Source organism: Aeribacillus composti (genome assembly GCF_007827555.1).
GTDB classification, from domain to species: Bacteria; Bacillota; Bacilli; order Bacillales; family Aeribacillaceae; genus Aeribacillus; species Aeribacillus composti.
This window is the reverse complement of sequence record NZ_VISS01000012.1, coordinates 57,672-100,235: the sequence shown is the minus strand read 5'-3', so window position 1 is coordinate 100,235 and position 42,564 is coordinate 57,672. Positions and strand designations below refer to the sequence as shown.

Annotated in this window: 46 protein-coding genes and 1 other RNA gene (1 of these 47 cut by a window edge); 41 read left to right on the top strand and 6 right to left on the bottom strand. The window is 38.9% G+C overall.

Annotated elements, in window-relative coordinates; all coding sequences use genetic code 11:
• The first annotated feature begins 273 nt into the window (after window positions 1-273).
• The 7 genes from FB379_RS08210 (at window position 274) to FB379_RS08185 (ending at window position 6,547) form a co-directional block, all read left to right on the top strand.
• A complete protein-coding gene (locus tag FB379_RS08210; protein WP_063388536.1) occupies window positions 274-501 on the top strand; it encodes a CotD family spore coat protein in 228 nt (75 codons plus the stop codon).
• A 187-nt stretch (window positions 502-688) separates the two neighbouring features.
• Window positions 689-988: a cell division regulator GpsB gene (gene gpsB, locus FB379_RS08205; protein WP_063388535.1), complete on the top strand. Its 300-nt coding sequence runs from the start codon at window positions 689-691 to the stop codon at window positions 986-988.
• A gap of 65 nt (window positions 989-1,053) precedes the next feature.
• Window positions 1,054-1,429: RNase P RNA component class B (gene rnpB / locus FB379_RS08200), an RNA gene on the top strand.
• A gap of 76 nt (window positions 1,430-1,505) precedes the next feature.
• Window positions 1,506-2,651: a THUMP domain-containing class I SAM-dependent RNA methyltransferase gene (locus FB379_RS08195; RefSeq protein WP_144597731.1), complete on the top strand. Its 1,146-nt coding sequence runs from the start codon at window positions 1,506-1,508 to the stop codon at window positions 2,649-2,651.
• Window positions 2,652-2,709: 58 nt separating this feature from the next.
• A complete protein-coding gene (locus FB379_RS18450; protein WP_157728005.1) occupies window positions 2,710-2,883 on the top strand; it encodes a hypothetical protein in 174 nt (57 codons plus the stop codon).
• A 200-nt stretch (window positions 2,884-3,083) separates the two neighbouring features.
• The gene (locus tag FB379_RS08190; RefSeq protein WP_422386927.1) at window positions 3,084-4,997 is read left to right on the top strand and encodes an ATP-dependent DNA helicase; all 1,914 of its coding nucleotides are present in this window, start codon (window positions 3,084-3,086) and stop codon (window positions 4,995-4,997) included.
• A 26-nt stretch (window positions 4,998-5,023) separates the two neighbouring features.
• Complete coding sequence (locus tag FB379_RS08185; RefSeq protein ID WP_144597730.1) at window positions 5,024-6,547, top strand: carboxypeptidase M32; 1,524 nt, start codon at window positions 5,024-5,026, stop codon at window positions 6,545-6,547.
• Window positions 6,548-6,707: 160 nt separating this feature from the next.
• Here the strand turns inward: FB379_RS08185 and FB379_RS08180 are convergent, their stop codons facing one another.
• Window positions 6,708-7,613, bottom strand: a complete 906-nt coding sequence (locus FB379_RS08180; RefSeq protein ID WP_094246107.1) for a COX15/CtaA family protein — start codon at window positions 7,611-7,613, stop codon at window positions 6,708-6,710.
• A 427-nt stretch (window positions 7,614-8,040) separates the two neighbouring features.
• Between FB379_RS08180 and cyoE the strand changes: the two genes are divergently transcribed.
• The 6 genes from cyoE (at window position 8,041) to ctaG (ending at window position 14,030) form a co-directional block, all read left to right on the top strand.
• Window positions 8,041-8,913 (top strand): heme o synthase, encoded by an 873-nt coding sequence (gene cyoE, locus FB379_RS08175; protein ID WP_232515768.1) that lies wholly within the window; start codon window positions 8,041-8,043, stop codon window positions 8,911-8,913.
• A gap of 105 nt (window positions 8,914-9,018) precedes the next feature.
• On the top strand, window positions 9,019-10,101 hold the full coding sequence (gene coxB, locus FB379_RS08170; RefSeq protein ID WP_063388529.1) for a cytochrome c oxidase subunit II: 1,083 nt from the start codon (window positions 9,019-9,021) through the stop codon (window positions 10,099-10,101).
• 31 nt (window positions 10,102-10,132) lie between these two features.
• A complete protein-coding gene (gene ctaD, locus FB379_RS08165) occupies window positions 10,133-12,001 on the top strand; it encodes a cytochrome c oxidase subunit I (protein ID WP_063388528.1) in 1,869 nt (622 codons plus the stop codon).
• On the top strand, window positions 12,001-12,624 hold the full coding sequence (gene ctaE / locus FB379_RS08160) for a cytochrome c oxidase subunit III (RefSeq protein WP_063388527.1): 624 nt from the start codon (window positions 12,001-12,003) through the stop codon (window positions 12,622-12,624). The genes ctaD and ctaE overlap by 1 nt, the downstream gene beginning before the upstream one ends.
• A gap of 2 nt (window positions 12,625-12,626) precedes the next feature.
• Window positions 12,627-12,956 carry a cytochrome c oxidase subunit IVB gene (ctaF, locus tag FB379_RS08155; RefSeq protein WP_063388526.1) on the top strand — a complete coding sequence of 110 codons (330 nt, stop codon included), beginning with the start codon at window positions 12,627-12,629 and terminating at the stop codon, window positions 12,954-12,956.
• A gap of 174 nt (window positions 12,957-13,130) precedes the next feature.
• Window positions 13,131-14,030: a cytochrome c oxidase assembly factor CtaG gene (gene ctaG, locus FB379_RS08150; protein WP_063388525.1), complete on the top strand. Its 900-nt coding sequence runs from the start codon at window positions 13,131-13,133 to the stop codon at window positions 14,028-14,030.
• Between the two features lie 31 nt (window positions 14,031-14,061).
• Here ctaG and FB379_RS08145 read toward each other — a convergent pair whose 3' ends face one another.
• Entirely contained in the window at window positions 14,062-14,421 is a 360-nt protein-coding gene (locus FB379_RS08145) for a YugN family protein (RefSeq protein WP_144597729.1), read from the bottom strand.
• Window positions 14,422-14,621: 200 nt separating this feature from the next.
• Between FB379_RS08145 and FB379_RS08140 the strand changes: the two genes are divergently transcribed.
• The 7 genes from FB379_RS08140 to FB379_RS08110 all read left to right on the top strand — a co-directional run bounded on the left by FB379_RS08140 (window position 14,622) and on the right by FB379_RS08110 (window position 18,277).
• The gene (locus FB379_RS08140; protein WP_144597728.1) at window positions 14,622-14,978 is read left to right on the top strand and encodes a CBS domain-containing protein; all 357 of its coding nucleotides are present in this window, start codon (window positions 14,622-14,624) and stop codon (window positions 14,976-14,978) included.
• Window positions 14,979-15,114: 136 nt separating this feature from the next.
• Window positions 15,115-16,146: a CAP domain-containing protein gene (locus FB379_RS08135; protein ID WP_144597727.1), complete on the top strand. Its 1,032-nt coding sequence runs from the start codon at window positions 15,115-15,117 to the stop codon at window positions 16,144-16,146.
• A gap of 82 nt (window positions 16,147-16,228) precedes the next feature.
• On the top strand, window positions 16,229-16,603 hold the full coding sequence (gene ylbD, locus FB379_RS08130; protein ID WP_063388521.1) for a YlbD family protein: 375 nt from the start codon (window positions 16,229-16,231) through the stop codon (window positions 16,601-16,603).
• A 5-nt stretch (window positions 16,604-16,608) separates the two neighbouring features.
• A complete protein-coding gene (locus tag FB379_RS08125) occupies window positions 16,609-16,845 on the top strand; it encodes a YlbE-like family protein (protein WP_144597726.1) in 237 nt (78 codons plus the stop codon).
• Window positions 16,846-17,027: 182 nt separating this feature from the next.
• Entirely contained in the window at window positions 17,028-17,465 is a 438-nt protein-coding gene (locus tag FB379_RS08120; protein WP_144597725.1) for a hypothetical protein, read from the top strand.
• Window positions 17,466-17,529: 64 nt separating this feature from the next.
• Window positions 17,530-17,970: a YlbF/YmcA family competence regulator gene (locus FB379_RS08115; RefSeq protein ID WP_063388518.1), complete on the top strand. Its 441-nt coding sequence runs from the start codon at window positions 17,530-17,532 to the stop codon at window positions 17,968-17,970.
• 34 nt (window positions 17,971-18,004) lie between these two features.
• The gene (locus FB379_RS08110) at window positions 18,005-18,277 is read left to right on the top strand and encodes a YlbG family protein (protein ID WP_063388517.1); all 273 of its coding nucleotides are present in this window, start codon (window positions 18,005-18,007) and stop codon (window positions 18,275-18,277) included.
• Between the two features lie 30 nt (window positions 18,278-18,307).
• Here the strand turns inward: FB379_RS08110 and FB379_RS08105 are convergent, their stop codons facing one another.
• The gene (locus FB379_RS08105) at window positions 18,308-18,697 is read right to left on the bottom strand and encodes a DUF7147 family protein (RefSeq protein ID WP_130156241.1); all 390 of its coding nucleotides are present in this window, start codon (window positions 18,695-18,697) and stop codon (window positions 18,308-18,310) included.
• A gap of 209 nt (window positions 18,698-18,906) precedes the next feature.
• Between FB379_RS08105 and FB379_RS18990 the strand changes: the two genes are divergently transcribed.
• From FB379_RS18990 to coaD, 3 genes are all read left to right on the top strand, one after another.
• Window positions 18,907-19,032 carry a hypothetical protein gene (locus FB379_RS18990; protein WP_277874799.1) on the top strand — a complete coding sequence of 42 codons (126 nt, stop codon included), beginning with the start codon at window positions 18,907-18,909 and terminating at the stop codon, window positions 19,030-19,032.
• Between the two features lie 73 nt (window positions 19,033-19,105).
• Window positions 19,106-19,657: a 16S rRNA (guanine(966)-N(2))-methyltransferase RsmD gene (gene rsmD / locus FB379_RS08095; RefSeq protein WP_066251986.1), complete on the top strand. Its 552-nt coding sequence runs from the start codon at window positions 19,106-19,108 to the stop codon at window positions 19,655-19,657.
• Window positions 19,658-19,678: 21 nt separating this feature from the next.
• Window positions 19,679-20,173, top strand: coding sequence for a pantetheine-phosphate adenylyltransferase (gene coaD, locus FB379_RS08090; protein ID WP_063388514.1), 495 nt, complete (start codon window positions 19,679-19,681; stop codon window positions 20,171-20,173).
• 40 nt (window positions 20,174-20,213) lie between these two features.
• Here the strand turns inward: coaD and ylbJ are convergent, their stop codons facing one another.
• A complete protein-coding gene (gene ylbJ, locus FB379_RS08085; protein WP_144597724.1) occupies window positions 20,214-21,434 on the bottom strand; it encodes a sporulation integral membrane protein YlbJ in 1,221 nt (406 codons plus the stop codon).
• A 153-nt stretch (window positions 21,435-21,587) separates the two neighbouring features.
• On the opposite strand from ylbJ, the gene FB379_RS08080 reads away from it, so the two are divergent.
• Both FB379_RS08080 and FB379_RS08075 read left to right on the top strand, forming a co-directional pair.
• Window positions 21,588-22,382: a patatin-like phospholipase family protein gene (locus FB379_RS08080; RefSeq protein ID WP_063388513.1), complete on the top strand. Its 795-nt coding sequence runs from the start codon at window positions 21,588-21,590 to the stop codon at window positions 22,380-22,382.
• Window positions 22,372-23,394, top strand: a complete 1,023-nt coding sequence (locus FB379_RS08075; RefSeq protein ID WP_144597723.1) for a SepM family pheromone-processing serine protease — start codon at window positions 22,372-22,374, stop codon at window positions 23,392-23,394. Before FB379_RS08080 ends, FB379_RS08075 begins: the two co-directional genes overlap by 11 nt.
• Here FB379_RS08075 and FB379_RS08070 read toward each other — a convergent pair.
• The gene (locus FB379_RS08070) at window positions 23,391-24,617 is read right to left on the bottom strand and encodes a nucleotidyltransferase (protein ID WP_063388511.1); all 1,227 of its coding nucleotides are present in this window, start codon (window positions 24,615-24,617) and stop codon (window positions 23,391-23,393) included. The two genes, FB379_RS08075 and FB379_RS08070, sit on opposite strands and share 4 nt — an antisense overlap.
• 131 nt (window positions 24,618-24,748) lie before the next feature.
• On the opposite strand from FB379_RS08070, the gene FB379_RS08065 reads away from it, so the two are divergent.
• From FB379_RS08065 to FB379_RS08055, 3 genes are all read left to right on the top strand, one after another.
• Window positions 24,749-25,273, top strand: a complete 525-nt coding sequence (locus FB379_RS08065) for a YceD family protein (RefSeq protein ID WP_144597734.1) — start codon at window positions 24,749-24,751, stop codon at window positions 25,271-25,273.
• A 28-nt stretch (window positions 25,274-25,301) separates the two neighbouring features.
• Window positions 25,302-25,475 carry a 50S ribosomal protein L32 gene (gene rpmF, locus FB379_RS08060; RefSeq protein WP_063388509.1) on the top strand — a complete coding sequence of 58 codons (174 nt, stop codon included), beginning with the start codon at window positions 25,302-25,304 and terminating at the stop codon, window positions 25,473-25,475.
• Window positions 25,476-26,256: 781 nt separating this feature from the next.
• Entirely contained in the window at window positions 26,257-26,850 is a 594-nt protein-coding gene (locus tag FB379_RS08055; RefSeq protein WP_144597722.1) for an RsfA family transcriptional regulator, read from the top strand.
• Window positions 26,851-26,949: 99 nt separating this feature from the next.
• Here the strand turns inward: FB379_RS08055 and FB379_RS08050 are convergent, their stop codons facing one another.
• Complete coding sequence (locus FB379_RS08050; RefSeq protein ID WP_063388507.1) at window positions 26,950-27,429, bottom strand: N-acetyltransferase; 480 nt, start codon at window positions 27,427-27,429, stop codon at window positions 26,950-26,952.
• A 188-nt stretch (window positions 27,430-27,617) separates the two neighbouring features.
• Here FB379_RS08050 and FB379_RS08045 point away from each other — a divergent pair, with 188 nt between their 5' ends.
• The 13 genes from FB379_RS08045 to murG form a co-directional block, all read left to right on the top strand.
• Window positions 27,618-28,502, top strand: coding sequence for a 2-dehydropantoate 2-reductase (locus tag FB379_RS08045; RefSeq protein ID WP_158640175.1), 885 nt, complete (start codon window positions 27,618-27,620; stop codon window positions 28,500-28,502).
• Window positions 28,502-28,885, top strand: a complete 384-nt coding sequence (locus FB379_RS08040; protein WP_094246096.1) for a DUF3397 family protein — start codon at window positions 28,502-28,504, stop codon at window positions 28,883-28,885. Before FB379_RS08045 ends, FB379_RS08040 begins: the two co-directional genes overlap by 1 nt.
• A 66-nt stretch (window positions 28,886-28,951) precedes the next feature.
• Window positions 28,952-30,607 carry a bacillithiol biosynthesis cysteine-adding enzyme BshC gene (gene bshC / locus FB379_RS08035; protein WP_158640174.1) on the top strand — a complete coding sequence of 552 codons (1,656 nt, stop codon included), beginning with the start codon at window positions 28,952-28,954 and terminating at the stop codon, window positions 30,605-30,607.
• 123 nt (window positions 30,608-30,730) lie between these two features.
• Window positions 30,731-31,162 (top strand): division/cell wall cluster transcriptional repressor MraZ, encoded by a 432-nt coding sequence (gene mraZ / locus FB379_RS08030; RefSeq protein ID WP_063388503.1) that lies wholly within the window; start codon window positions 30,731-30,733, stop codon window positions 31,160-31,162.
• 54 nt (window positions 31,163-31,216) lie between these two features.
• Window positions 31,217-32,152, top strand: coding sequence for a 16S rRNA (cytosine(1402)-N(4))-methyltransferase RsmH (gene rsmH / locus FB379_RS08025; protein ID WP_130156249.1), 936 nt, complete (start codon window positions 31,217-31,219; stop codon window positions 32,150-32,152).
• A 10-nt stretch (window positions 32,153-32,162) separates the two neighbouring features.
• On the top strand, window positions 32,163-32,522 hold the full coding sequence (gene ftsL, locus FB379_RS08020; RefSeq protein WP_130156250.1) for a cell division protein FtsL: 360 nt from the start codon (window positions 32,163-32,165) through the stop codon (window positions 32,520-32,522).
• A 5-nt stretch (window positions 32,523-32,527) separates the two neighbouring features.
• Window positions 32,528-34,684 (top strand): penicillin-binding protein, encoded by a 2,157-nt coding sequence (locus tag FB379_RS08015; RefSeq protein WP_199757331.1) that lies wholly within the window; start codon window positions 32,528-32,530, stop codon window positions 34,682-34,684.
• A gap of 147 nt (window positions 34,685-34,831) precedes the next feature.
• The gene (locus FB379_RS08010; protein WP_144597719.1) at window positions 34,832-36,769 is read left to right on the top strand and encodes a stage V sporulation protein D; all 1,938 of its coding nucleotides are present in this window, start codon (window positions 34,832-34,834) and stop codon (window positions 36,767-36,769) included.
• A gap of 109 nt (window positions 36,770-36,878) precedes the next feature.
• Complete coding sequence (locus tag FB379_RS08005) at window positions 36,879-38,357, top strand: UDP-N-acetylmuramoyl-L-alanyl-D-glutamate--2,6-diaminopimelate ligase (RefSeq protein WP_144597718.1); 1,479 nt, start codon at window positions 36,879-36,881, stop codon at window positions 38,355-38,357.
• 102 nt (window positions 38,358-38,459) lie between these two features.
• Complete coding sequence (gene mraY / locus FB379_RS08000) at window positions 38,460-39,434, top strand: phospho-N-acetylmuramoyl-pentapeptide-transferase (protein WP_066251816.1); 975 nt, start codon at window positions 38,460-38,462, stop codon at window positions 39,432-39,434.
• Window positions 39,435-40,790 carry a UDP-N-acetylmuramoyl-L-alanine--D-glutamate ligase gene (gene murD / locus FB379_RS07995; protein WP_422386926.1) on the top strand — a complete coding sequence of 452 codons (1,356 nt, stop codon included), beginning with the start codon at window positions 39,435-39,437 and terminating at the stop codon, window positions 40,788-40,790. It begins immediately after the preceding gene.
• A 41-nt stretch (window positions 40,791-40,831) separates the two neighbouring features.
• The gene (gene spoVE / locus FB379_RS07990; protein ID WP_063388496.1) at window positions 40,832-41,932 is read left to right on the top strand and encodes a stage V sporulation protein E; all 1,101 of its coding nucleotides are present in this window, start codon (window positions 40,832-40,834) and stop codon (window positions 41,930-41,932) included.
• A 110-nt stretch (window positions 41,933-42,042) separates the two neighbouring features.
• Window positions 42,043-42,564, top strand: partial view of an undecaprenyldiphospho-muramoylpentapeptide beta-N-acetylglucosaminyltransferase gene (gene murG, locus FB379_RS07985; protein WP_144597717.1) — the beginning only. It continues 585 nt past the right edge of the window; the window shows 522 of its 1,107 coding nt (coding positions 1-522); it begins with the start codon at window positions 42,043-42,045; the stop codon falls past the right edge of the window.

The following is a 42,564-nucleotide window of genomic DNA, read 5'->3' as shown; positions in this document are numbered from 1 at the left end:
TTTCAGATAAAAATCGAAAAAATATAAAAGCAAGTGGAGAGAAACGAATTGTTTTTCTCCACTTGCTTCATTTTAGGGACTTATCGGACAGCCCCTTTCTCTTTCAAAATTTTAATATAGTGCCTTAATCAATCGGTTATGAAGGAAATGCCTATACTTGATAAATATCGCGCCTGCTTTTTTTTGAAAATAGGTATTTGAATTAGTACATGTACACTTTTATATTCATAGGCTAGTATTGTAAAAATAATAAATAGGAAGGAGTTATATAATATGAAATGCAGACCGAACGTTCTTCAGCCGATTGTTCATCCGACGAAATGCTGCGTCAATCATACACATTCAACAACAATCGTTCCTCATATCCATCCAATTCATACAACAAATGTTAATCATCAAATGTATCAACATTTGCATTATTTCCCGCATACTCAATCTGCGGTAAATAACGTGTCACATCAACATTTTCAGTGCATGGGACCTGGTCCGTTTCCGAGATAATCTTTGAGAAGGGGCTGAGTAACCAGCTCCTTCCGTTTATAATCATTATTTTTAAACCTCTGAAGGCTTCATTTTTTCCTATAATAGGATGGAGACATGTTATTACCATAAAGAATAAATTGACATTAATCAGGAAGTTTGAAAAAATATAGCCTAGGAGGACTTCTGACGATTGAGGTGAACCGAGTTGATTTCAGATAAAATTAGATTAACGGCGAAAGAAATTTTGGAAAAAGAGTTTAAAACTTCGATGCGCGGTTATAAACAAGAAGAAGTTGATAAATTTTTAGATATTATCATTAAAGATTACGAAACGTTTTACCAGGAGATTGAACAGTTGCGGCAGGAAAATATGCGGCTGAAAAAGCAGCTCGAAGAAGCATCGAAAAAACAACCGACGATGCAGGCGAATACAACGAACTTTGACATTTTGAAGCGTTTATCGAATTTAGAAAAACATGTATTTGGAAGCAAATTATATGAGTAATGTTCATGGATGCCACTTGAATTTTTTATTCATTTTCACTATACTACATAATGCGGTTTAGCATAACGTTCGGGTAATCGCTGCAACGGATCATCCGTTGTAGAGGAAAGTCCATGCTCGCACGGTGCTGAGATGCCCGTAGTGTTCGTGCCTAGCGAAACCATAAGCTAGGGCAGCCTTTTCGGCTGACGGCGGGGAACGTGCCTAAGCTATTGATTAGTATGGCACTATTACCCTGAAAGTGCCACAGTGACGTAGTCTTGCGAGAAATCGCAAGAGTGGAACGCGGTAAACCCCACGAGCGAGAAACCCAAATGATGGTAGGGGCACCTTCTCTGAGGAAATGAACGAGGAGAAGGACAGAAGGGCTAAAACCCTTCTGTAGATAGATGATTACCACCCATGTGCAAGCTGCATGGGGACAAAACATGGCTTACAGAACGTTATGGAATAAACCGCAATTTTTCGTGCTCTCCATTTGGAGAGCTTTTATTTTCTTAAAAAGACAGGTGAAAAAATGAGCAAACGGTTTACATTGATTGCAACAGCTGCAATGGGAATTGAAGCGATTGTTGCATCAGAAGTGCGCAATCTAGGATATACATGCAAAGTGGAAAACGGAAAAGTAACGTTTGAAGGCGATGAACTGGCGATTTGCCGAGCGAATTTATGGCTTAGAACGGCTGATCGAGTGAAATTAAAAGTGGCTGAATTTTCGGCGACGACATTTGAAGAACTGTTTGAAAAAACGAAAGCCACTGATTGGGCGGATTTTTTGCCTGAAAACGCTCAATTTCCTGTCATCGGAAAATCGGTGAAATCAAAACTGGCAAGTGTTTCTGACTGCCAGAAAATTGTAAAAAAAGCAATAGTTGAAAAATTGAAGCAGCAGTACCGAAAAACGACCGATTGGTTAGAAGAGACAGGGGCGGTTTACAAGATTGAGATCTCTTTACATAAAGACATTGCTACACTGACCATTGATACGAGCGGAGACGGCCTCCATAAACGAGGATATCGCGCTCGAAAAGGAAATGCCCCTTTAAAAGAAACGCTCGCTGCTGCACTTATTTTGCTAACGAATTGGACTCCTGACAGACCTTTCTTTGATCCATTTTGTGGTTCAGGTACGATTCCGATTGAAGCGGCGTTAATTGGGCAAAATATCGCGCCCGGCTTCAATAGAGATTTTATTTCAGAGCAATGGGACTGGATCGGCAAGGATGTATGGAGAAGGGCAAGAGAAGAAGCAGAGGATTTAGCTAAATATGATATTCGCCTCGACTGCATCGGGACGGACATTGATCATAAAATGATTGAGATTTCAAAAGAAAATGCCATGGAGGCCGGGCTTTCGGATGTCATTACTTTTAAACAAATGCAAGTTAAAGATTTACGTACAGTGAAGGAATTTGGGGTAATAGTCGGGAATCCACCGTATGGTGAGCGACTCGGAGAACGAGAAGAAGTGGAGCAATTATATAAGGAAATGGGGAAAACATTCTCGCTGTTAGATACTTGGTCGATTTACATTTTGACAAGCAATAAAAGCTTTGAACAGTTTTACGGAAAAAAGGCGACAAAAAAACGGAAACTTTTTAACGGGTTTATCGAAACGCACTATTATCAGTATTGGGGACCTAAACCGCCCAAAAAAGCATAAATAATACCAGCTCTGCATAAATTAAAATGGATAAAATTTATACGGGGTTGGTTGATTTATGACAAAGGAAGAATATGCGATTATTTCTCGCGCATTAAAGAATACGTATACTGCGTTGGTAGAAAGAGGTTCAACAGAAAAAGCGCTCAGTCAAATCTTTGAAGCGGAAGGGCAATTGAAAAAGGCTATTTTTCACGGATCTCTTTCCGTTCGAGAGAAACGGCTTCCCTGAAAATGGGAAGTTTTTTCTGTTTTTAAATGATTTCGTTTCAACCGAGTCAATCGCTTATGCTTCAAACCTTACCGCTCGCTTCCTGCATAAGCGAGGTTGACATGATTCTAATTGAATCGCGCGCTGCCAGAAAAGATATTGACGTTAAGCGTAATAAGTGAAATAATTTTACTCTATGAATAATCACGGAGGTTGGAGTCATGATGTTTCAAGGTTTACCTTTCCCGCTGACAAAAAATGAAAGTTTTTATGAAGCGTTAAACAAATGGATCGGTGATGTTCTGTATGATATTTTGCCTGAAAAAGGCTTTGAATTGCGCGACGAACAAATTTTTATGGCTTTCCAGCTTGACAGAGCTTTTAAAGAAAAGAAAGTGATGTTTGCGGAAGCGGGAGTAGGGACAGGAAAAACGATTGTTTATTTGCTTTATGCGATTGCATATGCGCGATATACCGGAAGACCTGCCGTCATTGCCTGTGCGGACGAAGCTCTAATTGAACAGCTTGTCAAAAAACAAGGGGATATAAAAAAGCTTGAAGAAGCTCTAGGTCTAAAAGTGGATGTGCGATTGGCAAAATCGATGAACCAATATTTATGTTTGGACAAGCTTGAGGATTTGCTTGGAATGGACGATGATGAGGACTTTTTTGATCTTTATGAATCTCTCCCTGAATTCGTGCATGATCAGAGCGGATTGCAATCTTACTATCATTATGGAGACCGGAAGCAATACCCGTTTTTTTCCGATGAAAAATGGGAAAAAATCAGCTGGGATCCTTTTAAAAACTGTTTGTCATGCAGCAAAAGACATCGGTGCGGCTTAATTCTTTCCCGCGATTATTATCGGAAGGCGAAGGATTTAATCGTTTGCTCCCATGATTTTTATATGGAGCATATTTGGACGAAAGAATCCCGGAAACGTGAAGGACAGCTCCCGCTTCTCCCAGAGCACAGTTGCGTCGTGTTTGATGAAGGCCATTTATTAGAATTTGCGGCTCAAAAGGCACTTACGTATCAAGTGAAAAAAGAAACGCTAGCAGCATATTTAGAAAAAATTTTAAAGAACAACATTCGTGAACAACTTGCAGAAATGGTCGAAGAAGCGCTTTTAGCGAACGATCATTTTTTTCATATGCTGTTTAAAAGTGCACATCAAAAGGAAGGCTCCAATCGGTTGACAATCACGAGAACAGACGATTTGTTAGAAGCGGCCGGAAATTTGTATGAACGATTGAATCAGCTGTCTGAAGCTTTAGTTTTTGAAAGTGAACTATATACCATTGATGAATATAGCTTAAAGATTGTGGAAGAATACCTTGATCAAATGGAATTTTCTTTTCGCTTGTTTTTACAATTTGACAACACAATTACCTGGCTTGAACAAAACGGCGCGTCATCTTCTTTTGTGATCATGCCGCAAAGGATAGAAGATATTTTAAAAGAAAAAGTGTTTTCTCATAAAATACCTTATATCTTTTCATCAGCCACTTTATCGGATCAAAACGGATCGTTTGCTTATTTAGCGAATAGCCTTGGTATAAAAGATTATCTATCATTCTCCGTTTCCTCTCCTTTTGACTATGAAAAAAATATGAAAGTGTTTGTAAAAAAAGGTACGAGCGAGGAAAAATTGAACTGGACGGAATCTGTCATAAAATCAAACAAAGGGCGCACGTTAATTTTATGCAGAACGAAAGAGGAGCTGCTTTTCTTAAAAAAACATTTACCAAGCTTTTGGCATTCATGTTTATTTGAAGGAGATTATGAAATCAGCGAATTAGTGGCATCTTTTGAAAGAGATCCGGAAACCGTTTTGTGCGCTGTGCATTTATGGGAGGGGCTTGACGTTCCAGGACCGTCGCTTGAACATGTGATCATTTGGTCGCTTCCATTCCCGCCGGATGATCCTGTATTTGATGCGAAACGAAAATCCGCAACAGATCCTTTTTATGAAGTGGATCTTCCGTATATGATACTGCGGCTGAAGCAAGGGGTTGGACGCCTCCTTCGCACGAAAGATGACCATGGTACTATAACGATTTTTATCAGCAAAGATGAGGGAGAAAATATTGTTTCGGAGGTCGTAAAAGCGTTGCCTGTCAAACCGAGCTGAAATATATTTTCAATTGGAAGAAGGGGATGATCAAAATGGGCTTAAAAGAAAAAGAACAAAAATTTTTCGATTACTTAAAGAAAATGGAAAGCTATGAAGAAGCATTAAATTTAATGTATTGGGATTTACGGACGGGTGCGCCGAAAAATGGATTGGAGCGGCGAGCTGAAACAATCGGCATTCTTTCTGAAGAGTGGTTCCAGATGTCCGTTTCAGATACTATGAAAGAGTTTCTTGATGAATTAACAGAAAAACATGTTTATGACAATCTCTCTTCGGTGACAAAGAAAGCTCTTCAGGAATGCAGAGAGGAGTATGAAAAAAACATTAAGATTCCGAAAGAGGAATATAAAGAATATGTCATTCTCCAATCAAAAAGCGAATCAGTTTGGGAAGAAGCGAAAGCAAATGCAGATTTCAATCAGTTTGCTCCTTATTTAGAAAAATTAATAGAATTCAATAAAAAGTTTATTTCCTATTGGGGCTATAAGGGACATAAATATAATACGCTCCTTCATTTGTATGAACCAGGAATAACTGTGGAGACGCTTGACAAGGTTTTTGCAGAGCTAAAAAAACATATCGTCCCATTAGTACAACAAATTGTACAATCATCAAAAAAAATCGACGTTTCGTTTTTGCACAAACCGTTTCCGAAAGAAAAACAGCGAAAGTTTTCCGAATATATTTTAAAGGAAATAGGCTACAATTTTGATGCCGGCCGCCTTGATGAAACCGTCCATCCTTTTGAAATTCGAATGAACCGGGGCGATGTTCGAATTACAACAAAGTATGATGAAACAGATTTTCGAACGGCCGTTTTCGGAACCATTCATGAAGCCGGACATGCGATTTATGAGCAAAACATAAATGAAGAACTGGAAGGAACTCCTCTTGCTGACGGCGCTTCAATGGGGATTCATGAATCTCAATCATTATTTTATGAAAATTTAATTGGGCGAAACTATCATTTCTGGAAGCGATATTACAACCAACTTAAAACGTATGCTCCAAACCAATTTACTGGGGTTTCTTTAAATGATTTTTACAGAGCGATCAATGAAGTTAAACCATCGCTGATCCGTATTGAAGCAGATGAATTGACATATTGTCTTCATATCATTGTACGCTATGAAATAGAAAAATTGCTGTTTGAAGGAAATTTGGATGTGTCTGATCTTCCAAAAGTTTGGAATGATAAATATAGCGAATATTTAGGTATTGCTCCAGATCATGATGGAAACGGGGTGCTTCAAGATGTTCATTGGGCGGGAGGAAGCTTTGGCTATTTCCCTTCATATGCTTTAGGATATATGTATGCAACGCAATTGATGCAAAAAATGGAGCAGGATCTTTCGAATGTTGAAGAACTTATTGAAAACGGAGAATTTCAGCAAATTCAAAGCTGGCTGACAAAACATGTTCATCTATATGGCAAAATGAAAAAACCGCTGGAAATATTAAAGGATGCGACTGGCGAATCGTTGAATCCGGCATATTTTATTCAGTATTTAGAAAAGAAATATAAAGACATTTACAGTCTTGATTAAAAGATTCGTTTGGAAAACTTTCCATCGTCAATCAGGGAAAAATTGTTTCGATTTTTAAAATGACATCCCACATTCTTAAAAAAAAAATAAAAGATGGCGGATATCAGCTCTTTCGCCGATTTCCGCCATCATCAATTCTAAAGGCTTTAGACAGAGCCTTTTAATCATTCGAAGCTTTTGCCCGGCCTGCAAGAAGAACAAAATAGCACAACAGCCCGAACAAGCAGGAAATAAATAAAGCATGTGCTAAGGCAAGATAAAGGTTTAAATCAGACAAGATCACGGATATGCCGGATAACGCTTGGAGAAGAATGAGAATGAAAGCAAGAATCCAACCCCAATACATCACTTTTTGATCTTTATAATGTTTTATCGCATGAATAGTGGCAACCGCAATCCAAATAAACAGCAAGCCTGCTGCAAAGCGGTGGCCCATTTGCACCCATTCATGGACGGTTTGCGGGAACAAGCGATTTTCGCTGCAAAAAGGAATGCTTGGACAAGCTAGACTTGCGCCTTTATGCCGAACATATGCACCTGTGTAAATGACAATATAACTGTAAGTAATAATGCCATAAATATGAAATCGCATTTTTTTCCCAATGACAGCATTATCTGCGTCAAATTTTTTATCAACTTCAAAAATCAGCAGAGTAAGCAGCAAAACAGCTGCAAATGAAATGAGGGAAATTCCAAAATGAAGTGCAAGAACGGCATCGGATTGCCCCCATACGACAGCTGCAGCACCGATTAGCGCCTGCAAAACAATAAAAAAGATGGCCAGAAAACAAAGCAGCTTTGTTTCTTTTTTATGCCCGATCGCTTTCCAAGCCCAAATAACAAGACATAAAACAAGGATTCCTGCAATTCCGCTCACAAGTCGGTGTGAAAGTTCAATGATTGTTTCTAATGTCAAAGGGTCTGGAAGAACTTTTCCGTGGCAAAGCGGCCAAGACCGGCCGCATCCTTGAGATGATCCTGTTTTTGTTACGAGTGCTCCGCCAATTAAAACGAATAGCATGACGATTGTTGTCACGACGCCAAGCCATTTTAATAAATAGTGCATGTCTCATTCACCTTCTAACATCTTTAATAAGTTTAAAAAGCCGAAAGAAACTCCATAATGGGTATAGAAACATCAAACTTCGAAACAAATAGTTTCTTGTAGAATCAGAAAAAGCTTGAATATTCAAAAGGAGTTTGCTAGAAATATTATGGGGAAGGCATTTTGCCGAAACGTTCGACCAACTATTATTATAATCGGAAAATATTTTATTTTTAACCGCTTCACAATTTCGACAAACTTTATTCGCGAAATGTACACAAAAAATTGACGAATTATGGTTTAATACTATATGAATGCTTTTTTGTCTCGTGTTTTTTTTATATGATAGAGGCAAACGCTAAATGGTCTCAGATAGGAGGCCGTCCCAGAGGAGGTCATTCAATTGGGTAATACAAGGGGCGAAGTTGTTTTAAACGATCGGCAAGAAATAGAAGTGGCAACTTCCGCTTGGAAAGATTTTTTATCATTAATTAAAATCGGAATCGTCAACTCCAATTTAATCACCACTTTTACCGGAATATGGTTGGCATTATATTTCAGCGGTAAAGGTTTTCTTGAAAATATAGATATTGTTGTGTTTACATTGCTTGGAACAGCAGCTATTATTGCTGGATCTTGCGCAATCAACAATTTTTATGACAGAGATATTGACCATGTAATGGAAAGAACAAGATTACGCCCAACCGTAACGGGCCGTATAAGCTCGTTTCAAGTATTGCTGCTGGGGACCGGCTTCATTTCCATTGGAACGATTTTGCTTCTAATGGTTTCTGTTTCCGCAGCCGTCATTGGTTTGTTAGGCGTGTTTTCCTACATAGTGCTATACACGATGTGGACAAAACGCCAATATACGATCAATACGGTAGTCGGCAGCATCGCTGGAGCTGTTCCGCCGCTGATTGGATGGGCTGCAGTTGATGATTTAAATATCATTGCATGGATTTTATTTCTAATCATGTTTATTTGGCAGCCGCCTCATTTCTTGGCACTTGCGATGAAGCGTTCGGAAGAATACCGTAAAGCTGGAATTCCGATGCTTCCAGTTGTTCATGGCTTTGAGGTGACGAAAAGACAAATCATTGTTTGGGTTGCCTGCTTGCTGCCCCTTCCTTTTTATTTGTTTAGCCTAGGCATTGGCTTCATCGTTTTGGCTACTGTATTGAACATTATTTGGTTGATTTTGTCATTAATTGGACTGAAAATGAAAAATGATTTAAAATGGTCTAAGTGGATGTTTATCTATTCAATTAACTATTTAACCATTTTGTTTGTGGCTATGGTTGCCTTTTCAATAATTTAACGTTCGGTAGTAATTCTTTCTAGATAAGAATTTATTCATAGAAGGAATTCTTCATTTTTTCTTTATGAACAGGATTTAACAAAGAAAGAGGGGTTTGATTTAGCGATGAAAAAGCTGAAATGGCGTCTTTTGTTACTACTTTCAGTCATGACGCTCGTATTGTCAGGCTGCGGCGAACCGTTTATTTCCACGCTGATTCCAGCTGGAGAAGTTGCCGATGAACAATTTTCGCTCATGATGTTGAGTACGGCAATCATGGTGATTGTTGTTGCAGTCGTAACGATTATTTTTATTTATGTCTTAATGAAATTCCGCCGGAAAGGAAGCGATAAAATTCCGGTACAAGTGGAAGGAAGCCATAAGCTTGAAATCATTTGGACTGTTATTCCTATATTATTGCTGATTGTATTGGCAGTTCCGGTAGTTGCTTCCACCTTTAATTTGGCGGATACCGACCCAATGAAAAAAGCGTTGGCAGATGATAAAAATGGAGGAAAAGATCCTCTTGTTGTCAATGTAAGAGCAAGTTTGTATTGGTGGGAATTTGAATATCCTGGCTATGGAGTCATTACAAGCCAAGATTTAGTCTTGCCGACAGATGAAAAAGTTTATTTTAACTTAAAAGCATCAGATGTGAAGCACTCATTCTGGATTCCTCCAGTTGGTGGTAAAATCGATACAAACACAGATAATGAGAACCAGTTCTGGTTAAAAATTGATTCAAAACGTGCGAAGGAAGCTGAAAACATTTTTTACGGGAAATGTGCTGAATTATGCGGACCATCTCACGCATTGATGGACTTTAAAGTGAAGGCGGTTTCCCGAGATGAATTTAATTCTTGGATTAATAAAATGAAAAATTTCAAAGCTGAAACTGTTGCTCAAACAGCGTCTGCAAAACAGGGAGAACAAGTGTTCAAAGATAAAGGCTGTATCGGCTGCCATGCAGTATCACCAGCTGATAACCGACCTGAACAAGCACGAACGGCACCTAACTTAGCTAACTTTGCTGATCGTGAACGAGTAGCCGGCATCTTGGAACACAATGAAGAAAATATTAAAAACTGGTTGAAAGATCCTGAAAAATATAAACCTGGCAACACAATGACAGGCACATACGGTAAGTTGACTGAAGAAGAACTTCAAGCATTAACAGATTATTTACAAAGCCTATCAGTTGAAAAGTAATGCTCACTAATTATAAAAGGGAGGTTACATCGTGAGTACGTTAGCTCGGAAAAAAGGGTTCTGGCCAACGGTTTGGGACTATTTGACAACTGTTGACCATAAAAAGATTGCCATCCTTTATTTAATCGCTGGAGGACTCTTTTTTGTAATTGGTGGAATTGAAGCGCTTTTGATGCGTATTCAATTGGCCATTCCAGAAAATGACTTTGTCAGTGCAGGTACGTTTAACGAATTGATGACAATGCACGGTACAACGATGATATTTTTAGCAGCTACGCCGTTATTGTTTGCATATATGAACGCAGTTGTTCCACTCCAAATTGGGGCTCGTGACGTTGCGTTTCCGTTTTTGAATTCTTTAGGCTTTTGGTTGTTTTTCTTTGGCGGTGTTTTCTTAAATTTAAGCTGGTTTTTAGGCGGGGCACCTGATGCTGGCTGGACGGCATACGCTTCAGTGGCCTTGAATTCTCCTGGACATGGAGTAGACTTTTATATACTAGGGCTGCAAATTTCCGGATTAGGAACATTAATTTCCGGGATCAATTTTCTTGTTACGATTATTAATATGCGTGCACCCGGAATGACATACATGCGGATGCCATTGTTTACATGGACTACTTTTGTAGCATCAGGACTTATTTTGTTTGCGTTCCCACCGCTGACTGTTGGAATTGCGCTTTTAATGTTTGACCGTTTATTTGGCGGGAACTTTTTCAATCCGGCTTTAGGCGGGAATACGATCATTTATGAACATATTTTCTGGATTTTTGGACATCCTGAAGTTTACATTTTAGTTTTGCCGGCATTCGGAATTTTTTCAGAAATTATTCCAACTTTTGCTCGGAAAAGATTGTTTGGGTACACATCAATGGTGTTTGCAACAGTGTTGATCGGATTTTTAGGATTCATGGTGTGGGCGCACCACATGTTTACAACAGGTCTTGGTCCGATTGCCAATGCGATTTTTGCAGTTGCAACTATGACAATTGGTGTGCCGACAGGAATTAAAGTGTTTAACTGGCTCTTTACAATGTGGGGCGGAAGCATCCGCTTTACAACACCGATGCTTTATGCAGTCGGTTTTATTCCATCATTTGTTATGGGTGGTGTAACTGGAGTCATGCTCGCTGCTGCTCCAGCCGATTATCAATACCACGATACTTACTTTGTTGTTGCACACTTCCACTACGTAATTGTTGGTGGTGTTGTATTTGCTATTTTGGCTGCTGCCCATTATTGGTGGCCAAAGATGTTTGGAAAAATGTTAAATGAGACGCTTGGTAAAATAACATTTGTATTATTTTTCATCGGTTTCCATTTAACGTTCTTTATCCAGCATTTCCTTGGTTTAATGGGTATGCCGCGCCGCGTGTTCACATTCTTATCAGGCCAAGGCTTTGATACTGGAAACTTGATCAGTACAATAGGTGCGGTTCTGATGGGGATAGCAGTAGTCGTTCTCTTGATCAATGTTGTGGTTACTTCTGTGAAGGGAGAAAAAGTAGGTGCAGATCCTTGGGAAGATGGACGTTCACTAGAGTGGGCAGTTGCATCACCTCCACCTGAATACAACTTTAAACAAACTCCGCTTGTTCGCGGATTAGATCCTTTATGGATTGAAAAAATGGAGGGCAAAAAAGGCTTAACACCTGCTGAACCGCTAAGCGATATTCATATGCCGAACTCTTCAATCTTGCCTTTTATTATTTCAATAGGCTTATTCATTGCCGCTTTCGGCCTCATGTACCACAATGACTATTCGTGGGGTGTGCCGGTTGCGATTATCGGCTTTATCATTACGTTCGGTACGATGTTTTTACGCTCGATTATTGATGACCATGGATACCATATTCATAAAGAAGACCTTTTAAAAGATGATAATGGGGGGGTTCAGGCATAATGCATGTAGAAGAAAAATTAACGGCTGAAACGTTTCCTGAGCAGCCAGAAAAGGCCACCCTCGAAGGGAAAAATAAGTTTATAGGTTTTTGGGTTTTCTTAGGCGGCGAAACAGTATTGTTTGCCACGTTGTTTGCTACGTTTCTAGCGTTGAGAGATTCCACCGCTGGCGGGGCCTCAACGCAGGAGCTCTTTGACATCAAATTAGTATTTGTAGCGACAATGCTTTTATTAACAAGCAGTTTGACAAGCGTCTATGCAATTTATCATATGAAAAACTTTCAATTTGGCAAAATGCAGTTCTGGTTTGGAGTCACCGTTTTATTAGGTCTTGCGTTCTTAATTTTGGAAATTTATGAATTTAATCATTACATGCATGAATTTGAATTTAAGTTGACAAGCAGTGCGCTTGGTTCAGCCTTTTACACGCTAGTAGGAACACACGGTGCACACGTTGCCTTTGGGCTTCTCTGGATCACAACGCTGATGATTCGAAATGCAAAACGCGGATTAAACTTATACAACGCTCCTAAATATTACGTCGCAAGCCTTTATTGGCACTTTATCGACGTTGTTTGGGTATTTATATTCACAGTTGTATACTTAATGGGAATGGTGGGATAACGATGGTGAGTGAAAATTCTCGTAACCCAAAAGTTGATTTAGCGTTTCGCCGTAAAAAAAATGCGGAAGAAATGAAGCACCAAGTCGTTTCATTTGCGTTAATGATCTTTTTAACGATTGTAGCTTTTATTACAGTAGGATATGATGGAATCGACGAATGGTTGAAAGTTCCATTTATTGTACTGCTTGCATGCATTCAAGTCATTTTCCAGCTATATTATTTCATGCATATGAATCATAAAGGACATGAAGGACCACAGTTTTTCATATGGTCAGGTATTTTTGTCACATTTCTGACGGTTCTTGCCTTTATGACAATTGTCTGGTGGTAAAATACTCTTTATGGAAGCAATCAGTTTTAACTGGTTGCTTCTTTTTTTAAAGGCAATATAAATCTGCTTGCTGAAAGAAATGCAAATTCATAGAACGTTCATTGAAAAAAGAAAAGGAAAGCATGTATAATGAAATGGAATCGACTAGATCGATGATTGAAAGGATTGATTCAGTTGAGTTTAGATATATTTGGCTTTCGCGCTATGTGGAGTCCGCTGTTTTTTATATTTTGTGTTATTTTAATTGTGCTTTACTTATTATTAACCGATTCGCTTCGTCACTATTTTAAAAATTCTGAACCGGTCAGCCTAAAACAAAAATTAGTGTTTATATTGGCAATCGTTCTCCTTTATGTCAGCAAAGGAAGCCCGCTTGATTTGCTGGGGCACATTACATTTACAGGGCATATGGCTTCAATGGCAATTTTGTTTTTAATCGTAGCACCGCTTTTGATTATCGGCGTTCCTGAATGGTTATGGAAGGCTGTTATGGAAAAGCCGGTCATAAAACCTGTTGTAAAATTTTTCACTAAACCGATATTGGCTATGATTTTGTTTAATTTATTTTTTTCCTTGTATCATGTGCCGTTTATTTTCGATACATTAAAATCAAATTATATTTATCATGAGGCGGCTACTACTTTTATTTTCGTTTTTGCCTTTTTTATGTATTGGCCATTGATTGGAAAAAGTCCAAATTGGCATCCAATTGGGGGTCTGAAAAAAATTGCCTACATTTTAGGAAACAGCGTTTTAATCACACCAGCCTGCGGTTTAATCATTTTTGCAGGTGCGCCGCTGTTTGAAACATATTCGAATCCGGAGGCGTGGGTAAAGACTTTAAGCTTATGTGTTCCTTCTGATACGTTGGCTGGGTTGTCTTTGTCAGGCCCGCAAATGTTTAGCGGAATGCCGCTGCTTGAGGATCAGCAGCTTGGCGGCATTATTATGAAAGTGATCCAAGAGCTTGTGTACGGAACATTTTTAGCTCATGTATTTTTTGAATGGGCGAAAAAAGAGAGAGAAAAAGACGACATCGATGTGCAAAATTTGTCTCCTGAACCAAATAAATAAAAAAAACTGCAGGTGATTTGCCTGCAGTTTTTCAAACAGTTAAGCTTTCAATCGCTTCTTTTGCCCGCTTTAACAGTTTTTCGCTTGACTCAACGATGACGGCTGGAAAATGTTCATCCTCTCCATATTCGACACCATGAGGATAATAATGTTTCCCTAATATTGGAGTTAGCAATTTAATAAGTGCGTAGCGGCCTCCCACATCGCCTTCAATACAATATCCTTGTACTCTTAAATAAAAAACATCGCCCTTATGCTCAAATTTCTTGTCAAACGTCACACGGTCATAATCCCATTGGCCGGCAAGGATAAAACCTAATTCTGTCAACGCATCCTTAAGGTGAGACAATTCCACCGTCAGCCCTTCCAGGCCGATTTGTTCAAATTTCATATGTATTTCCCTCCTAAGCGCTTCGAACAAAAAATTGATTTCTCTCTACTGTTTAATAATAGTATGAATAATTAAAACATGCAATGTTATATATATAGCATTTACACAATGTTCAAATAAAATTCGGTATTCAAATGGAGAGCGAATAAAGAAAATCGAAATTTCCCATAATAGATCAAAAAGCATAAGAGGTGTCCTCATTGAAAAAGGTAAAGGAAATTATGTTAACAAATTGTATTGTTTGCACACCGTTAGATAATGTGTTTGAAGCGGCTGTGAAAATGAAAGAGTCAAATGCTGATGCCGTTTTAATCGTTGAAAATGATCAATTAGCAGGAATCATAACCGATCGTGATCTTGTGACAAAAGGAATTGCAGAAAAACGTCCTGGTTCTACGAAAATTACGGATGTAATGAACGGCGATGTTGTAACGATCACTCCTGATGCATCAGCAGAAGACGCAGCTGAGATGCTTGCAGCTCATCATATTCATCATTTGCCGGTTGTTGAGGATGGAAAGGTTGTTGGCATTATAACAGAACGTTGTTTTACATGATGAAAAGACAAAAACTACACCATTAAAAATGAGAGAAGTGAATTTTTCATGAAATGTTTGCAAAATTTCCCCATTTTTGATTAAAATGACTTAAAACAGAATATATAAGAAACAAAGAAAGAAGAGGGGAATTGAACTGAAAAGAGTTACAAGAATTATATTGATATTTGTAATTATTACATTAACATATATCGTATATGTCACCTTTCAAAAGGAACCAGTACTGCCTCCGGAACAGCAAAATTTTCAAGAGAAAACGGACAAAGAAATAAAAGTGGGGGAAGGAGTTATCTCATTTGTCGGAAGATCTTCCAAAGAAGTACTAAAAACCTTTGGCAAACCTGATCGGATTGATCCATCAAGATACGATTATGAATGGTGGATATACCGAGATGATTTGCAGCAATACAAGCAATTCGGTGTTTTAAACGGAAAGGTCGTTACAGTTTTTGCTATTGGAAAAGAAGTAAATGTAGATCCGTTTCAAATTGGCCAGCCGTCTACCCAAGTATTTCATATTGTCGCTCCCAATTCATTTGTCACAGCAGATATTGGTTTAAACTCATATCGGTTCGAGCTGTCGGAAGATGACCTGAATGTCAGGCCGACAGTCCGTTTGAATGATGATCTTTATGTTCAGTTGTATATGGATAAATTCACTGGAACGTTATCGAGCATTAGAGCTTTTGATGTTCAAACATTAGTAAAACAGCGTCCATATGAAGTTGTATATAGAGGCGAGCTTTTAGCGGCAGAGCCTATAACAGAGGAAGAGCAGCGGAAAATTGAGTACGGGGAAGAACAACAAATTGTTGACATAACGAATGTAATTCGAACAATAAATGGTTTAAGTCCTCTTAAGCAGGAAGAAAGCACAGCGAAAGTCGCCTATTCTCACAGCAAGGAAATGAGTGAAAAAGGATATTTTTCTCATGTGTCGCCTGAGAGAGGCTCTCTTTCCGATCGTTTGACATCGGCTGGGGTTCATTTTGAAATGGCTGGTGAAAATATTGCGCATGGATATATGGATGGAATTGACGTGGTCGAAGGCTGGCTGAATAGTGAAGGACACCGAAAAACGCTTCTTGATGAACGGTTCACACATATAGGGGTAGGAGTGTATGAAAAATTTTATACGCAAAATTTTATTGCAAAGCGGGCCAAATGAAGAGGCTCGCTTTTTCATTTTATCACCAATTTTTCCGTTATCGATATATTAAATATAAGAAAAACGTTTATGAGGTGATCGCATGAAAACAAAATCGTTATCAAAACTCGAATTGTTTAAACAATTTATTAAAAAACATCCAAAATTAATAGAAGAAGTCCGCAAAGAAAAGAAAACATGGAAGGAGATTTATGAAGATTGGCAGCTTTTAGGTGAGGAAGATCCTTTGTGGAATAAATACCGATCAAACAGTATGAAAAGCCGTAAACATCAACAAGGTGACTTTCTGAAAAATATTTTACAAACTTTTCAGCATTTAGATGTGGAGACGGTAAACGAACATTTATATAAAATGAATGATGCGATTTCAACCATTCAAAATCTTTTAAAAGAGATCGAGAGCAGCCGCAAATCAGATCCAAATCATTCGCATCCCTTATCGTTTAGAAAGGATTAATAACGATGAGAAAGGACTTGTATTTATATATTCAACAAAATCCCCTTTTAAAGCAATACATTCGCGAAAAGCCATATTGGTACCGCACCTTGACTAGACATCCTGAATTTCTTGAGAAAATGGAAATTAGCATGGCAAATGACTATTATCTAACTCTGCCGCATAAAATAGAAAAATTTTCGAATTCTATTCAAATGATGTCGATGATGCTGTCGATGCTGCAAGCATTTCGCGAAAATTAACGGTTCAAATGTGTTTGTACGAAAGTAATCATTTTTCCTAATGGAATGAAAAAAACGGGTTTTTTGTTTGTATTCCGCATTCAGCAGCTTCTGAATTTTTGAATGACGCGTCAGCGTCTTTTTTATTTTTAAGCACATGTTTTTACATAAAGTGTTGAAAATATATGAAAAAGGAGGCATCAATGATTATGCAAATGAAATGGCTCGCAATGCTGACGCTTCTCACGGTTATGGCGGCTTGTTCCCCAGAAAAACCGGTACCGGAAGGAAATAAAAAAGACAGCATCGTTCCGACAGAAATTCATGAATCCGACAGAAATGCCATTGAAACGATGAACAGCCAAATAAGAAAATTTCAAGTTCGTCATCATGTAGAAGGAAACAACGTTTATGTAGAATGCTATGTGCCTGATTTTACATTTAATGGTGAATGGAACACGAAAAAAGAAGGAGAAGGTCATATCGTATTATATATTGATGGAAAGAAAAAAAGTGATATTTATTCTGCTGCATTTATTATAAAAGGATTGTCTAAAGGGCGGCACACAATCAACCTGGAATTAGTATATAATGATTCAACCAGCTATCAATTGAAAAAAGAATGGATTGTAAATATATGATAAACGCAGGCGTTGTAAATAAGACGATGTTCGTGCTACAATCAATATTGGAGGTGTGATCTTAATGGTTACGTCAATGGAAAGCGTTCTGCTTTTAGATGAAGCGGAAGCTTTAGCAAAAATGATAACAGAATCAGAACTTGCGATCGAATATCGGCGTTCATTATATAATTTGCAAAATGATCAAGAAGCTCAAACAATCATTCAAAAATTTGTCAAAATAAAAGAGCAATACGAAGATGTCATGAGATTTGGCAAATATCATCCTGATTATAATCGAATTAAAAGCGAAATGAGGGAAATTAAAAGAGAACTTGATTTAAATGATAAAGTCGCTGCATTTAAAAAAGCGGAAAAAGAAATTCAAAAACTTCTCGATGAAATCAGCATGTATATCGGACGAGCTGTTTCAACAGCCATTAAAGTTCCGACTGGAAACCCTTATTTTGAAATGATGCCTAGCTGTGGATGCGCATCAGGCGGAGCATGCGGCTGTTCAGCTTAAACGGGTTTAGAAGCAAAGGAAAAGGAGAATCGGGATGTTTGAAAAAAGACAGGGAATTATTGTTTGGCTGCATTCTTTAAAATATGTAAAAAGTTTGCGGAAATTTGGAAACATTCATTATGTTTCAAAAAAAATGAAATATGTTGTTCTTTATTGTGATAGAGAACAAATAGACGAAATAATGGACACCATTGCATCATTTTCTTTCGTAAAAAGGGTCGAACCTTCTTACAGGCCGCTTTTAAAAATTGAATTTGAATCAAAAGTGGATAAAGCAAAAGAATATGATTATAAAATTGGATTATAAATAGGACAGCCGAGAATTTAGGCTGTCCTACTATTGTAAAGAAGGTATGTATCGGTTCATCCGCAATATGCCGATTAAATGCTGGTAATACAATTCAACATCAGAAAATTGGTCTGAAGGCTTTACAACAAGCTCGATCAGCTCATGACCATATGTTTCGGCAGCCTGTTGAAAAAGTTCAAATCGTTTGTTCGTTTTTTTCTGCGGATTTGGGATCCCTTCCCGGCAAATATAAAGAGGCTGGAAATCACCTATCTCCGTCGGTTTTAACACAATGACGAACGAACAAACCTCTTTTCCATTTTTTACTGTATAAAGGACTAGAAAGTGCGAAATCCGGTCTTGATTTCTTTTTGCGATTTCCAATAATTCGTATATATCTGAATATCCTTCTCCTAGTTCAATAAATCGCTGGATCATTTTTATCCTTCCTCCAATGGGTATTTGGTTGCTAAATTCATAAGCTAAATGTATTGCGCTTTTGTCCGTAAATAAATGTATCATGAAAATGGAAGAATTGAAAGAATAAAAAAAAGCCTGCAGATTGGATCTGCAGGATCCTTCCTAGCTTTGAAGCAAAATCTTCAAAGCAGAAGGGAAAGGGAGAGGAGAAACCGGAGGAAGAACTTATGGGGAAACGTAAGTCTTCTCCGCGGTTGGCAACAACACCATCACAACTGATGTTGTCACTTTCATTATGGTCAATTGGCAAAAAATTATACTCGCTTCTGCAAAAAAACAGCTGTCAAATTTAATTGATGATCTTACATTTTCTATGTTAATATTATTCCGAGCCAAAAGGAATTTTGTCAAGTTGTGGTGAATGGTATGAGAGTGGTTTCCGGTGCATTAAAAGGACGAGCATTAAAATCGGTTCCTGGAAAGACGACAAGACCGACGACAGATAAAGTAAAAGAAGCAATATTTAACATGATCGGACCATATTTTGAAGGGGGACTTGCTTTAGATTTGTTTGCCGGCAGCGGCAGTCTTGGAATAGAAGCTTTATCAAGAGGGATAGAATGCTCTATTTTTATTGATAAAGATATGAAAGCGATTCAAACGATTCGAGAGAATTTAGAAAATTTAAAGTTAAACGACTGTTCTGAAGTATATCGCACCAGCGCTGATCAAGCGTTAAAAGCTGTCAGCAAACGCGGGCTGAAGTTTCGGATCATATTTCTGGATCCGCCTTATAAAAAACAAAAATTAGAATCTATTCTAAAGGTAATTCATGAGCAGTCTTTATTGTCAACGGATGGTGTCGTTGTGTGCGAGCATAGCTATGAAGTAACATTGCCAGACCAAGTTTTATCACTTGCAAAAACGAAGTCTGAGAGATATGGTATAACAAGTGTATCTTTGTATCAAAATGTTTGAAGTCGGATGGGGGTATTTATTTTGGCAAGCATTGCAGTCTGTCCGGGAAGCTTTGATCCCGTTACATATGGACATTTAGACATCATAAAGCGGGGGGCAAATGTATTTGAAAAAGTGTATGTTTGCGTTTTAAACAATTCTTCAAAAAAGCCGCTATTTACTGTAGAAGAAAGATGTGAGCTGCTGAGAAAGGTAACGGGCAACTTACCGAACGTATACATTGAATCCTTTCAAGGGCTGCTCGTTGATTATGCGAGAAGCAAAAATGCGAACGCTATATTGAGAGGCCTTCGGGCTGTTTCTGATTTTGAATATGAAATGCAAATCACATCAGTGAACAGAGTGCTGGATGAAAATATAGAAACTTTTTTTATGATGACAAACAATCAGTATTCGTTTTTAAGTTCAAGTATTGTTAAAGAAGTCGCTAAATACGGCGGAAAAGTTTCTGAGCTTGTACCGTATGAAGTGGAAGAAGCATTAAAGAAAAAATATGAGCATATGTATAAAAAATAATTTTTTGAGGTTCGGAAAATTTTGGTTTCCGAACCTTTTCTTATGTTCCACTTTTATTTCTTAAACGAAAGTAGTAAATCAAAATATACACAATGAGCGTGCAAATCGTGATAACGGGGCCGACTTTGGAAAGGAGCAGCCAATACTCCGTGAGAAAGCTTGGAGTTTTTTCAAATATAAATGCCGGTGCATAACCTTCATTCTTTGACAATAGATCGATATATAAAGGCTTGAATAAGATCAAAGCAGAGAGGCTTGAAAAAATCCCTTGCATAATGCGGGCGAAGAAAAAAGGCTTAAAGCGGATGTCTGTTTCTGCTAAAATGCTTGCCACTTGTGCTTGAACGGAGAAGCCGCTGAATGCCAATATAAAGCTTGTGATGATCACCTTATCCAGCATGGCGGCTTGTGCCTGGCTTGTAAGCTGGCTACCTAATGTTATTTCAAACAGTCCGGAAAAAAACGGAACGGAAAGCTCAGTCGGTATATGAACAAGAATAAACAAAGACGATATGAAAGTTGCTGCTATGTCCGCCACATGAACGATGCTTAAAATTTGATTTAATACCGAAAACAAAATGATAAAGCCCCCGATGACGAGCAGCGTTTGGACAGAATTGAGAACGGCATCCCCGAGCATTTTTCCAAGAGGTTTTTCATTTTGCATTCTCATTTCGTGCATAAGCTGAAACGCTTTTTTAAATGATGGCTTCGAATGTACTGTTTCCTTTTGCGGCTTTTTTTCATCTTTTCCCCAAAATCTCATCGTTAGCCCGACGAAAACATTTCCTAAATAATGCGAAACGGCCAGCAACAATCCGAGATTTTTATCTTGAAAAAAACCTATTGACACAGCTCCGAAAATAAATAGCGGATTTGAAGAGTTGGAAAAAGACACAAGCCTTTCCGCTTCATGTCTTGAGATCTGGTTTTCTTGTCTTAATCTTGCAGTTAATTTTGCCCCGGCGGGGAATCCGGAAGCCATCCCCATTGCCCAAACGAATCCCCCTGCTCCTGGAACTTTAAAAACGGGCCGCATAAGCGGTTCTAAAAACACGCCGATAAAACGGACCACACCGATTGATATAAGAATTTCCGAGACAATAAAAAAAGGCAGCAAGGAAGGAAAAACAATGTTCCACCACATATGTAATCCCCGCTTTGATGCCTCAAGTGAGGCGTCAGGAAAAAAAATAATCGAGCAGGTGATAAAGAAAATAACGGTTGCGTATAAAGCAGTTTTAATTTTTGCCTCTTTCAATTGTTATGCCCCCTATTGAAAACTGCACACGTATAAGCTGACATGATAGAATGAATAAGAGGTTTTCGTACAACCTATAATTCAATATACGTGAATAGGGTGGCATTTTAGACCATATGATGAATAACAAATTCATGAAAGGGGGCTCCGTTTATGCCGAAACATCCAACAATTGGTGTGGCGTTAGGTTCCGGGGGAGCTAGAGGGTTTGCTCATCTGGGTGTTTTGAAAGTGTTGAAGCAGCATGAAATACCGATTGATATGATTTCCGGTTCGAGCATGGGGGCCCTTGTAGGAAGCTTTTATGCCTCAGGCTTAACTGTTGAACAAATGTATAAATTGGCGGCAGCATTTAAACGAAAATATTTTATCGATGTGACCGTTCCAAAAATGGGGTTTATTCAAGGAGACCGCATTAAACAGTTAATTCGAATTTTTACCCGAAATCAAAATATAGAAGATTTGCCGATTCCTTTAGCGGTCGTTGCAACCGATTTAAATGAAGGGAAAAAAGTTGTTTTTCGAAAAGGTCCTGTTGCGGATGCCGTTCGGGCAAGCATTTCGATTCCGGGAATTTTTGTTCCTTTTTCTTATAACGGCTCGTTATTAGTTGACGGAGGAGTGATTGAACGGGTTCCCGTTTCAGCGGTGAAAGAAATGGGGGCTGATATCGTAATAGCGGTCGATGTATCACATGTCAAAAAAGAAGCTCGCATTCAGTCCATTTTTGATGTCATTATGCGGAGTTTAGACATTATGCAAAATGAGTTAGCGCAGCATCGAATAACATCAGATGTAGTGATCTGCCCGCGTGTTGAACATTTTCACAGCGGAGCGTTTACGAAAATTGATGAAATTATTAAACTCGGTGAAGAGGAAGCAACGAAACATATTGATGAGATCAAGAATAAGATCAACCAATGGAAGGAGACCAATCATGAAAAGTAAACGCATTATTATTTCTCTTATCATCAGCATCATTGTCGCACTCTCCGGTTCCTTCATCAAGCTCCCTTATTATATTACAAAACCGGGATTGGTCAATGATTTATCCAATATGATTCATGTTGAAAACGGATATAAGGAAGAGGGCAGCTTTTCGTTAACAACAGTCCGTTTCGGAAGAGCAACATTATTTACGTATTTATGGGCGAAAATGCAGAATGATTATGAGATTATGCCGATTCAACATGTCCGCCAAGAAGATGAATCTGATGAGGAATATATAAAACGTCAAATACATATAATGGAAGCTTCACAAAAAGCTGCGATTACCATCGCCTATAAAGAAGCCGGCAAAAAAATTACTATTCAAAATAATGGCGTTACAGTATTGGAGGTTATGAAAGAAGTACCGGCAAGGGAAAAATTAAAAGTTGGCGACCGAATCGTCGAAGCCGATGGAATGAAAATAAAAACTTCAGAGCAATTCACTGATTATTTAAAAGGGAAGAAAAAAGGCGATCATATATCATTAAAAATAAACAGAGATGGAAAAATAATTGATACATCAGTAGAACTTGTCCAAATTCCTGGTTATCCTAATAAAACGGGTCTCGGTGTTGGCGTCGTGACGGATAAAAAATTGACGACTTCACCAGGTATTACTATCAATACAAAAGACATCGGCGGTCCTTCAGCAGGTCTGATGATGGCTCTTGAAATTTACGATCAGCTGACGAAAACGGATTTAACAAAAGGATTAGATATTGCTGGAACAGGAACGATTAATGAAAAAGGGGAGATAGGTCCGATCGGCGGCATTTCACAAAAAGTGATAGCAGCAGACCGTGCTGGGATTGATATATTTTTTGCCCCTAACGAAAACGGCAAGAGAGGCTCCGATTATGAAGAAGCGCTGAAGACACGAGACTCCATTCATTCTGATATGAAAATCATACCGGTGGATACATTTGATGATGCCGTCCATTATTTAGAAACAATGAGGACTTCCGGTTAAGGAAGCCCGTAACGTATAGGAGGCATTGTATACTCGAGCTTCATAAACTCGGTTGCGGCAGGTTCGTTGAGGATGAGCGCATAAACATTTGTCGCTCTGAGATCCATTTCCAATACATCTGAAGAATAGGACGAAACTTTAGAAATAAGCGGCAGCTCCAACTGTTTTTTAACAGCTTGCAAATAGCTTTGCCCCCGCCCTGACATTCCGAGCAAACGAATATACGGGGCTTTTTTCGTTTTTAATATGCTCGCCATTTCTTCTTTTTTCGTATTGGTCAAAAGATAGGTGCATAATCTTTGCAATCTTGTCCATGTGTATCTCTTCGTTTTCAAGAGAGATAGAAACTGGTGGAATGATGCGGCCCTTTTAATATGGTGAACAACGCGGTGTTCCAAGCCTTCGTCCATTTCATATATTTCTTTTAATTCTGTTAAAGTTTTGGACAATATAGAATATTTTAAAAATGGAAAGTAAAGCTCCCAATCGTGAAAGGCTGAATAAGTTTGTTTATAATTCAGTAAAATGCGAAACGAACTTTCCGGAACATAATGTTTCATGGAAGACAAGTTTTGTTCATGAACAATGTTTTTTCGGATGCTTGTTGCGCTGGCAATGCTCGGGTGATGGTATGATTCATCATGGTAGCCGGCGCCAATTCTCTCGATTGTAAGAGGCTTCATCGAGCTTTTTTGTTGAACAATGGCTTTGACATATTGAAATCCTAATATATTGTTCGGTTTGCTTAAATCTAATAGCGTTTTTTCTCCGGAAGCAATTTTTTGAAAAGCAATGGAAACGGCCTTTGGATAACTGTTGCCTTTCGAAAGCGCTGTTTTCAAAAGTTGAACGAAATCATCGCTTCTTTTTTCCAGCAGTTCATATGTTTCAAGAAAAGCGTCAATTTTTCCGACCTCGCTTCCGAAACATAGTGAATCACAGCCAAGCGCATCTAAAATCGACACGGCGCCGCTGGCGAAAATTTCTGCGCTTTGCGTTGAAAAGGCAAACGGAAGTTCAAAAACTAAATCTGCGCCGCCTGCTAGAGCCATTTCTGTTCTCGCCCATTTTGAGACGAGTGCCGGCTCTCCCCTTTGCAAGAAATGACCGCTCATCACTGCAATGACAATATCAGCATTTGCTTTCTTCTTTGATTCGGCTAGATGGTGTAAATGACCGTTATGAAATGGGTTATATTCTACAACAATTCCGACCGCCTTCAACTCCATCACCTTCTTTTTCAATTCATCAATATATTTGTGCAATAATGCCTATATTATAGTGTAAAGGAAAAATATTGACAAATACTTATTTGAAAGCTATAATAACCTTTGTTGTCTTGAGGTGATATATGTTGAAATGGTCTGTTCATCAATTGTATAAACTGCAGAAAAAAGGCTTACAAATCAATGAAGATGTCGATCTATATGATCTTGTCCAAAATCATCCTGATTTGCGGGAGATAACTCCTGTTCATGTTCAAGGACATGCAGATATAAGCTCTATGAAAGTCATCTTTCATTTAACAATTACTGGCGAAATGACGCTTCCTTGCGCAAGAACACTTGTTGATGTTAAATATCCATTTGAAATCCGCACATCGGAAACGTTTTTGTTTAGCTCCGACGAGTATGAAACGAGTGAGCAAACACATGTTGTTCAAGGAGAAGTCATTGATTTAATGCCAATCATTCATGAGCTTGTCCTTTTAGAAATTCCGCTTCAAGTGTTTAGTGATGAAGAGGAAAACAAGCAGGAAGCAGCACCTCGAGAAGGAAAGTTTTGGAAGTTAATAAAAGAGGAAGAACAACAAAACAAAATTGACCCAAGATTAGCTAGCTTAGCTAAGTTATTGGATAAGAAAGAAAATGATTCTTAAAGCATTGCTCTGTAAGGAGGTGGGAAAAATGGCAGTACCTTTTAGAAGAACATCCAAAACGAAAAAAAGATTGCGCCGTACACATTTTAAATTACAAGTTCCAGGTATGGTAGAATGTCCAAACTGCGGAGAAATGAAGCTGGCGCACCGCGTATGCAAATCTTGCGGAACATACAAAGGCAGAGAAGTAGTAAACAAATAATGAAAAGTGACCATACCCGTGTCAAGTAGACAATTTAGCTGCGGCCTTTTCTCGATATTCAGTCGGGGAAAGGCCTTTACATTTTGTGAAAGCAAATGCGGCTTAAGATCTGCTTGAACGGCTTGATCGTTTTTGGAGCTTTCTGTATTAAAGCGCGAGAAAAAGCTTTTCAATACATACATATTTTTTTCTCCTGGCACAAAGGCTTCCTTGAATCTTTGAAAATTTCTTAATCCATTCTGCAATCTGTGCATCCTCTTTATTCCTAAGGCCCCATGAAGCTGCCGAGAAAACGATCCTTCCTCTAATGTTAAGCGAACGACTTCACGAATATGAGTAGAAGATTTGTCCTTTTAGCATAAATCTCCTCCAAGCTAGACTCTAAAAAATATCCTCTTTTTTGACAGCCAGCCTGCTGGCGGAATGGGAAAAGATGTGAAGAAAATGTCGAATGCCGAATTAGAACAACCGCTTCTTCCAAATTTACTAATGTATCTCTCAATTCTCCCTCGATTTTCAAAAAAAACTTTTTAGGAAGCAGAAGAAATGTCAATGAAAGAAGCACATTCTTTTTCCTTTCAACTAAAACTGTGCTTCTATCGTTTCTATTACAGGCATATATATTATTAAAAATTGCATGAAATAGTTGAGATGAGGCAAAAAGCTCGCATCACAAAATTTAGAAAAGAGAATGGAAGCAACAATTGATTTGTTACATCTCATTCTATTTTTAAAAAATCATTTTTAAGAAAAAGTCAAATCAAAACGGAGGGATGAACAAATGGCGGTGTCACGGCAAGATGCATGGACAGAGGATGAAGATCTGCTCTTGAAAGAAATTGTTTTGCAGCATATTCGCGAAGGCGGAACACAACTAAAGGCTTTTGAGATCGTTGCGGAGAAACTTTCAAGAACGGCTGCTGCATGCGGTTTTCGCTGGAATTCATATTTGCGAAAAAAATATGAAACAGACATTGAACTTGCGAAACAGGAACGTAAAAAATTTAGACAGCAAAAAGAAAAGAAAAATTCCGAAAAAAAGCTGCTTCATTATGAGGAAGCAGGTGGAAGATCGGAAATCACTATCGATGATGTGATTGCTTTTTTAAAGTCTACACAGCACCAACCGGTGAACAATCGGTTGGAAGAAGAAAATAAAAGCTTGCGTGAAAAAATCTCTTTTCTAGAACAAAAAGTAGAAGAATTTAAAAACGAAAATGAACAATTACATGAACAATTGAAAAAGATTGAAAATGAATTTTACGCTTTTATTAAAATGATGGAAAAAGTGAGGGAACGAGCAGGATTGAAAGAAGAGGCGGAGGAAGAAAAAATGAAACATAAAAAAAGACCGTTTCAGTTCGGTCAGGAATGAAAAAAGGGAGATTCTAAAAATAGATGAAACCGACAAAGCGTGCCGGTTTCATCAACTATCGACTTCTGACTTTGAAAAAGACGCTGCCAGCGTCTTTTTTTAATGAGCGCCCTTTTCTTTGACAGTGACACCGTTAGGATACCAAACGAGAGGATTTTCTCCACGATCTCGTTTCATATCATACTTTACAGGGACAAAGCCCATCTTTTCCCAAAAGCCAGCCGATTTCATACGCGGATTTGTTTTTATAGGCAAGCCGAACGATTTGGCAAAATCAACCAGCGCTTTTCCATACCCTTTTCTTTGGTATTCAGGAAGCACTTCCAATTTCCATAACTCAAGATAGTCCTGTTTTGGCTCAAAATATTGATCATATTTTTTATCCACCCGATATAAACTCATCCGGGCAATTAATTTGTCTCCGTAGTAAATCCCGTAAAAGGGCGAATCGCTGTTATTTTCGATAATATTTGCTTCTAAATCCTCCAGCATGGATAATTCTTGTAAACCGTATTCTTTAAATTTTTTAAATTCCTCTAAAGTTTTATAATTGACTAATAATTTTTCCACTTTTACCATGGCGAATCTCCCCCAATTGCCGCTATAATGATAGACGCCTTTTCACTCACATTATACTAAACATAAAGAGAAAATAACATTGAAAAAATAATAAAAAAGCAAATATAATCAAATTTTTAATTATATTCAGGAAAAAGAAGAATTTTTAGTTTTTGTTTGTTATGATACATATGAGAGAGGTGGAGAACTTGAAGATCGGTGTAATTGGCGGAGGAGCTGTAGGCTTGTTAATATCGGCATACCTTAGCCGAAAACATGACATTACCCTTTATACAAAGACGGAAGAGCAGGCAATTTCGGTAAGGACAGAAGGGATACATGTCATAGGCCCGAACCCTTGGACTGCATATGTAAAATCACGTGCAGATGTATTATATAATGAAGAATTATTAATTATTGCTGTCAAGCAATATAGTCTGCCGTCATTATTTGGAAATCTAAAGCAATTGCCGCCGAAAAAGATTGTATTTGTTCAAAACGGCATAACTCATATCGGCAGAATGAAAGAGCTTGCCCAACATGAATTGTATATAGGTGTTGTAGAGCACGGCGCCTTAAAAAAATCCCCCAATACCGTTCACCATACTGGTATTGGGAAAATTCGCATCAGCCCGTATGACGGCGGTGGGGCGCGGGAATTTATTGATCAGTTAAATACGTCTGATCCTTTATTTTTGATACAATATGAAGAGGATTGGGAGCCGGTTGTATTGAAAAAATTGGCCGCCAATGCAGTTATTAATCCATTAACTGCCTTATTTCGAATGCCGAATGGCCACATCGTCAGCAATCCTTATGTTGCAAAGCTTGCCAAAAAGCTATTTCACGAAGTATGTGATGTTCTTGAAATAAATGATAAGGATGATTTATGGGAATATATTGAAAGTATTGCAATAAAGACAAAAAACAATCGTTCATCAATGCTGTCGGATATTGAACATCATAAAAAAACAGAAATTGATTCAATATTAGGGGATCTCATTCAAAAAGGGGAAGAAAAGGGTGCTCATACTTGTACAATGGAATTTTTGTACAATGCGATTAAAGGGTTGGAAAACCGGGAGGAACGTTGATGGGAATTGTTATAGGAATCATCGCTTTTTTTGTGACGTTTCCATTGGCCGCGTGGCTGCTGTTTTTGGTTCTTTTTCGTGTTTTATTAAAGAGTAAGAAAAAATCTTTCCTTTTGAGCGTTGATGTGGCTACTGTATTTTTTGCCGTTTCATTTTGGATCAAGCTTTCTGTTATTTGGCATCATCAATCGTTTTTATGGCTGCTTTGTTTATATTTGCTGCTTTTTTTGGCGACAGCTGGACTTCAATTCGTATTCACTGACGAGATCAAATGGATGAAAGCATTGAAAATGATGTGGAGAAGCTCTTTTTTAATATTTTTTCTGCTGTCTGAGAGCATGGCGATCATCGGGGTGTTTGTGTACATAATGAATCAAATGTGAATAAAAAAAAGCAAATTTTTTTTGTTTGAAAATATTACATGCTATACTCTTGTCGGGGTAATGATAATGAACGAAGAAAGGAAGTTAATAGATATGGAGGCGTTTGAACTCTTCCTTCCTCAATCCAATCCTTTTGTGAACAATTATATAAATCGGCGATTAGAGGTTGAAAAATATTTTGATTATGATCCATTTCAAGAAGATGTATTTCAAAAAAGATATGACGATATTTTATCAAGGACTTATAAGAGGGATGAGCTGGCGGATGTTTTAATCCAATATCATAAGCGGCTGAACGCAACAGAACAGATAATGGAGAATATTTTAAAATTAAAAAATCCGAATAGTGTCGTCGTTGTGGGCGGTCAGCAAGCTGGACTCTTAACAGGACCTTTATATACAATACATAAAATCATTTCCATATTGGCATTGGCGAAAGAGCAAGAGAAAAAGCTGAACATACCTGTTGTTCCCGTTTTTTGGATCGCGGGGGAGGATCATGACTTTGACGAAATTAATCATCTCTATGTGACAGACAGAGGGCGTTTGAAAAAGAAAACGATCATGCAAACACAGCGAAAAAAAACAATGATATCGGAGTTATCAATTGATAAAAACGCTTGTCGCATTTGGCTGGAAGAAGTTTTTGCGGCATTTGGCGAAACGAAATATACGAAACATTTGCTTGCTTCTTTGTATCATGAGCTTGACCAATCTACCACTTATGTTGAATTTTTTGAACGATTACTCATCTCCATGTTCGGAGATGAAGGAATTGTACTCATCAACTCTGGATCAAAAGAATTGCGGGAATTGGAAAAATCTTATTTCGAACAAATGCTCATGGCAACTGACAGCATTTATCATCAAGTCGTCAAGCAGCAGCAAATTTTAAAAGAAGAAGGATATCCATATCAAGCAATTACAATGAGAGAAAACTGCGCCAATCTGTTTTATCAAATAGAAGATGAGCGCTATTTGCTCATAGAAAAAGAGAAGAATCTGTTTTCGATCCCTGAAATCAATTGGACGTCTTCGTTGTCTGATCTTTTAGAAGAAGTCAGAATGAATCCATGGAAGTTCAGCAATAATGTAGTGACAAGACCGGTCATGCAGGAATATTTGCTTCCGACTTTGGCTTTTATCGCCGGACCAGGAGAAATTGCGTATTGGGCAGAATTAAAAGAGGTATTTCATTTATTCTCGATGAATGTGCCGCCAGTTATTCCGAGAATTCATTTGACGATTTTAGAAAGAAACATAGAGTCGGACTTGCTAGAATTGGACCTGCCGTTGGAAGAGGTTCTTAAGCAGGGGGTTGAACCGTTAAAACATAGGTGGTTTAAACAAAAGGAGCCTTTTGATGTCAGCGCATATGTGTCGAAAGCAAAAGAAGAGATTGAGGACATTCATCGGTCATTGCGAGAAAAAATAGAGGATTTCGACCAAAGCTTAGCGCCCGTATTGCGGAAAAACGCACAATTTATCGAACAGCAGATAGATTTTGTGGAAAGGATCGTTCAAAAAAAGGTACATGCAAAATATGAAGCAGAGCTGCAAAAGTTCAGGCGTATTGAGTATTCACTGAAACCGAATAATCAATGGCAAGAAAGAGTATGGAATATTTATTACTATTTAAACAAATATGGGCCGAATTTTGTAAAAGATTTGCAGCAGTTGACATATACTTTCAATGGAAAACATAAAATTGTCAAATTATAAAACTATTTTTTGAAAAATCCTGTGTCATACAGGGTTTTTTTTTATGTCCATTAATAGTACAATAAATTTGTGGTGAAAAGTGGGGGGAAGTGGTGGAAAAGAAATGAAAGTGGGGCCAACGTGATGTTTATGGGAGAATACCAACATACGATCGATTCAAAAGGAAGATTGATCGTACCCGCAAAATTCAGGGAAGGCCTTGGCGAGAAGTTTGTTCTCACGAGAGGTCTTGATCAATGCTTGTTTGGATATCCCCTCAGCGAATGGAAAGTGATTGAAGAGAAACTGAAAGCTCTCCCATTAACAAAAAAAGATGCCCGAGCTTTTACACGATTTTTCTTTTCCGGCGCTATTGAATGTGAAATGGACAAGCAAGGACGGATTAACATTGCGGCTCCACTTCTTGCTTACGCGAAATTGGAAAAAGAATGCGTCGTCATCGGCGTTTCCAGTCGGATAGAAATTTGGAGCAAACAAAATTGGGAGCAATACGTGGCTGAACAAGAAGAATCATTTGAAGAAATTGCAGAAAACATGATTGATTTTGATATTTGATGTTCATCCTATCCATGATCAAAACTTCTTCCGTTGGAAACGAGGTGCTGGATATTGTTTGTACATAAGACAGTTTTGCTGGATGAAGCGATTGAAGGTTTACGAATAAAAGAGGACGGAATTTATGTTGATTGCACATTAGGAGGGGCAGGCCATAGCGAACAAATTGCTAAAAGGCTGACAACTGGACATTTATACGCCTTTGACCAAGATGAAGCTGCAATTGCTTTTGCGAAGGAAAAACTCGAGCCCTTCCAAGATAAAGTAACCATCATCAAAAGCAATTTTAAACATTTAAAAGAAGAGCTTTTCTCTAGGGGTATTCATAAAGTAGACGGGATTTTGTTTGATTTGGGAGTATCTTCGCCTCAGCTGGACACACCGGAACGAGGCTTCAGCTATCAATATGACGCTCCTCTTGATATGAGAATGGATCAAAACCAAGAGCTTTCCGCTTTTACCATTGTCAACACCTGGCCCTATGAAAAGCTTGTAAAAATTTTTTTTCAATACGGAGAAGAAAAATTTTCAAAGCAAATTGCTCGAAAAATTGAACTTGCCCGCAAAAAAAAGACCATTCAAACAACTGGCGAGCTGACGGAAATTATAAAAGAGGCCATTCCTTCCGCCGCTAGAAGAAAAGGCGGGCATCCTGCCAAACGCATCTTTCAAGCAATTAGAATTGCCGTCAATGACGAGCTTTCCGCTTTTGAAAGCGCGGTTAGTCAGGCAATTGAACTGTTAGCTCCAGAAGGGCGGATATGTGTCATTACGTTCCATTCTTTAGAAGATCGAATTTGCAAACTGGCGTTTAGAAAAGCTGCCAGCCAAGCAGAAATTCCGCGCAACATACCGATAATTCCCAACGAAATGCTGCCAGAAATCAAAATTATAACAAAAAAACCGATCGTGCCGTCGGAAAAAGAAATTGAAGAAAATCGAAGGGCGAGATCCGCTAAACTTCGTATAGCAGAAAAGATTAAAAAATAGGAGGTTTTCTATGAGCAATTTAGCTGTCAAAATTCAAGAAAGGCGACAAGAAGAAAAGAAGCATGCAAAACAACCCCTCGTTGTTAAACGAAAAAGATCCTCCATTACATTAGGCGAGAAACTGTTATTTGTTGTTTTTTTATTTTTGATGCTGGTATGCTCCATTTGGATTATCTCAAATAGTGTGAAATTGTATCAAGCAAATATAGAAATGCAGAAAATCGAAGCTAAAATTGAAAATCAGGAAAAAATCAACAGTGATTTAAACCTTCAGGTCGATGAATTGAAAAGACCTGAAAGAATTTATAAAATTGCTAAAGACTTAGGCTTCACATTAGATCCAAGCAAAGTAAAAGGCATACAGGACTGATTGGGATGAAGAAAAGCAAAAATATGAATCGGGGAGCAGCAATATTATCCGTAATATTTGTTCTGCTCTTTTTTATCTTATTTGGGAGGTTTTTCTACATTCAAGCGACAGGAACTGTCGATGGTCAAGTGCTAGCTGTAAAGGCAAAAGAAAAATATGAAAAAAAGCGCATGCTTGAAGCCCGCCGCGGCCAAATATTGGATCAAAAAGGAAACGTGCTCGCTGAAGATACTGTTACCTATACATTAGTAGCTGTATTGGATGAAAAAATGACAACGGATCCCGACCATCCGAATCATGTTGTCGATCCTGAAGAAACGGCAGAAAAATTAGCTCCCATTCTTGGAATGAAACAGAAAGAAATCGAAACTATTTTGAAAAAAGACAAATTTCAGGTCGAATTCGGAGAAAAAGGAAGAAACATCAGCTTTGCGAAAAAACAGCAAATTGAAAAGCTTAAATTGCCCGGCATCGGTTTTATTCGCGATACAAAACGTTTTTATCCAAACGGAAAATTTGCATCATATGTGATTGGCTACGCCAAGCGAGATGAAAAGACGGGAACAACAACCGGGCAGCTGGGGATAGAAAAAAGCTTAGATAAATATTTGCAGGAAACAGACGGATATGTGATATATGAAAGCGACCGAAGCGGCTACAAGCTGCCGGGCAGCAAAGACAAAATTGTTACGCCGAATAACGGAGCCGACGTTTATTTAACAATTGACCAAAAAATTCAAACGTTTTTGGAAGATGCGTTAAATGAAGCTGAAAAACAATATCAGCCGACGAAAATGATCGGAATTGTCGCAGACCCAAAAACGGGGAAAATTTTAGCGATGTCTCAGCGGCCAAGCTTTGATCCAAACGAGCGTGATATTCAAAATTTTTACAATGACGCTGTTTCTTACCGTTTTGAGCCTGGTTCGACAATGAAAATTTTTACATTAGCTGCTGCGGTTAATGAAGGGGTTTATAACGGCAACGAAAAATATAAGTCCGGGATGTATAAAGTAAAAGGCGCAAGTCCTATATACGATCATAACAATGTCGGATGGGGCACCATTACGTTTGATGAAGCTGTTCAGCGGTCATCCAATGTCGGTTTCGCCATATTAGCGCATAAAAAGATTGGGCTTGAGCGGTTTTATCAATATTTAAATCGTTTTGGGTTTTTAGAGAAAACGGGTATTGATTTGCCGAACGAAGAGAACAGCAAATTAAATTACAAATGGGAGAGGGATAAAATTTCGACTGCATTTGGACAAGCGTCAGCTTTCACACCAATCCAGCTCGTACAAGCTGCAACAGCTATTGCCAACGATGGGAAGATGATGAAGCCTTATGTCATCGATAAAATTGTAGACCCTGACACAAATCGAGTGCTAAAGAAGACGGAACCATCGGTAGAAGGCGAACCAATCACAAAAGAAACTGCTGCGAAAACGCTTGACATTTTAGAAACTGTTGTGACATCTGAACATGGAACAGGGAAACCTTTTCAAATACCGGGGTATCACATCGCCGGGAAGACTGGGACAGCTCAAATAGCAGGAGAAGGAGGACGTTATTTAACGGGCCGGGAAAATTATGTATTTTCCTTTTTAGGGATGGCTCCAAAAGAAAATCCAGAGCTCATTGTTTACATTGCTGTTCAGCAGCCGAAGTTGAAGCCGACAGAAACCGGTTCAGCTCCTGTTTCCATGATTTTTAAATCAGTGATGAAAAATAGTCTTGAATATTTAAAAATTGAACCGACGACTGCTGCTGCGAAGGAAGAAAAAAATGTTAAAAATGAAAAAGAAGTCGGAGTTTTACTGCCTGAATATAAAGGCCAGCAGGTTCAACAAGCCGTTCAACAGCTCGAAAAACAGCAAATTCAACCAATTGTTCTAGGCGGCGGAGCCACCGTCACCTCCCAATATCCAAGCGCGACTTCACGGGTGATCCAAAGAGAAAAAGTGTTTCTTCTAACGGACGGAGCTGTGAAAATGCCGAACATTTCCGGATGGTCGTTGCGGGATGTGATGAAGCTGTGTTCCATCATGGAGCTTGAGCTGAAATATGAAGGAAGCGGATATGTTAACGCACAAAATATTAAACCAGGCACTGAAATTAGAAAAGGAGATCAATTAACTATTAAATTAAAAAAGCCTAAGTAGTACCACAATAGGAGCCCGCTTTTAAAAAAATGTATCTGGGAACGGTTCGGCAAGCGGGCGCCTGCTTCCGCTTGAAGCTTGTTCTATATTAAATGGACGAGGCATATATTTTGATAGCGAACCTACATGAGGGGAGTTATCGTATATATGCGCGTTTCAAATGTAACAGTAAGAAAACGGCTCGTTTTCGTTCTATTGGCAGGTTTTTTGATTTTCGCCGTGATCGAAGTAAGACTAGGATATGTCCAATTTGTGTTAGGCGGGCAATTAACTTCTCTTGCTAAGGATTTATGGAGCAGAAATATTCCTTTTGAACCAAAGCGGGGAGAAATCGTGGACAGAAATGGGGAGAAGCTTGCGACAAATGTCAGTGCCCCGAGCGTATTTATCATTCCCCGTCAGGTCGAAAATCCAGCTGAAACGGCTCAAAAGCTTGCTTCTGTCTTAAATATGCCGACGGAAAAAGCTTATCAATACGTAACGAAAAAAGAAATGATTGTCCGTGTTCATCCTGAAGGGCGGAAAATATCTGACGAAAAAGCGCAAGAAATACGCAGTTTAAATTTAAAAGGCGTTTACATTGCCGAAGATTCTAAAAGATATTATCCGTTTAACAGCCTTTTAGCGCACGTTTTAGGCTTTACAGGGATCGACAACCAAGGGCTAAGCGGACTTGAATTATATTATGATCGGCAATTGAAAGGCCAAAAAGGATATGTTAAATTTTATTCTGATGCTAAAGGAAAAAGAATGCCAAATGAAGTGGAGGAATATATGCCTCCTGTGGACGGCTTGAATTTAAAGCTGACGATTGATGCAAAAATTCAATCGATCATCGAAAGGGAATTGGACATTGCCGAATCGAAATACAATCCGGACGGAATAATTGCCATTGCCATGAATCCGAACAACGGAGAAATTTTAGGCATGGCATCAAGACCGACATTTGATCCGACAAAATATCAGCATGTCGATCCGAAAGTTTATAACCGAAATTTGCCGATCTGGAGCACGTATGAACCTGGATCAACATTTAAAATTATCACGTTAGCAGCCGCTCTTGAAGAAAAGAAGGTTGATCTTTATAGAGAGCATTTTTACGACCCGGGTTATGTAAAAGTTGCCGGTGCGACATTAAGATGTTGGAAAAAAGGCGGACATGGGGATCAGACGTTTCTTGAAGTTGTTCAAAATTCATGCAACCCGGGATTTGTTGAACTTGGACAAAGGCTGGGAACATCGACTTTGTTTGAATATATTAAAAAATTTGGCTTTGGTGAAAAAACGGGGATTGATTTAGCAGGTGAAGGAAGCGGCATTCTATTTCAAGAAAGTCAGGTTGGACCTGTCGAGCTTGCGACCACAGCGTTCGGCCAAGGGGTCTCTGTAACGCCGATCCAGCAAGTGGCCGCTGTTTCAGCCGCGATCAACGGCGGTGTTTTATATACACCGAATATCGCAAAAGAATGGATTGACCCGGATACGGGAGATGTTGTATCAAGAAAGACTCCTGAGGCGAAAAGACGCGTTATTTCCGAGGAAACATCCAAACAAATTCGCGCTGCTCTTGAAAGTGTTGTTGCAAAAGGTACAGGAAGAGGAGCGTTTGTTGAAGGGTATCGGGTAGGAGGAAAAACGGGGACTGCGCAAAAAGCTGCTCCCGGCGGAGGATATTTGACAAATAATCATATTGTATCGTTTATTGGTTTTGCACCTGCAGACAACCCTCAAATAGTTGTTTATGTCGCCGTTGATAATCCAAAGGGAACGGTGCAATTTGGCGGTGTAGTTGCCGCGCCAATTGTAGGAACAATCATAAAAGACAGTCTCCGACAGCTCGGTGTGAAGCCTAGAACGAAGCAAATGGAAAAAAAGGAAACTTGGCTGGATGAAAAGTTCGTCACAGTACCGGACGTTTTAGGACTCACAAAACAGGAGCTCGCTGAACAGCTTGTGAATTTAAAACTTGATGTAAACGGCGACGGCAAGGTAGTCGTTCAACAATCGCCAAAAGCAGGCGTAAAGGTAAAAGAAGGATCTACTGTACGAATTTTATTAGGAGACGAGGCGGCAGCAGACGAATAATTTTCTAAAAAAGGGCTTTTTGAAACAACTGCTTTTGAAAAGCCCTTGTCGCTCATTTTAAGCTAAGATAAAATAATGGAGAATGTTTTTTTGAGAAAGGATTATCGTTATGAAATTAGATGCAATTCTCACTGCTCTACATCATTATAAACGTTATGGTAATGGGAATCCTGAGATTACTTCATTGGAAATGGATTCGCGTGCTGTGAAGGAAGGAAGCTTATTTATTTGCATCAAAGGCTTTACGGTAGACGGTCATGAGTTTGCTTTAGAAGCTGTAAAAAAAGGCGCGGCCGCTCTGTTATCAGAAAAACCGCTGAACGATCTGCCGGGTGATATCCCGGTAATTGTCGTAAATGATACAAAACGGGCAATGGCTGTGCTTGCTGATTATTTTTATGACCAGCCAACACATAAGCTTCACCTCATCGGTGTCACGGGCACGAACGGAAAAACGACTACGACTCATCTGATTGATCATATTTTTCGCAATGCCGGCTATAAAACCGGTTTAATCGGAACAATGTATACAAAAATAAATGATCAACAATACGAAGTAAAAAATACAACGCCTGACAGCTTAACCCTGCAAAAAACATTTAAAAAGATGATCGAGGAGAACGTGACCCACGTCAGTATGGAGGTTTCCTCTCATGCGCTGCATATGGGACGAGTCCACGGTTGTGATTTTGATGTTGCAGTATTTACGAATCTCACCCAAGACCATTTAGACTATCACCAAACAATGGAAGAATATCGAAATGCGAAAGGATTATTGTTTGCTCAGCTCGGAAATAAATATGATCATAATCATCCAAAATTTTCTATATTGAATGGTGATGATCCAGCCTCTGACTATTACAGACATATGACTTCTTCCCATATCGTTACATATGGAATTGAAAACGAATGTGAGATTATGGCGAAAGATTTGAAAATGAATGCAAGCGGGACTTCTTTTCTCCTCGTTACTCCTGAAGGTACATTTTCTGTACAAATGAAATTAGTCGGGAAATTCAGCGTTTATAATGTTCTTGCTGCTATTGCGGCTTCTTTAGTTTCAGGAGTTGAGATCGAGAAGATCATCGAAGCGGTCGAATCGATGGAAGGTGTGCGCGGCCGATTTGAGTTAGTAGATTGCGGACAAAATTTTTCCGTCATTATTGACTATGCACACACACCAGACAGCTTGGACAATTTATTGAAAACGGTGAAGGAGCTTGCCAAAAAGAAAGTCATTTTAGTCGTTGGCTGCGGAGGAGACCGCGATCGAACGAAGCGTCCGCTTATGGCGAAAATTGCTGTTCAGTGGGCTGACATTCCAATTTTTACTTCCGACAACCCTAGAAATGAAGATCCGCATCAAATATTAAAAGATATGACAGCTGGTGTCGACGGAGAACCTTTTCATTCAATTGTCGATCGAGAGGAAGCCATCCAATTTGCAATCAGCAATGCAGAAGAAGGAGATGTCGTCGTCATTGCAGGAAAAGGCCATGAAACATATCAACAAATCGGGGACAAAAAATTTGACTTCGATGATCGAAAAGTGGCTATTCGCGCTATTCAATTGAAAGAGAATAAATAATCAAGCAGGAAGAGGATTTGTTATGAAATTGGAATGGTTTAACATCAATAATCATATGGATATAAAGGCAAATGTTGGTTTTGGTGGGAGGAGGAAGTATAAATGCTAGAACAAGTCGTGCTTTTTACCATCTTAATGGGCTTTTTAATCAGTGTATTACTTTCTCCCATTTTTATTCCATTTTTAAGAAGGCTGAAATTTGGCCAAAGTATTCGGGATGAAGGACCAAAATCCCACCAAAAAAAATCCGGAACTCCGACGATGGGCGGAGTCATGATTATGTTATCCATCATTATCACCACTATTGTCATGACCAATAAATTTTCGAAACCGGGGATCGAAACGTTTTTGCTGTTGTTTGTAACGATCGGTTACGGACTCCTCGGATTTTTAGACGATATGATTAAAGTGGTGTTAAAAAGAAATCTCGGTCTGACTTCAAAACAAAAATTAATCGGTCAAATCATTGTTGCGGTTATTTTTTATTTTGTTTTAAATCAATTTGAGTTCTCTACAGAAATTCGATTGCCGGGGACGGAACTTTCTTTTGATCTTGGCTGGCTCTACCCCGTTCTTATTTTGTTTATGCTTGTAGGCGGCTCAAATGCCGTCAATTTGACCGACGGTCTCGATGGATTGTTATCCGGCTGCGCTGCAATTGCTTTCGGAGCATTTGCTGTATTGGCATGGAACAATAGTCAATATGATATCGCCATCTTTAGTGTTGCAGTGGTCGGTTCCGTATTAGGCTTTTTAGTGTTCAACGCTCACCCTGCAAAAGTGTTCATGGGAGATACTGGCTCATTGGCTTTAGGAGGAGCGATTGTCGCTGTAGCCATTTTGACAAAATTAGAAATTTTGCTTATAGTGATTGGCGGCGTGTTTGTTATTGAAACATTATCAGTCATTATTCAAGTAATTTCCTTTAAAATGACTGGAAAAAGAGTGTTTAAAATGAGCCCGCTCCATCATCACTATGAATTAAACGGATGGTCGGAATGGAAAGTCGTCGTGACATTCTGGGCGATGGGTTTGCTTTTTGCAATACTAGGAATTATCATCGAGGTGTGGTTATAATTGAAAAATGTACAAATGTATGTCGATCAAAACGTTCTCGTATTAGGTTTGGCGAAAAGCGGCTTGAGAGCCGCTAAATTATTGCATAAACTAGGTGCTCGTGTTACCGTAAACGACATGAAACCATACGAAGCAAATGATGATGTAAAAGAACTTGAAAGTTTAGGGATCAAACTTATTTTAGGAGAACATCCGGAACAATTGCTCGAGGAGCATAATATTGATATTGTTGTAAAAAATCCAGGCATTCCATACACAAACCCAATCGTACAAAAAGCAGCGAGCCAAAATATTCCCATTATAACCGAAGTCGAGCTTGCGTATCAAATTTCTGAAGCGGAAATTATTGCGATAACTGGATCGAATGGAAAAACGACGACGACAACTTTAATATACGAAATGCTGAAGGCAGATGGAAAACAGCCGCTGCTGGCAGGAAATATCGGAAATGTGGCTTGTGAAGTTGTACAGGAAGCGACAAAGGAACAAATTGTAGTTATGGAGGTATCCTCGTTTCAGCTTTTAGGAACCATTCATTTTAAACCTTCAGTCGCGGTCTTGTTAAATATTTTTAATGCCCATCTAGACTATCATGGAACTCGCGAAAATTATATGCAAGCGAAAGGGAAAATTTTTTCAAACCAAGATGACCAATCGGTTGCGGTTATCAATTCGGATGATCAAGATGTTGTGCGTCTGTCCGAACTGTCAAACGGAAAGAAAATTTATTTTTCAACCAATAAGGAAGTATCAAATGGTGCTTATATCCAAAATGAATCCATTTGGTATGATGGTGAAAAAATTATTGATATAAAAGATATCGCTCTTGTCGGCAAGCATAACTTAGAAAATATTTTGGCCGCTATTTGTGCAGTAAAGGCGAAAAATGTTGGAAACAAAGCGATTCAAAAGGTGCTGGCATCGTTTTCAGGTGTAAAGCATCGCCTGCAATATGTTGGCGAAGTTTCAGGAAGAAAATTTTATAACGATTCGAAGGCCACGAATATTTTGGCAACAACAAAGGCTCTCGAAGCTTTTTCATCCCCTGTTGTATTGCTGGCCGGAGGGCTTGACCGGGGGAATGAATTTGATGAATTAATCCCGTATCTCAAACATGTGAAAGCAGTCATCACCTTTGGACAAACTGCCCCAAAAATAAAGAAGGCTGCAAAGAAGGCTGGAATAGAACTGATAGAACATGTCGATAATGTGGAACAAGCAGTCTTTGCGGCGTTTCGCATATCGGATATAGGTGATGTCATTTTGCTCTCTCCGGCCTGTGCAAGCTGGGATCAATATAAAACATTCGAAGAGAGAGGAGACATTTTCATAAACGCCGTGCATAAGCTAAAATAAGGGCTCGTACCCTTAAGCTTAAAAAAGATGGGGTGTTCGGCGTGTCGACAAAAAGCAAATCTCCAGATTTCATTTTAATTTTGATCACATTTTTGCTGCTTTCGATCGGTTTAATCATGGTATATAGCGCAAGCGCCATATGGGCAACGTATAAATTTGACGATGCATTCTTTTTTGCAAAGCGGCAGCTGCTGTTCGCTGCCTTGGGCATTGTTGCCATGTTCTTTTTTATGAATATAGACTATTGGACATGGAGAACGTGGGCAAAGGTGCTTTTAATCGTATGCTTCGTTTTGCTGATTGCCGTGTTGATTCCTGGAATTGGCGTTGTACGAAATGGCTCCAGAAGCTGGATCGGTGTCGGGGCATTTTCCATTCAGCCTTCTGAGTTTATGAAGCTAGCGATGATCGCCTTTCTGGCTAAATTTTTGTCCGAAAATCAAAAATTTGTAACAACCATTAAAAAAGGGCTTTTCCCGTCCTTAGGATTAGTCTTTTTAGCATTTGGGATCATTATGCTTCAGCCGGATTTAGGAACAGCAACGGTGATGATGGGAGCATGTGTCGTCATGATCTTTGCAGCAGGAGCGAAAATTAGCCATTTTATCGGACTGGGATTGATAGGTGCACTCGGTTTTACCGCTCTTGTGTTATCAGCTCCTTATCGTATGAAAAGGATCACTTCGTTCCTCAATCCATGGGAGGATCCGCTTGGGAGCGGGTTTCAAATTATTCAATCGCTTTATGCAATTGGCCCTGGAGGCCTTTTCGGATTAGGATTGGGTCAAAGCAGACAAAAGTTTTTTTATTTGCCCGAGCCACAAACAGATTTTATTTTTGCGATCGTTGCGGAAGAATTGGGGTTTATAGGCGGTTCTCTTGTGCTTTTATTATTCTCTCTTTTGCTTTGGCGGGGAATTTTAATCGCGTTGAACGCGCCTGATTTATTCGGCAGCTTGCTAGCTGTCGGCATTGTTGCAATGGTTGCGATTCAAGTGATGATCAATATCGGGGTTGTCACAGGATTAATGCCTGTAACGGGCATCACCCTTCCGTTTTTAAGCTATGGAGGATCGTCACTGACGTTAATGCTGATGGCAATCGGGGTGCTTTTAAATATTAGCCGATATGCAAAATATTAAGCTTTCCAATCTGGATAAATATGGAAAAAAAGGGGGCTTTTCGGCTTGTTTGCTCAGCCTCTTTTAACTGTTTTATAAAAAGTTTCTAACATTTCAGGGGGGCTTTTTGAATGAACATTGTCGTAAGTGGAGGAGGAACCGGCGGTCATATTTATCCTGCGCTTGCTTTCATAAAAGAAGTGAAAAAATATGACCCTCATGCCAATTTTTTATATATAGGGACGGAAAATGGACTGGAAAAAGAGATTGTGGCACGGGAAGGGATCCCGTTTAAAGCGATTAAAATTAGCGGTTTTAAACGAAAGCTGTCGTTTGATAATGTTAAAACAGTTTATCGATTTTTCAACAGCTTCGCCATCTGCAAAAAGCTGCTAAAAGAGTTTCAGGCGGATGTTGTAATTGGGACTGGAGGATATGTTTCGGGACCAGTCGTTTATGCAGCCAGCAGACTCGGAATACCGACAATCATCCACGAACAAAACAGCGTGCCTGGTTTGACTAATAAATTTTTAGCAAAATATGTTGATAAAGTCGCCATTTCTTTTGAAAGCTCCAAAAAATTTTTTCCGGAAGAAAAAGTTGTTCTAACAGGAAATCCTCGCGCGCAGGAAGTGATTGGCGGCGATCGGGCA

Coding starts and splice junctions, on each gene's coding strand:
- FB379_RS08210 (WP_063388536.1), top strand. CDS start 274: ATGAAATGCAGACCGAACGTTCTTCAGCCGATTGTTCATCCGACGAAA.
- FB379_RS08195 (WP_144597731.1), top strand. CDS start 1,506: ATGAGCAAACGGTTTACATTGATTGCAACAGCTGCAATGGGAATTGAA.
- FB379_RS18450 (WP_157728005.1), top strand. CDS start 2,710: ATGACAAAGGAAGAATATGCGATTATTTCTCGCGCATTAAAGAATACG.
- FB379_RS08190 (WP_422386927.1), top strand. CDS start 3,084: ATGATGTTTCAAGGTTTACCTTTCCCGCTGACAAAAAATGAAAGTTTT.
- FB379_RS08185 (WP_144597730.1), top strand. CDS start 5,024: ATGATCAAAATGGGCTTAAAAGAAAAAGAACAAAAATTTTTCGATTAC.
- FB379_RS08180 (WP_094246107.1), bottom strand. CDS start 7,613: ATGCACTATTTATTAAAATGGCTTGGCGTCGTGACAACAATCGTCATG.
- coxB (WP_063388529.1), top strand. CDS start 9,019: ATGAAAAAGCTGAAATGGCGTCTTTTGTTACTACTTTCAGTCATGACG.
- ctaE (WP_063388527.1), top strand. CDS start 12,001: ATGCATGTAGAAGAAAAATTAACGGCTGAAACGTTTCCTGAGCAGCCA.
- ctaF (WP_063388526.1), top strand. CDS start 12,627: ATGGTGAGTGAAAATTCTCGTAACCCAAAAGTTGATTTAGCGTTTCGC.
- FB379_RS08145 (WP_144597729.1), bottom strand. CDS start 14,421: ATGAAATTTGAACAAATCGGCCTGGAAGGGCTGACGGTGGAATTGTCT.
- ylbD (WP_063388521.1), top strand. CDS start 16,229: ATGAAAACAAAATCGTTATCAAAACTCGAATTGTTTAAACAATTTATT.
- FB379_RS08125 (WP_144597726.1), top strand. CDS start 16,609: ATGAGAAAGGACTTGTATTTATATATTCAACAAAATCCCCTTTTAAAG.
- FB379_RS08120 (WP_144597725.1), top strand. CDS start 17,028: ATGATTATGCAAATGAAATGGCTCGCAATGCTGACGCTTCTCACGGTT.
- FB379_RS08115 (WP_063388518.1), top strand. CDS start 17,530: ATGGTTACGTCAATGGAAAGCGTTCTGCTTTTAGATGAAGCGGAAGCT.
- FB379_RS08110 (WP_063388517.1), top strand. CDS start 18,005: ATGTTTGAAAAAAGACAGGGAATTATTGTTTGGCTGCATTCTTTAAAA.
- FB379_RS08105 (WP_130156241.1), bottom strand. CDS start 18,697: ATGATCCAGCGATTTATTGAACTAGGAGAAGGATATTCAGATATATAC.
- FB379_RS18990 (WP_277874799.1), top strand. CDS start 18,907: ATGGGGAAACGTAAGTCTTCTCCGCGGTTGGCAACAACACCATCACAA.
- rsmD (WP_066251986.1), top strand. CDS start 19,106: ATGAGAGTGGTTTCCGGTGCATTAAAAGGACGAGCATTAAAATCGGTT.
- FB379_RS08080 (WP_063388513.1), top strand. CDS start 21,588: ATGCCGAAACATCCAACAATTGGTGTGGCGTTAGGTTCCGGGGGAGCT.
- FB379_RS08075 (WP_144597723.1), top strand. CDS start 22,372: ATGAAAAGTAAACGCATTATTATTTCTCTTATCATCAGCATCATTGTC.
- rpmF (WP_063388509.1), top strand. CDS start 25,302: ATGGCAGTACCTTTTAGAAGAACATCCAAAACGAAAAAAAGATTGCGC.
- FB379_RS08055 (WP_144597722.1), top strand. CDS start 26,257: ATGGCGGTGTCACGGCAAGATGCATGGACAGAGGATGAAGATCTGCTC.
- FB379_RS08050 (WP_063388507.1), bottom strand. CDS start 27,429: ATGGTAAAAGTGGAAAAATTATTAGTCAATTATAAAACTTTAGAGGAA.
- FB379_RS08040 (WP_094246096.1), top strand. CDS start 28,502: ATGGGAATTGTTATAGGAATCATCGCTTTTTTTGTGACGTTTCCATTG.
- bshC (WP_158640174.1), top strand. CDS start 28,952: ATGAACGAAGAAAGGAAGTTAATAGATATGGAGGCGTTTGAACTCTTC.
- mraZ (WP_063388503.1), top strand. CDS start 30,731: ATGTTTATGGGAGAATACCAACATACGATCGATTCAAAAGGAAGATTG.
- ftsL (WP_130156250.1), top strand. CDS start 32,163: ATGAGCAATTTAGCTGTCAAAATTCAAGAAAGGCGACAAGAAGAAAAG.
- FB379_RS08015 (WP_199757331.1), top strand. CDS start 32,528: ATGAAGAAAAGCAAAAATATGAATCGGGGAGCAGCAATATTATCCGTA.
- FB379_RS08010 (WP_144597719.1), top strand. CDS start 34,832: ATGCGCGTTTCAAATGTAACAGTAAGAAAACGGCTCGTTTTCGTTCTA.
- FB379_RS08005 (WP_144597718.1), top strand. CDS start 36,879: ATGAAATTAGATGCAATTCTCACTGCTCTACATCATTATAAACGTTAT.
- mraY (WP_066251816.1), top strand. CDS start 38,460: ATGCTAGAACAAGTCGTGCTTTTTACCATCTTAATGGGCTTTTTAATC.